The 57,671-nt window shown below is 64.2% G+C and carries 51 protein-coding genes (1 of these 51 running past the window's edge); 28 read left to right on the top strand and 23 right to left on the bottom strand.

Features of this window, described 5'->3' with window-relative positions; all coding sequences use genetic code 11:
* A protein-coding gene (locus QRN52_RS04375; protein ID WP_284751552.1) for a 4-hydroxybenzoate 3-monooxygenase crosses the window boundary here: on the top strand, positions 1-715 show its 3' portion. 473 nt of this gene lie to the left of the window's left edge; the window shows 715 of its 1,188 coding nt (coding positions 474-1,188); its start codon lies off the left edge, out of view; it ends in the stop codon at positions 713-715.
* Positions 716-1,053: 338 nt separating this feature from the next.
* Here the strand turns inward: QRN52_RS04375 and QRN52_RS04370 are convergent, their stop codons facing one another.
* The 5 genes from QRN52_RS04370 to QRN52_RS04350 form a co-directional block, all read right to left on the bottom strand.
* A complete protein-coding gene (locus tag QRN52_RS04370; RefSeq protein ID WP_284751551.1) occupies positions 1,054-1,224 on the bottom strand; it encodes a hypothetical protein in 171 nt (56 codons plus the stop codon).
* Between the two features lie 9 nt (positions 1,225-1,233).
* On the bottom strand, positions 1,234-1,539 hold the full coding sequence (locus QRN52_RS04365; RefSeq protein ID WP_284751550.1) for a Dabb family protein: 306 nt from the start codon (positions 1,537-1,539) through the stop codon (positions 1,234-1,236).
* A 1-nt stretch (position 1,540) separates the two neighbouring features.
* Complete coding sequence (gene chcC1 / locus QRN52_RS04360; RefSeq protein WP_284751549.1) at positions 1,541-3,214, bottom strand: 4-oxocyclohexanecarboxylate 2-dehydrogenase; 1,674 nt, start codon at positions 3,212-3,214, stop codon at positions 1,541-1,543.
* 46 nt (positions 3,215-3,260) lie between these two features.
* Positions 3,261-4,022 carry an SDR family NAD(P)-dependent oxidoreductase gene (locus QRN52_RS04355; RefSeq protein WP_284751548.1) on the bottom strand — a complete coding sequence of 254 codons (762 nt, stop codon included), beginning with the start codon at positions 4,020-4,022 and terminating at the stop codon, positions 3,261-3,263.
* 109 nt (positions 4,023-4,131) lie between these two features.
* Positions 4,132-4,917: an IclR family transcriptional regulator gene (locus QRN52_RS04350; RefSeq protein ID WP_284751547.1), complete on the bottom strand. Its 786-nt coding sequence runs from the start codon at positions 4,915-4,917 to the stop codon at positions 4,132-4,134.
* 139 nt (positions 4,918-5,056) lie between these two features.
* Between QRN52_RS04350 and chcC2 the strand changes: the two genes are divergently transcribed.
* From chcC2 to QRN52_RS04325, 5 genes are all read left to right on the top strand, one after another.
* A complete protein-coding gene (gene chcC2, locus QRN52_RS04345) occupies positions 5,057-6,775 on the top strand; it encodes a 4-oxocyclohex-2-ene-1-carboxylate 5-dehydrogenase (RefSeq protein ID WP_284751546.1) in 1,719 nt (572 codons plus the stop codon).
* Between the two features lie 71 nt (positions 6,776-6,846).
* On the top strand, positions 6,847-7,617 hold the full coding sequence (locus QRN52_RS04340) for an IclR family transcriptional regulator (RefSeq protein WP_284751545.1): 771 nt from the start codon (positions 6,847-6,849) through the stop codon (positions 7,615-7,617).
* A 190-nt stretch (positions 7,618-7,807) separates the two neighbouring features.
* Positions 7,808-8,986, top strand: a complete 1,179-nt coding sequence (locus tag QRN52_RS04335; protein WP_284751544.1) for a cytochrome P450 — start codon at positions 7,808-7,810, stop codon at positions 8,984-8,986.
* Positions 8,979-10,235 (top strand): NAD(P)/FAD-dependent oxidoreductase, encoded by a 1,257-nt coding sequence (locus tag QRN52_RS04330; protein WP_284751543.1) that lies wholly within the window; start codon positions 8,979-8,981, stop codon positions 10,233-10,235. Before QRN52_RS04335 ends, QRN52_RS04330 begins: the two co-directional genes overlap by 8 nt.
* 10 nt (positions 10,236-10,245) lie before the next feature.
* Positions 10,246-10,569, top strand: a complete 324-nt coding sequence (locus QRN52_RS04325; protein WP_284751542.1) for a 2Fe-2S iron-sulfur cluster-binding protein — start codon at positions 10,246-10,248, stop codon at positions 10,567-10,569.
* Positions 10,570-10,572: 3 nt separating this feature from the next.
* Here the strand turns inward: QRN52_RS04325 and QRN52_RS04320 are convergent, their stop codons facing one another.
* From QRN52_RS04320 to QRN52_RS04310, 3 genes are read right to left on the bottom strand one after another with little or no spacing between them, the layout of a single operon-like run.
* A complete protein-coding gene (locus tag QRN52_RS04320) occupies positions 10,573-11,511 on the bottom strand; it encodes an aldose 1-epimerase family protein (protein ID WP_284751541.1) in 939 nt (312 codons plus the stop codon).
* A 10-nt stretch (positions 11,512-11,521) separates the two neighbouring features.
* Complete coding sequence (locus tag QRN52_RS04315; RefSeq protein ID WP_284751540.1) at positions 11,522-12,748, bottom strand: ROK family protein; 1,227 nt, start codon at positions 12,746-12,748, stop codon at positions 11,522-11,524.
* A 10-nt stretch (positions 12,749-12,758) separates the two neighbouring features.
* Positions 12,759-14,078, bottom strand: coding sequence for an FAD-binding protein (locus tag QRN52_RS04310; RefSeq protein ID WP_502869689.1), 1,320 nt, complete (start codon positions 14,076-14,078; stop codon positions 12,759-12,761).
* Between the two features lie 149 nt (positions 14,079-14,227).
* On the opposite strand from QRN52_RS04310, the gene xylA reads away from it, so the two are divergent.
* The 3 genes from xylA to QRN52_RS04295 are packed head-to-tail and all read left to right on the top strand — an operon-like array spanning position 14,228 to position 18,000.
* Positions 14,228-15,418 (top strand): xylose isomerase, encoded by a 1,191-nt coding sequence (gene xylA / locus QRN52_RS04305; protein WP_284751538.1) that lies wholly within the window; start codon positions 14,228-14,230, stop codon positions 15,416-15,418.
* 19 nt (positions 15,419-15,437) lie between these two features.
* Positions 15,438-16,940 carry a xylulokinase gene (gene xylB / locus QRN52_RS04300; protein ID WP_284751570.1) on the top strand — a complete coding sequence of 501 codons (1,503 nt, stop codon included), beginning with the start codon at positions 15,438-15,440 and terminating at the stop codon, positions 16,938-16,940.
* Positions 16,915-18,000, top strand: coding sequence for a Gfo/Idh/MocA family protein (locus QRN52_RS04295; RefSeq protein WP_502869688.1), 1,086 nt, complete (start codon positions 16,915-16,917; stop codon positions 17,998-18,000). The genes xylB and QRN52_RS04295 overlap by 26 nt, the downstream gene beginning before the upstream one ends.
* Positions 18,001-18,022: 22 nt before the next feature.
* Here QRN52_RS04295 and QRN52_RS04290 read toward each other — a convergent pair whose 3' ends face one another.
* Positions 18,023-19,102, bottom strand: a complete 1,080-nt coding sequence (locus QRN52_RS04290) for a LacI family DNA-binding transcriptional regulator (RefSeq protein WP_284751537.1) — start codon at positions 19,100-19,102, stop codon at positions 18,023-18,025.
* 263 nt (positions 19,103-19,365) lie between these two features.
* On the opposite strand from QRN52_RS04290, the gene QRN52_RS04285 reads away from it, so the two are divergent.
* The 5 genes from QRN52_RS04285 to QRN52_RS04265 all read left to right on the top strand — a co-directional run bounded on the left by QRN52_RS04285 (position 19,366) and on the right by QRN52_RS04265 (position 26,583).
* Entirely contained in the window at positions 19,366-20,325 is a 960-nt protein-coding gene (locus QRN52_RS04285; RefSeq protein ID WP_284751536.1) for a carbohydrate ABC transporter permease, read from the top strand.
* On the top strand, positions 20,322-21,143 hold the full coding sequence (locus QRN52_RS04280; RefSeq protein WP_284751535.1) for a carbohydrate ABC transporter permease: 822 nt from the start codon (positions 20,322-20,324) through the stop codon (positions 21,141-21,143). The genes QRN52_RS04285 and QRN52_RS04280 overlap by 4 nt, the downstream gene beginning before the upstream one ends.
* An 88-nt stretch (positions 21,144-21,231) precedes the next feature.
* Entirely contained in the window at positions 21,232-22,509 is a 1,278-nt protein-coding gene (locus QRN52_RS04275; protein WP_284751534.1) for an ABC transporter substrate-binding protein, read from the top strand.
* Between the two features lie 103 nt (positions 22,510-22,612).
* Positions 22,613-25,231: a glycoside hydrolase family 78 protein gene (locus QRN52_RS04270; RefSeq protein ID WP_284751533.1), complete on the top strand. Its 2,619-nt coding sequence runs from the start codon at positions 22,613-22,615 to the stop codon at positions 25,229-25,231.
* Positions 25,232-25,368: 137 nt separating this feature from the next.
* A complete protein-coding gene (locus QRN52_RS04265; protein ID WP_284751532.1) occupies positions 25,369-26,583 on the top strand; it encodes an ROK family transcriptional regulator in 1,215 nt (404 codons plus the stop codon).
* Here QRN52_RS04265 and QRN52_RS04260 read toward each other — a convergent pair.
* From QRN52_RS04260 to QRN52_RS04230, 7 genes are read right to left on the bottom strand one after another with little or no spacing between them, the layout of a single operon-like run.
* Positions 26,565-27,686 (bottom strand): Gfo/Idh/MocA family protein, encoded by a 1,122-nt coding sequence (locus tag QRN52_RS04260; RefSeq protein WP_284751531.1) that lies wholly within the window; start codon positions 27,684-27,686, stop codon positions 26,565-26,567. The genes QRN52_RS04265 and QRN52_RS04260 overlap by 19 nt on opposite strands.
* Positions 27,671-28,369, bottom strand: coding sequence for a ThuA domain-containing protein (locus QRN52_RS04255; protein ID WP_284751530.1), 699 nt, complete (start codon positions 28,367-28,369; stop codon positions 27,671-27,673). Before QRN52_RS04255 ends, QRN52_RS04260 begins: the two co-directional genes overlap by 16 nt.
* Before the next feature lie 48 nt (positions 28,370-28,417).
* Entirely contained in the window at positions 28,418-29,422 is a 1,005-nt protein-coding gene (locus tag QRN52_RS04250; protein WP_284751529.1) for a sugar phosphate isomerase/epimerase family protein, read from the bottom strand.
* 12 nt (positions 29,423-29,434) lie between these two features.
* Positions 29,435-30,643: a Gfo/Idh/MocA family protein gene (locus QRN52_RS04245; protein WP_284751528.1), complete on the bottom strand. Its 1,209-nt coding sequence runs from the start codon at positions 30,641-30,643 to the stop codon at positions 29,435-29,437.
* A gap of 34 nt (positions 30,644-30,677) precedes the next feature.
* On the bottom strand, positions 30,678-31,601 hold the full coding sequence (locus QRN52_RS04240) for a carbohydrate ABC transporter permease (protein WP_284751527.1): 924 nt from the start codon (positions 31,599-31,601) through the stop codon (positions 30,678-30,680).
* The gene (locus QRN52_RS04235; RefSeq protein ID WP_284751526.1) at positions 31,601-32,503 is read right to left on the bottom strand and encodes a carbohydrate ABC transporter permease; all 903 of its coding nucleotides are present in this window, start codon (positions 32,501-32,503) and stop codon (positions 31,601-31,603) included. Before QRN52_RS04235 ends, QRN52_RS04240 begins: the two co-directional genes overlap by 1 nt.
* A 3-nt stretch (positions 32,504-32,506) precedes the next feature.
* Positions 32,507-33,826 carry an extracellular solute-binding protein gene (locus QRN52_RS04230; RefSeq protein WP_284751525.1) on the bottom strand — a complete coding sequence of 440 codons (1,320 nt, stop codon included), beginning with the start codon at positions 33,824-33,826 and terminating at the stop codon, positions 32,507-32,509.
* A gap of 285 nt (positions 33,827-34,111) precedes the next feature.
* Between QRN52_RS04230 and QRN52_RS04225 the strand changes: the two genes are divergently transcribed.
* From QRN52_RS04225 to QRN52_RS04215, 3 genes are all read left to right on the top strand, one after another.
* Positions 34,112-35,146 (top strand): LacI family DNA-binding transcriptional regulator, encoded by a 1,035-nt coding sequence (locus QRN52_RS04225; protein WP_284751524.1) that lies wholly within the window; start codon positions 34,112-34,114, stop codon positions 35,144-35,146.
* Positions 35,147-35,724: 578 nt separating this feature from the next.
* Positions 35,725-35,931 carry a hypothetical protein gene (locus tag QRN52_RS04220; protein ID WP_284751523.1) on the top strand — a complete coding sequence of 69 codons (207 nt, stop codon included), beginning with the start codon at positions 35,725-35,727 and terminating at the stop codon, positions 35,929-35,931.
* A 198-nt stretch (positions 35,932-36,129) separates the two neighbouring features.
* Positions 36,130-37,314, top strand: coding sequence for an ATP-binding protein (locus QRN52_RS04215; RefSeq protein WP_284751522.1), 1,185 nt, complete (start codon positions 36,130-36,132; stop codon positions 37,312-37,314).
* Between the two features lie 483 nt (positions 37,315-37,797).
* Here the strand turns inward: QRN52_RS04215 and QRN52_RS04210 are convergent, their stop codons facing one another.
* A complete protein-coding gene (locus QRN52_RS04210; protein ID WP_284751521.1) occupies positions 37,798-38,439 on the bottom strand; it encodes a hypothetical protein in 642 nt (213 codons plus the stop codon).
* 191 nt (positions 38,440-38,630) lie between these two features.
* Here QRN52_RS04210 and QRN52_RS04205 point away from each other — a divergent pair, with 191 nt between their 5' ends.
* Entirely contained in the window at positions 38,631-38,867 is a 237-nt protein-coding gene (locus tag QRN52_RS04205) for a hypothetical protein (RefSeq protein WP_284751520.1), read from the top strand.
* A gap of 33 nt (positions 38,868-38,900) precedes the next feature.
* Here the strand turns inward: QRN52_RS04205 and QRN52_RS04200 are convergent, their stop codons facing one another.
* On the bottom strand, positions 38,901-40,877 hold the full coding sequence (locus QRN52_RS04200) for an APC family permease (protein ID WP_284751519.1): 1,977 nt from the start codon (positions 40,875-40,877) through the stop codon (positions 38,901-38,903).
* A gap of 383 nt (positions 40,878-41,260) precedes the next feature.
* Between QRN52_RS04200 and QRN52_RS04195 the strand changes: the two genes are divergently transcribed.
* Genes QRN52_RS04195 through QRN52_RS04170 form a run of 6 tightly spaced genes read left to right on the top strand, consistent with a single transcriptional unit; the run spans position 41,261 to position 49,162 of the window.
* Complete coding sequence (locus QRN52_RS04195) at positions 41,261-41,359, top strand: potassium-transporting ATPase subunit F (RefSeq protein ID WP_078107172.1); 99 nt, start codon at positions 41,261-41,263, stop codon at positions 41,357-41,359.
* 6 nt (positions 41,360-41,365) lie between these two features.
* Complete coding sequence (kdpA, locus tag QRN52_RS04190; protein WP_284751518.1) at positions 41,366-43,033, top strand: potassium-transporting ATPase subunit KdpA; 1,668 nt, start codon at positions 41,366-41,368, stop codon at positions 43,031-43,033.
* Positions 43,030-45,168, top strand: a complete 2,139-nt coding sequence (kdpB, locus tag QRN52_RS04185; protein ID WP_284751517.1) for a potassium-transporting ATPase subunit KdpB — start codon at positions 43,030-43,032, stop codon at positions 45,166-45,168. Before kdpA ends, kdpB begins: the two co-directional genes overlap by 4 nt.
* 9 nt (positions 45,169-45,177) lie before the next feature.
* Entirely contained in the window at positions 45,178-45,789 is a 612-nt protein-coding gene (gene kdpC, locus QRN52_RS04180; RefSeq protein ID WP_284751516.1) for a K(+)-transporting ATPase subunit C, read from the top strand.
* A gap of 56 nt (positions 45,790-45,845) precedes the next feature.
* Positions 45,846-48,488 carry a DUF4118 domain-containing protein gene (locus QRN52_RS04175; RefSeq protein ID WP_284751515.1) on the top strand — a complete coding sequence of 881 codons (2,643 nt, stop codon included), beginning with the start codon at positions 45,846-45,848 and terminating at the stop codon, positions 48,486-48,488.
* Complete coding sequence (locus QRN52_RS04170) at positions 48,485-49,162, top strand: response regulator (protein WP_284751514.1); 678 nt, start codon at positions 48,485-48,487, stop codon at positions 49,160-49,162. Before QRN52_RS04175 ends, QRN52_RS04170 begins: the two co-directional genes overlap by 4 nt.
* 8 nt (positions 49,163-49,170) lie before the next feature.
* Here the strand turns inward: QRN52_RS04170 and QRN52_RS04165 are convergent, their stop codons facing one another.
* A complete protein-coding gene (locus QRN52_RS04165) occupies positions 49,171-51,045 on the bottom strand; it encodes an ABC transporter ATP-binding protein (protein ID WP_284751513.1) in 1,875 nt (624 codons plus the stop codon).
* Between the two features lie 100 nt (positions 51,046-51,145).
* On the opposite strand from QRN52_RS04165, the gene QRN52_RS04160 reads away from it, so the two are divergent.
* The 3 genes from QRN52_RS04160 (at position 51,146) to QRN52_RS04150 (ending at position 52,600) form a co-directional block, all read left to right on the top strand.
* Positions 51,146-51,577 (top strand): MarR family winged helix-turn-helix transcriptional regulator, encoded by a 432-nt coding sequence (locus tag QRN52_RS04160; RefSeq protein ID WP_078107179.1) that lies wholly within the window; start codon positions 51,146-51,148, stop codon positions 51,575-51,577.
* Between the two features lie 183 nt (positions 51,578-51,760).
* Positions 51,761-52,039, top strand: a complete 279-nt coding sequence (locus tag QRN52_RS04155; RefSeq protein ID WP_284751512.1) for a hypothetical protein — start codon at positions 51,761-51,763, stop codon at positions 52,037-52,039.
* 246 nt (positions 52,040-52,285) lie between these two features.
* Positions 52,286-52,600, top strand: coding sequence for a carboxymuconolactone decarboxylase family protein (locus QRN52_RS04150; RefSeq protein WP_284751511.1), 315 nt, complete (start codon positions 52,286-52,288; stop codon positions 52,598-52,600).
* Between the two features lie 73 nt (positions 52,601-52,673).
* On the opposite strand, the gene QRN52_RS04145 is transcribed toward QRN52_RS04150, so the two are convergent.
* Positions 52,674-53,117 (bottom strand): hypothetical protein, encoded by a 444-nt coding sequence (locus tag QRN52_RS04145; protein WP_284751510.1) that lies wholly within the window; start codon positions 53,115-53,117, stop codon positions 52,674-52,676.
* A 62-nt stretch (positions 53,118-53,179) separates the two neighbouring features.
* Positions 53,180-54,274, bottom strand: coding sequence for a hypothetical protein (locus QRN52_RS04140; RefSeq protein WP_284751509.1), 1,095 nt, complete (start codon positions 54,272-54,274; stop codon positions 53,180-53,182).
* 237 nt (positions 54,275-54,511) lie between these two features.
* On the opposite strand from QRN52_RS04140, the gene QRN52_RS04135 reads away from it, so the two are divergent.
* Entirely contained in the window at positions 54,512-55,453 is a 942-nt protein-coding gene (locus tag QRN52_RS04135) for an NAD-dependent epimerase/dehydratase family protein (protein WP_284751508.1), read from the top strand.
* Here the strand turns inward: QRN52_RS04135 and QRN52_RS04130 are convergent, their stop codons facing one another.
* Positions 55,454-56,158: an alpha/beta fold hydrolase gene (locus QRN52_RS04130; RefSeq protein ID WP_284751507.1), complete on the bottom strand. Its 705-nt coding sequence runs from the start codon at positions 56,156-56,158 to the stop codon at positions 55,454-55,456.
* Between the two features lie 74 nt (positions 56,159-56,232).
* A partial coding sequence (locus QRN52_RS04125) for an FAD-dependent monooxygenase (protein ID WP_284751506.1) occupies positions 56,233-57,671 on the bottom strand: 1,439 nt, incomplete at its 5' end.

The following is a 57,671-nucleotide window of genomic DNA, read 5'->3' as shown; positions in this document are numbered from 1 at the left end:
CCTAGTGGGCGCCGATGGTTCACGCAGCCATTGCCGCTTCCAGATCCCCGAGGCCAACCGCAAGTGGTACTTCCACGAATACCCCTTCGCCTGGTTCGGCATCCTCGCCCAGGCCCCGCGCAGCTCGGACGAACTGATTTACGCCAACTCCGAGAACGGCTTCGCCCTGATCAGCCAGCGCACGGAGAACGTGCAGCGCATGTACTTCCAGTGCGATCCCAAGGAAAACGTGGCCGATTGGGACGACGAGCGCATCTGGTCCGAATTCCGCAAGCGCGTCAACGGAAACGGTTTTGAACTCAAGGAGGGGCCGGTCCTCGAGAAGATGGTCCTGCCGTTCCGCAGCTTCGTCCACACGCCGATGCGCTACGGAAACCTGTTCCTAGCAGGCGACGCCGCCCACACGGTTCCACCGACGGGTGCCAAGGGGCTGAACCTGGCCCTCCACGACGTCAAAGTTCTCTTCGAAGGCCTCGATTCGTTCTACGCAAATGGCTCCGGCGAGCTGCTTGAGTCCTACAGCGACCGCGCCCTGGAACGCGTCTGGAAGGCCCAGCACTTCTCGTACTGGATGACGTCCATGCTGCACACCGTTCCCGGCTCGGACGACTTCGGCCGTGCCCGCCAGCTCGGCGAGCTCCACTCCGTGGTCTCCTCCCGGCACGCGCGGGCGTACCTTGCCGAGTCGTACACGGGATGGCCGACGGGGAAGTAGCAGTTCGACGGCGGCACCCGGCGTGGGTGCCGCCGTCGTGCTTCTTCATTCATGACTGGCGACGCGCCGAAGGCCTGATGACGCAGAAATTCTCTGGCGCGGCCCATATCCGCGAGTCGTCAGGCCTTCTCCGTGTCAGCCAGCCGTTTGCGCGTCGCGAAGGGGCCGCCCGGTTTATCCGGGTGGCCCCTTGGTCTTCTGCACGAGGGTTTCAAATTTTGGCGTTATAGGTGAGCGAGGGTCGGGGTTTGCGGCCATATACCTGAGCGAGCGTCCGGCCTGACACGCAGACCGGACGCTCGCTCAGGTTTGTGCGTGTTCTTGCGGACGCTCACTCACTAAAGCTGGGCGGGCCTTGCCGTCCATACAGGTTCGATCCGATAGTGGAGGCCCAGCCAGGGTGCGGACATGAGTTCCTCGCTGCCGGCGTCCTGCTCAGGGTTTCCTTGCCAATTCAACGTTGGGTGGTCCATTTCTGCGGACACGTCGGCTCCTTCCTGGTGGTCCATGGAAAATCCCTAAGACGCGAAATCCGCCAGCGCGAAATCCACTGACAGTATCTGCTCGCTGTTGGGGAACGAATACGACTTGAGCGGTTCGTGGAGCGGGTGCGTGTTGTAGACCGCGATGTCCTCGACCTTTTCGAAATCAGCCACAATGGCGTAATCGAACGAGCGCTCTTGCTTGAGGACGTCCGGGCCATGGGTCAGGCTCACCATGCCGGGGATGTTGCCCCTCATGGCGTTGAGGCCATCAATCCAGCTCTGCTTGTCCTCAGGCGGGAAGCCGGGCTTGAATTTGAAGAGTACGGTATGTCGGATCATGTCAGGCTCCCACCGTTTCCGGGACGGCCTCTGACACGACGGGCGCATATTCCAGGTCCTCGCCTGCAATCGTCCGCCCCGCAATGTAGCCCATGGTCATGATCGGTCCGAGGGTAGCACCGGCGCCCGGGTACCCGGCGGCGTAGGCGTTCTCGGTGGTGTTGCCCGCTGCGAACAAACCGGGAATGGGCTGGTTGTCGACGTCGAGGACCCTGGCGAGCCCGTCCGTGGCGACGCCTCCGTTGGTTCCGAAGGCTCCGTTGACCACTTCCATCGCGTAGAACGGCCCGGTCTGCAGCGGTCCCAACGATGGGTTGGGCCACGGACTGTCGTCGTCGCCCCAGTACTTGTCGTAGGCGCTTTCGCCCCGGCCGAAGTCCGGATCCTCGCCTTTGACGGCGAACTCGTTGAAACGGGCCACCGTTGCCGTCAGGTTCTCGGCGGGAACGTTGATCTTCGCAGCGAGCTCCTCCAGGGTCGGTGCCTCGATGAGGTAGCTGGGCGTAGGCTGGCCGACGCGGTGGGACAGGATGCCGTAGGACTCCATGTAGGTGTGGTCGACCATCACGTGCGCGGGAGTGTTCAGGGTCTGGTTCCTGGGGGAGTCCCACGACTGGAGGCAGCGGGCAAGGTCGTTGTAGTTCTGTGATTCGTTGGCGAAGCGTCGGCCGTGGCGGTTCACCATGATGGATCCCGGGCCTTGCCGCTCGAAGCGAAGAAGGGTCCCGATGGTCTGTCCGTCGCGGGTGTCGCCGGTGATCGACATCGGCGCCCACCATGCTTCGCGGGTGCCTCGGGTCTGGCTGCCGATGCGCTGGGCCATTCGCAGGCCATCGCCCGTGTTCGAAGGGGGCGAGCACATCGTGTACAGCCGCGATGCGAGCATCGAGTCCGCCAGCGCCTTGTCCCATTCGAAACCGCCCGTGGCGAGGACCACGGCGTCGTTCGCGTGGATCTGCTCTCCGGATTCGAGCTCGACGCCGGTCACCCGGCTTTCGTCCGTAAGGAGCCGGTGCCCTCGCGCGCCGGTGGCGAGAGCGGCGCCGTCGCGCACTAGGCTGGCGAGCAGCATCGACACGAGAGCCTGACCCTTGGCGACCAGTCCGTCACCTTGGCGGCGGTTCAGCTCCTCCCAAGGAAACTTGGTGAAGGCGCCCCAGGTTTCATATTCCTGCATCGTGAAGGGCGCGCGCCCATCGGTGCGGACGTGGTCGCTCAAAGTGCCGAGCGCGTCGCGCTTGTTGAACAACTGCGGCTCCACGGTGCGGCCGCCTTCCACGGCGCCGGGCAGGTCCTGGCGGTAGTCCGGGAAGTTGTCGAGGAAGATGAAGCGAAGTCCGCACTGCTCCTCGACAAAGCGGAGCATCTGGTCACCATAGTTCAGGGCGGCATCGAGGAGTTCGGCGCTGCCGCGGCCGCGTGCTACGGCTCGCACATACTCGGCCGCGGCCTCTTTCGAATCGGTGATTCCGGCGTCGCGGGCGTGATGGTTGTCTGCTACCCACAGCATTCCGCCGGACACCGCGGAGGTACCGCCCAGCAGGCCGCTTTTTTCGAGGACGACGACGGACTTCCCAGCGCGCGCGGCCGTGGCCGCCGCGGTAAGGGCCCCGGCGCCGGAGCCGACAACGACGACGTCGTAGTTGTCCGACTCGGTCCCATGGACGAATTTCATTTTGTTGCCTTTCGAAGAGGTTCTGTTCGAGGTGTCGCCGCGACGATCAGACGGCGGTGTAGCCGCCGTCGATCACGAGTTCCGAACCCGTGGTGAATCGGGATTCGTCCGAGGCCAGGTACAGCACGCCGTAGGCGATCTCATTGGGCTCGCCTTGCCGGGGCAGGGGATTGGAGCCCACCAACTGCTTGTAGTAGGCCTCGGGCCCTATGTCGGATTGCTCGGCGGAGCGGCGGCTCATGCGGGTGTTCATCGAGCCCGGATGGATGGAGTTCACCCGGATTCCGTACGCGCCGTAGGCCGCTGCGTCGGATTTGCTGAGGAGCCGGACCGCGCCCTTGGTTGCGTGGTAGAGCGGCACGTTCCTGCCGCCGGTGATGCCGTGGATGGACGAGAAGTTGATGATGCTGCCGGCCCCCTTGCCGATCATTCCCGGGACCACGTGCTTGGTCATGAGCCAGACGCCCTTGACGTTGACGTTGAAAATGAGGTCGAAATCCGGCACCGAGGCAGTGTGGGATGCCCCGGCCGGGCCGATGATTCCGGCGGCATTGACCAGGATGTCGGGAGCGCCGAGGTCGTCGCTTACCCGCCGGATCGCTTCGGCAACGCTGTCCTCGCTAGTGACATCGACGTCGTACTCTTTGATGCTTTGATGACTGACCGCGGCAGGAATTCCCGCCACGTCAAGGCTCGCGACCTTTGCCCCGTGCTGGGCGAGGAGCGCCGCGGTGGCGCTTCCGAGGTCCCCGCGTCCGCCGGTTACGACGGCGGTCTTCCCGCCCACGCGGTGTGGTGTGTGGTTCATTGTGGTGCTCCTCCTGCCGCGACAGTGCGGCCTCTTGCTGCGTCTTAGCAGAGTCGCAGGGGAGCTGTGACGGGAACCACGGGATTGCCGATGAACGGAAAATCTATCCTTAGTGGCTTTGCCGGAGGGTGCCCTTGAGTTTGCCGCGCCAGCCCAAGGCCCGGGAGATACCGCGGGCGGCGGTCATGAGGACGGGCACGCGGGCGGCGGTGTTTTCCTCGTCCCGCGGCACCACCACGCTGAGGGCGGCCACCACCGTACTGTCCGAGCCATAGACGGGGACGGCTATGCCGCTGGATTCGGGCACGATCACCCCGGGCATGGCTGCGAAACCGCGTTGCCTGATCTCGGCCAAGTGGCGGCGCAGGGCAGCGGGGTCGGTGAGGGTTGTTTCGGTGTACTTGGTGAGGGGGCGGGACAGGATCATGTCCTGGTAGGCGGAGGGAGAATGAGCTAGGAGCACCATTCCGGACGACGTCGCATGCACGGGAAGGCGGCCCGCGATCTTGGTGATGTCCACGATGGTGGAGGTGCTGCCGAGCCGTTCGATATACAGGACCTCGTCCGAATCCAACACGCCGAGGGTGGTGCTGTGCTGGACCACCGATTGCACATCCTCCATGAATGGCAGTGCCGCTTCCCGCAGGCCGAGCGTCTTGGATCCTCGGGACGCGAGCTCCCACATCCGGGTTCCGAGCTGGATGTTCCCCTTCGGGTCGCGCTCAAGGAGCCGCTCGAGCAGAAGTTCGTCGACCAGCCGGTACGTTGTGGTGACGGGAAGCCCGGTACGGCGGCCAAGTTCGGCCACGCTCATGGATGTGTGTTTGTCGTCGAAGGCGCTGATGATCGTGATGAACCGCCTGATGATCGATTCGCCCGATGCCGAGTTGGCCACAGTTCCTCCTGAAGGATTCCCACTCAATGGTAATCATGCTCCCCGTCCACCCGTCCAAGGTATGTCCTGAAGCCTGGCAATCTGCCGGCTGGCCGCACCGAAGCGGGCAGCGGGCAGCCGATGGAATGGAGCAAGAACCGTGAGTAAGACCGTTGTATGTGATGTCCTGGTTATTGGCTCGGGCGTCGCCGGAATGGCCGCGGCGCTGAAGGCCGCTGCCCAGGGGCTGAACGTGATTGTTGCCGAGAAGGACCGGTACTTCGGCGGTACCACTGCTATTTCCGCCGGTTGGGCCTGGGTCCCTGGGAACAAGCAGGGCCTGGAGCAAGGAGATACCCGCGAGGATGCGGAAACCTACTTGAGGAACCTCGCCCCGGAGACTTTCAACGAAGCAGGGGTCCGCGACTTCCTGGATACCGTTCCCGAAGCGATCTCCTTCTTCGAGAATGAGACCGAGGTGAAATTCACGTATCCGGAGAAGGCCCCGGACTACCAGATGGACCTGCCCGGAGCGAAGCTTTCGGGCCGTGCGATCCTTCCGCGGGACGTTGACGCGAGGGTTCTGGGGGACAAGCGGCTCCTGATGCAGCCGTACATGAGTTCCTACACCGTGTTCGGCTACATGCCGCAGGTTGGGCCGGACATCAACGAGTTCTTCCACGTCAACCAATCGATCAAGTCCTTCGTCTATGTCGCGAAGAAGCTGTTGCGCACGTGGTTCGACGCGGCCCGCTACAAGCGTCCCATCCTGCGGTCCAACGGGAACGCCCTGATGACGCGGATGGTCAAGAGCGCCGATGATTTGGGAGTGCGTTTGTGGAATGCCTCGCCCGCGCTTTCACTCACCCGTGGCGACGACGGCGCCATCACCGGGGTGGTCATCGGCGGTGAACATGCCGCTACCGTGACAGCCCGGATGGGGGTCGTCCTGGCTGCGGGCGGATTCTCGGGCAATAAGAAGTTGCGGCAAGAGTACTTCCCTCACGACGTCGACGGCGACGACCACTTCACGCCGACCCTCGGCCACGGCGGAGATGCTGCAAACCTGGCGATCAGCGCCGGCGGCCGCATCGACGACTCCGTGTTCAGCGTGGGATCCTGGGCGCCGGTGACGGTTTTCAAGTACCTCAATGGCGCCCAGCGACTTTTCCCGCACCTGCGCGCCATCGGGCTCCCGGGCCTGATCGCCGTCGACCGCCATGGCAAGCGCTTCGGAAACGAGGCGCTGAGCTATCACGACTTCGGCGGGGCGATGATCGCGCATAACAAGGGCGAGGACAAGACGTTCGGCTACGTGATCGGCGATGCCAAGACCGTGCACAAGTACGGCATCGGGTACGCCAAGCCCTGGCCCATGCCGCGCGGCTATTTCTACCGGACCGGATATTTGGTCAAGGGGAACACCCTTGAGGAGCTCGCGGGCAAGCTCGGCATCGACGCCGAGGGCCTAAAGGCGACCGTAGCCGAATTCAACCCCGCGGCAGAGCGTGGCGAGGATCCGGCCTTTGGCCGCGGCTCCACCCTGTACAACCATTTCCGGGGCGACATGGAACACCTACCGAACCCGAACCTCGCTCCGGTCGGCCAGGGGCCGTACTACGCCGCGAAGATCCAGATGGGTGACCTGGGTACTTTTGCCGGAATCGGTGTCAATGAACGCTCCGAGGTGGTGACGGCCGAAGGCGCCCCTGTTCCCGGCCTGATCGCCGTCGGAGCGGCGGCGGTCAGCGTTTTCGGCGGCGGTTACCCGGGCTACGGCTCGCACATCGGCCCGGCCCTGGTGTTCGGATACAGGGCTGGCCGCGACATTGCCAAGCTCGCTGCGGAGCGTGGGATATCCCGGATCGCTGCGAGCTGAGGACACGGCCGCCCGCGGGCGCTGCGGTCCTGGCGCTGCCGCCCGCGGGCGTCACGTAGGAGAATTTCACTATGGCGAATTCCCCAACAGGTGAATCCGTGATCAGCCGGGTGGTGCGTCTTTTGAGTGCGTTTGACCGGGATTTGCCGAGCATGACGCTGTCCGGCCTTGCGCGCCGGGCGGACCTGCCGCTGACCACCACCCGCCGGCTGCTTGAAGACTTGGTCCTGCACGGCCTCATTGAAAGGCTTCCCGACGGCGATTTGCGGCCGGGGCTGCGGATGTGGGAGCTCGCTGCGCGCGCTTCACGGGCCCTGAACCTCCAGGAGTTGGCACTTCCGTTCATGGAGGATGTCCAGGCGACGGTCCACCAGCACACCACCCTGGCGGTGTTGAACCAAGGCGCCGTGCTGTACGTTGAGCGTCTGTCATCGCCGGATTCCAAGCTCAACGCGGCGCACATCGCCCAAAGAATGCCCATTCACGCGGCATCCTCCGGCCTGGTTTTGCTCGCGTATTCTCCGCCAGCCTTCCAGGACGAGGTACTCTCTGCCCCACTGGCGAAGGTGACTCCTGAGACGATCACGGATCCCTTGCTGATCCGGAAGCACCTGGCGGAGATCCGGCAGCGCGGCTACGTTGCCCTCCCCGGAATCGGCGTCACCGAATGGACAGGCATCGCCGTGCCGGTCTTCGGGGCCAACAACGAAATTGCCGCGGCATTGAACGCGATTGTTCCGCGGGACGAAGCGGACATTCCATACACGGTTCCTGCGCTGCTGACGGCTGCGCATGGCATTTCCCGCGCCCTGAAATCCGTCACGTCTTCGCCGCGCCGCTGACGGTTTTCGGCAACTTGGGCCGATGAACGGAAGTCCTGTGGGCGGGGGCGGGCCGCCGTCGTCATTGTGTACGAGACACGGATCACTATCCCCGGAAAGAAGGACCATGATGTCTGCTCCCATCACAGAAAAAACCAGCGGACCAACTGTGCTGCCTCCGTATTCCCATGAATTGGACTGGCCGGAAGGAATGGCCCCGTTCAAAGTGGTCGACGATGGATCGCAAGGAGATCCCTACGCGCACTATGAATGGATGCGGGAGAACGCTCCCGTCCTTCGGGCTTACTCGCCGGTCTCCGACGTCTGGTTCATCTCCCGGTACGACGACGTCCGCAAAGCGATGCGGGCACCCAAGGTCTTCTCCTCCCAAGTGGTGGACCCGGTTCCGTTGACCTTCTTGACCCTGTTCGATGCTCCGAACCACACCCGCCTACGCCAAGTAGTGGCGCAGGCCTTCACTCCGAAAGCCATTGCCCGCTTCGAGGAGCGGGTCCGGGAAAATGCGCAAAAATACCTCGATCCCATGATCGCTGCCGGAGGCGGGGACGCCGTGGACGACTACGCCATTCCACTGAGCATGTCCACCATCAGTGCCCTCCTTGATGTGCCCGCCGCGGACTTCGAGAAGATGAAGTTCTGGTCCGACGAGACGTTCAGCTACTTCGGCAGGCTCGCCCGCAATGCGGAGGGGACCGGCACGGATGAACAAAGCACCTTCGAGTTCTTCGCCTACCTGAAGGACACCATGGAACGCCTCTACCGCGAGGAGAGCGAGTCCGTGGGCGGCCACATCGCGAGGATATGGAAGGAAGGACTACTCAGCGAGAAGGAGGCCAAGGAATTGTGCGCGTTCGTCTTCGTTGCTGGACACGACACGACGACGATCCTGCTCGCGAACGCCTTCAGGCTCTTCAGCGAACATCCTGAATTGCTGGACCGGATCCGCGAGCGTCCCGAGGACGCAAACCTCTTCCTCGAGGAGTTGGCCCGCTACCGGGGGACAGTGCAGCGCGTCAGCCGCATCACCACTGAGGAAGTCGAAGTCGCCGGGATAACCCTGCCTGCCGGAGCCATCGTCCGACTCCTGCCGGCCGCGGCCAACCGGGACAGCGCCAAGTATCCCGACGGCGAGACGTTCGACATCGACCGTAACAACGACGGCCACTTGGGCTTCGGCCACGGCGTGCACAGCTGCCTCGGAGCCCCCTTGGCCCGGCTGGAAACCCTAGTGACGATCGAAATCCTGGCGCAGAAACTGGGTGCCCTGATCCTCGATCAGGACAAGCCGATTGAGTACGTTCGCGGAAACAACCTCACGAACTCGGGCCCGGAACACCTGCACGTGAAACTGGAGAAGTTCAATGCCTGAGCAGCAGATCCCGAATGAGCACCAGCAGCCCGTGGTCATCATCGGTGCCGGCCATTCCGGCGTCGCGGTTGCGGCGGGACTCCGCACCCGGGGGTGGCGCGGCCGCATCCTGCTGCTCGACGCCGAAAAGGAGACGCCGTACGAGCGCCCACCGCTGTCGAAGGAACTCCTGAAGGCTGGCGCCCCTGACGAATCCACGTTACTGCGCAAGGAAAAGTTCTTCCTGGACAAGGGCATTGAACGGCTGGGAGGACTCAGTGTCGAGTCCATCGACCGTTCTGGCAAAGCTGTCATCCTCTCCGACGGCAGCCGCCACGCCTACCACCGCCTCGTGATTGCCACCGGTTCACGGGCCCGGGCCTTGACCGTTCCCGGCGCCGATCTCCCAGGTGTCTTGGCTTTGAGGACCAAGGACGACGCGCTCGAACTCAAGCGCGTCCTGGTCGCAGACGCCCGCGTTGCGATCATCGGTGCCGGCTACATCGGCTTGGAAGTCGCAGCCGCCGCGGCTGCGCGGGGCTGCCAAGTCACGGTCCTCGAGTTCCAGGACCGGGTCATGAGCAGGGTTACCTCGGCTCCCGTTTCCTGCTTCTTCGAGAATATCCACCGAGAAAAGGGTGTCCGCTTCGTCTTCGGCGCCGCGGTCACCGCCATCGAGGGAGTAGGCCGGGCCGAGCAAGTACAGACGGCCGACGGCGCCCGGTTCCCCGCCGACGTCGTCCTCGCCGGAATCGGCGTGGTCCCCAACCAGGAGATCGCCGAAGCTGCCGGGCTGAACTGCAAGGACGGAATCTTGGTGGACGACCACGGCCGCACCTCAGAGCCGGAAATCTACGCCGCTGGCGACGTCACCCGCTTCACGAGCAGAATCGACGGCCAAAGCCAGCGGCTTGAGTGCATCCAGAACGCGATGGCCCAAGCGGACAGCGTGGCCGCGCACATCACCGGCCAAACGCCCTCGGAGCCCGAGATTCCCTGGTTCCGGACCGTTCAGCACGGCGTCCGCCTGCAGACCGCGGGTGTGCGGCACCCCGACGACGACATCATCGTGCGGGGAACGCCCGCGGACGGAAAGTTCTCGGTGGTCTATCTGCGGAAGGGGCGGCTTTCCGCCGTCGACACCGTGGGAGGCCTCAGTGACTTCCGCCCGGCCAAGAAACTCATCGCCCAGGCGGCGGCAATCGATCCCGCGCTCGCCGCGGACCCCAGCATTCCATTGACTGGCGCTGCATTGCAGCCCTCGTATTAAAGGACCCACCATGAGCAACAACAAAGTAACCGTCGTCGACCGTGAAGGCGCCACCCACGACCTTGAGTGGGAGCCGGACCAGACCCTCATGGAGGCCCTCCGGGACAACGACCTTCCGGTACTGGCCTCCTGCGGCGGCACCGCATCCTGCGCAACCTGCCACGTGTTCCTGGAAAAGGACGTGTTCGAAAACTTGTCTGAACGCAGCGAGGATGAACTCGAACTGCTCGTCGAAGCCGAGGGCTACCAGGAATTCGGCTCCAGGCTCTCCTGCCAGGTCGACTTCAGCCAGAATCTCGACGGCGCCACAGTCACGCTGGCGCCTGAGGGGTAGGCGCTAGGAGCGCTGGCTCTGTCCGGGCAGTTTGTACCGGATGCCCCAGCTGGCTTCCCAGGCCTCCCCGGGTTCGAGCCAGCGCAGGCCTTCGCCACTGTTGAAGGCATCGGCGGGCGCCGTCATGGGTTCAACCGCGACGGCAGTCACCATGCCGCCGTCGGTGGCGAAGTCCGTGGTGGTGAAGGCCTGGACGTAGCCGAAGGAGGCATCCATGGACATTTGCACTTGGCTGCCGTCTGGCGCTTCGAGATAGTGCAGCGAGCTTCCGTCCTCCTCACGGCGGACGTCGCTCCAGGCGTCGTCGAGGTCAACTGAGCCAACCAGCTGGCCCATGCGGAAGTCGTTCCTGGTTCCGGCGACGTCCGTGGTGATTCCGCTTGGGTTGAGGCGTTCGTCCACCTCGATGTGGGTATCGGCGTTGATGTAGAGGGTGAGTTCTTCCGTGGGCACGCTGCCCAGTTTGAGGAAAGGATGCGTGCCAAGCGCGACGGGTGCGGACCGGGTTCCGGTATTTTCCAAGCGGTGTGTGACGAATAGGCCGTCCTCAACGAGTCGGTAGCGGACGGACGTCGACAGTTCGAAGGGGTACCCCGGCTGTGGCGAGATCCCGGCGTCGAGCGTGATGCTGTCCGTGGTGTGGGCGCTGACCCCGTAGGGAGAGTGCGTCAGCAATCCGTGCAAGGCATTGCCGTTTTCCGGCTCGGTGATGTCGAGTTGCTGGACGACGCCGTCGTAGCTCCATGTGCCGCCAGCCACCCGGTTGGGCCACGGGACCAGGACCCAGCCCGCGCACCACGGTGGTTTGGCGCCGGCGGGATAGTCCTGGATGAGGGCGACGCCGTCGACGTCGAGCTCCCGCAGGCTGGCGGCGATTTCCGTGACGACGGCGCGCTGGATGCGCCCGCCAATGCTTGCAGTGAGTTCAAAGTGTTCGCCCATGGGCGAACTGTCAGTGGACATAGTCGACCTTACTAAGGGGAAGCGCAGCTAAGGCGCCGGCGGGATCCGCGAGGAATTGCGTGAAGGCCAGTTCGGCGGCTCCAATCATCATCAGATCCGAGCCGAGGGCAGCCCGGTAGATCTTTACCTGACCGGCCGGGCCGTCCATCGCTTGGGATTGGAGCGAGCTGACCAGCGTCCCGGGAGACAGCGCGTGCAAGATGCCGAGGAAGCCATCCAGGACGATCGCTTCCGGGTTGAAAGTGTTCACCGCATTCCGCAATGCGATGCCAAGATACTCGAGCTGGCGTGCAACTTCCGTGTCCACGGCCTCGCTGCTGTTCTGGCGAAGCGCTTGCTCAAGTTCACCGGCATCCCCGCCACCGATCCCGGCGAGTTCAAAAAGCGGTGACTGGGAGACTTCGGTTTCAAGGCAGCCCGTGGCCCCGCAATGGCAAGGTTTGCCGGACGAGCGGACAAAGGTATGTCCAAGTTCCCCGGCGTAGCCGGATGTTCCGCGAAGCAACTCCCCATCAGCGATGATTCCGCCGCCGATACCGCTGGCGCCACCGTTGAGGAAGATCAGGTTCTTCTGCCCCGCACCTGCCCCGAAGAGGAGCTCGCCTTCGGCGCCCAGCGATGCGTCGTTGGCCGCGTGGCATGGGTAGCCGGTGGCCTCGCCGAGCATGCGGGCCACCGGCTCATCGCGCCAGCCCAGATGCGGGGCATGCCGGACTACGCCGTCGTCGCGGTTGACGAGCCCGGGCACCGCGATACCCACGCCCATCACCCGGTACGAGGTATCGAGCTCGGACCGCATTCCCTCGATCACTGCGGCGGCGATGTTCACGGCTTCCTTGGCCGTCGGGATCCGCTCGGTGTCGAAACGGATCTTCTTCTGGACCTTCCCGCCGAGGCCGACAAGGCCGATGGTGACCGCATCGATCTCCGGGTTGACAGCAAGGGCAGCTATCGAGGGCCGCGGGTGGACGATCGGGCTGGGCCTGCCGACCTGCGCTTCACCGGAGGGCGCCGCCTCATACACCACTTCTAAGTTCACGAGTTGCCCTATCAACGCCCCTACCGTGGACCGGTTCAGGCCCGTGCGTTTCGTCAGCTGCGCACGGCTGAGTACGCCGTTGTGATGGACAAGGGAGGTCAGCAGCGCCAGGTTGTTCCGCCGCGAAGGATCGGGCTCGCTGGCGGTGACGGGATTTCGGGTGGGGGAGGGCATCATCGCGACAATATCAGCTCCCAAACACCGTTCGGTCCAGGAAGTCGTTGCGGAACTTTCCGGAAGGATCCAGGCGCTCAGCCAGGGCGATGAAGTCGTTGAAGCGAGGGTACAAGGGCGCGACGGCGGCAGCACCGGCGTCGAACAGCTTGCCCCAGTGCGGCCTCGCCGCGAACGGAGCCAGTTCCGCCTCAAGCAGCGGCAGGATTGCTTCGACCGCCGGCTGGTCCTGGCGCCAGGTGAAGTGCAAACCGATGCCGTCGCGGCCGCAGTTGGCGCTCAGCCAGAGCTGGTCCGCCGCCACCGTGCGGATTTCGCCGACCAGCAGCAGGGGAGTCACGACGTCGGAGAGCCTGCGCATCGTGCGGAGGGCGTCCACTGCGTGCTCGCGGGGGATGAGGTACTCGCTTTGCAGCTCGTCACCTTGGCTGGGAGTGAATTCCATCCTGAAATGGGCCAGCCTGTCGGACCACGGCCCGGCAATGCCGAGCTGCTGCGTGCAGTTGCTGCCCGATACGCCGGGAAGGGGGTGCCGGGCTTCCGTTGCCGGGGTGCCACCGAAGAAATCCGAGATTGCCGGTGCCGGATCGCCGCTGCGCCTCTTGAGCCACGCTTGGCCCACTGTCTCCCCGCTCCAATCAGTGAACAGGCTGACGCTATAGGCCGAGGAGGTTATCTGGTCGAAGTTTTCCAGGACGAGATCCCAGTTGAGGTTTTCGAAGACGCTCTGGGCGACGTCGAAGCTTGGCTGGATGTCCAGGGTCAGTTTGGTGACGATGCCGAGTGCGCCGAGTCCCACCACCATCCCATCGAAATCCTTGTCGCCGCGGCGCACACTGAGGATACTGCCGTCCGCCGTGACGAGTTCCAGACCGGCGACGGCGGTGGCCAGGTTGCCGTTGGCGTCACCGGAGCCGTGCGTGGCGGTGGCGACAGCCCCTGCCACCGAAATGTGCGGGAGCGATGCGAGGTTGTGAAGGGCGAAGCCTTGGCGCTGGAGTTCTGCCGCCAGGGTTCCGTAACGCGTGCCGCCGCTCACGGTGACGGTCATGTTCGCCGGATCCACAGTGATGCCGGGTTCCAGCTGGTCCAGCACCACGAGCGTGCCGTCCGTGTCCGCGATGGAGTTGAAGGAATGCCGGGAGCCCAGCGCGCGGATCTTCTTGGCGCCTGCCACGAGTCCCTGGAGCTCCTCCACGCTGGCGGGATGGGCGAGCTGCGGTGCCTGGTAGCTGTAGTTTCCTGCCCAGTTGCGTTCCGCCACCAGCTGATCAGTCACGGTTGAATCCTTCGTTCGAGGCTCTACGGCCTTATTTGATGTCCACCCAAACATAACGGCTGGGTCGGCCGGGCGCTAGATCTTTTAGGACTTTTTCGCCGGGGGGATGAAAAATCTTGCTTGCTCCAAGTGGTTGACATCACGGAGATTCGTAATATGTTGGATAGCGAAACAAACTCCACATCGACTACCCGGAGCACTCAATGACGATTCAGCCCACCCGTGAAGACAAGTTCTCGTTCGGCCTTTGGACCGTGGGTTGGGAGGCGCAGGACCAATTCGGTTCCGCCACCCGCCCTCCCTTGGACACCGTGGAAGCCGTCAACCGGCTTAGCGACCTTGGCGCCTACGGCATCACTTTTCACGACAACGACCTGTTCCCCTTCGGCTGCTCGGCTGCCGATCGCCAGCGCGAGATCGACCGGTTGCAGGGAGCGCTCAAGGCCACGGGGATGATCGTTCCCATGGTCACCACCAACCTGTTCAGCCACCCCGTCTTCAAGGACGGCGGCTTCACGAGCAACGATCGCGGCGTCCGCCGCTTCGCCCTGCGCAAGGTGCTGGACAACATCGATCTCGCCGCTGAACTCGGCGCCGAAACTTTCGTCATGTGGGGCGGACGCGAAGGCAGCGAGTACGACGCCGCCAAGGACATCCGCGGGGCCCTCGAGCGCTACCGCGAGGCCGTCAACCTGCTGGGCGACTACGTCACGGACAAGGGCTACAACATCCGCTTCGCGATCGAACCGAAGCCGAACGAACCCCGCGGCGACATCCTCCTCCCCACCCTGGGCCACGCCCTTGCCTTCATCGAAACCCTGGAACGTCCCGAACTCGTAGGCATCAACCCCGAGACCGGCCACGAGCAGATGGCCGGGCTGAACTTCACGCACGGCATCGCCCAGGCCCTGTACCAGGGCAAGCTCTTCCACATCGACCTCAACGGCCAGCGCAGCATCAAGTTCGACCAGGACCTGGTGTTCGGCCACGGTGACCTGCAGAACGCTTTCTCCCTGGTGGACTTGCTCGAAAACGGCGGTCCCGACGGCGGCCCCTCCTACCAGGGCCCGCGCCACTTCGACTACAAGCCCAGCCGCACCGAGGACATCGATGGCGTGTGGGACTCTGCGGCCGCGAACATGCAGACCTACTTGCTGCTCAAGGAGCGCGCCAAGGCATTCCGTGCCGACCCTGAGGTCCAGGAAGCCCTCCAGGCATCACGGGTGGCTGAAATCAACGAGCCCACCCTGAATCCGGGCGAAGGCTACGAGCAGTTGCGTGCGGACAAGTCCGCGTACGAGGACTTCGACGTCGACGCCTACTTCGGCGGCAAGGGCTTCGGATTCGTGAAGCTCCAGCAGCTCTTCATCGAGCACCTTCTCGGAGCACGCTGATCCCGTGGCCACTGCTTCCTTGAACCTTGTTGCCGGGGTTGATTCCTCTACTCAAAGCTGCAAAGTGGTGGTCCTGGACGCGGAAAGCGGTGAGCTTGTCCGTTCGGGGCGAGCGAGCCACCCGGACGGGACGGAGGTCCATCCGGACGAGTGGTGGCGGGCGCTGTCTGAAGCGTTCGACGACGCCGGCGGCCTGACCAATGTCAGCGCACTGTCCGTAGGGGGCCAGCAGCACGGCATGGTGCTGCTGGACCGCGAGGGCAATGTGGTGCGGCCGGCGTTGTTGTGGAACGACACCCGCTCCGCCGGATCCGCGGAGGATCTCACCGCAGAAGTAGGGGCGGAGGACTTCGCCCAGCGGACCGGGCTGGTGCCGGTGGCTTCATTTACGATCACGAAGATCCGCTGGATCAGGGACCACGAGCCCGAAAGCATGGCCAAGGTGGCCGCCGTCGCGCTCCCCCACGACTGGCTCACGTGGCGTCTCCGCGGTTACGGTCCAGCGGGCTCAAGCCCGCTGGGGCCAGACCTGGACGAACTCACCACTGACCGTTCGGATGCCAGCGGCACCGGCTACTGGAGCCCGCTGACCGGACGCTACGATCTGGACTTGTTCAAGCTGGCGTTCGGCCAGGACGCACGGGAAGCCTCGGGCGGGTCAGCGACGGCGGCGCCCGGCGTCGTCGTCGTGCCCCGCGTGCTGGGCCCGGGCGAAACCGCAGGGCGTGTGCACCCGGCGTGTTTCGGGGGTACTAGCGCAAGCAGTGCTGTCGAGGGCGGGATCGTGCTCGGCGTCGGGGCGGGGGACAACGCCGCAGCGGCGCTTGGGCTCGGAGCCAAACCCGGCGACGTCGTGGTGTCCGTGGGTACCAGCGGTACAGTGTTCGCCGTCGACTCTTCACCCGGGCACGATGCGAGCGGGACCGTGGCGGGCTTCGCCGATGCGAGCGGTGAGTATTTGCCCATCGCGGTGACCCTGAACGCCGCCCGAGTGCTCAGTTCGGTTGCCGCGGTGCTCGACGTCGACTTCGACGAGCTGTCCAGGCTCGCCCTTGAAGCCGAGCCTGGCTCGGGAGGCGTGGTGCTGGTGCCGTACTTCGAAGGGGAACGGACTCCCAATCTGCCTCACGCGAAGGCCAGTTTCCACGGCCTCAGCATTGCCTCCACCACCCGGCCGAATATCGCCCGGGCCGCCATCGAAGGCATGCTTTGTGGACTCGCCGGAGGCCTGGACGCGCTGCGTGACCAGGGTGTTCGGGCGGAGCGATTGCTGTTGATCGGGGGCGCAGTACAGAATCCTGCCGTGCAACTTGTTGCGGCGCAGGTGTTCGACCTCCCTGTGGTTGTCCCGAGTCCTGGCGAATACGTTGCCCGAGGGGCGGCCGTCCAGGCGGCGTGGGCGCTCGCAGGCCACCGCCCGGATTGGTCCGTGGCCCTGGATGCCATACCCGAGCCGGACTTCCGTGCCTCGATCGGCCGGAACTACAGGAAGGCCAGTGCCCGCGTTGACACCGGCAACTGAACCGCTGCTCGTCAGGACACCGCTTCTGGATTCCGTGAACCAGGACCCGGTGCCTGCATCGGGCGATCCCGTCCGGTGGGGAGTCATTTCCACCGGACGGATCGCGTCGACCGTCGTGCAGGACCTCGCGCTCCTGCCCGACGCCGTCCTGCAGTCTGTGAGTTCCCGGACCCAGGAAAACGCGGAGGCGTTTGCCGCCGAGCACGGTTTCCAGGGCGCCTATGGCGACGACGGCGGGCTTCCGGGATACCAGCGTCTGCTCCAGGATCCTGCGGTAGATGTTGTCTATGTGGCAACGCCGCACACGAGGCACTATGCGGTGACGAGGGCTGCCCTTGAAGCCGGGAAGCACGTGTTGTGCGAGAAACCGTTGACCATCAGCGCCCGTGAAGCAGCGGATCTGGTCAGCCTGGCCCGGGAGAAAAGCCTGTTCCTGATGGAGGCCGTATGGACCCGGTTCCTGCCCAGCGTGCAACGGGCAGCTGAAATCATCGCATCCGGTGAACTCGGCGAGGTCCGGTGGTTGCAGGCTGATCTCGGATTTCCGGCGCCTGATCGGCCCGATTCCCGGCTATGGAGGCGCGAAGACGGGGGAGGCGCCCTGATGGACGTTGGGGTGTATCCCCTGACCTGGGCGCTTTTTAGCCTCGGCCGCCCCCAGTCCATCACGGCCACGGCACATCTCACCGATGGCGGAGTGGATTCCGAAACAGCACTGACGCTGACCTATTCCTCCGGAGCCCAGGTCCAGGCCATGACCTCGTTGACCGCGGCAACACCACAAACGGCCACGGTATGCGGCACCAAGGGGATGCTCCGATGCAACGCACCGCTCTTCAATCCGACCGAGTTGACCATTACCTCGAGCTCCGGTGAGCAGCGGGTGGAGAAATTCACCCCGGTCGGCCACGGCTACACCTACCAGCTGCGGGAAGTGATCCGCTGCCTGCAGCAGGGCCTGCTCGAGAGCCCCACTATGCCGTTGGCGGATACCTTGACCACCATGTCCCTGCTGGACGAAGCACGCAGCCAAGCGGGAATCAGCTACTCGGCGGACTAGGTGCGAAGGAGTGCTGGCCGGGTCAGGCTTCGAGCGGCAGCCGGCCGTCTTCTTCCGGGACAGGCCTTCCGCTTGGCCCTAAAGTGCTCTCGCGGAGGATGAGGCGGGGCTTGAGCGTCAGGACGCGGTGTTCGTGGTCGGGATTCCGGATCTCGTCGAGGAGGAGATTTATTGCCTCGGCGCCCATGCTGTGTCCGTCCTGGGCCACGGTGGACATGGAGATCGCGACTTCGGTGGCGAAGTGGTTGTTGTCGTAGCCGATGACGGCGACGTCTTCGGGCACGCGCAGGCCTCTTGCCATGAGTTCGTGGATGACCCCTGCCGCGATGCGGTCTGAGGGCGAAAGGATTCCGTCCGGCACGCGGTCCGCAGCTCGGCCGGTCACTTCGGCGGCGATTTTGCGTCCTTCATCGCTCTTGAGGCGACGGGAGGGGATGATCTCGAGGGTGGCATTGCCGGCCTCCATCACGGCCCGGAGGGCGCCGTTGCGCCGCTCCTTGATGGCGTGGAACTCCTCGGGGCCGCCGGCGAACAGCAGACGGCGGCGGCCGAGTTCAAGGAGGTGCCGTGCGGCCATGTAACCGCCATACTCCTCGTCCGAGAGGACTGCGCAGCAGTCCTGACGGCCGCCGGCGTAGTTGACCAGGACGATCCGGCGTCCGTGCCGCCGGACCCGGTCGACACCTTCCAGGCTTGCGTTCAAAGGCGTGAACAGGATGCCCGCCACCCGCGCCTCGTCGAAGATGTCCAGGTACGACTCCTGGCGCTTGAAGTCGATGTCGCTGTTGGCCAGCAGGAGGGCGTGGCCCGAGGTGCGGGCCTCGTCTTCGGCGCCCCTGGCAATGTCGACGAAGAGTGAGTTGTCGATGTCGGTGAGGACCAAGCCGACGGTACTGCTGCTGCCTGCCGCGAGCGAACGGGCAGCGCTGTTCGGGACGAAGCCAAGCTGCTCGACGGCGGCGAGCACCTTCTGGAGCGAACGTGCCGAGACCTTCTCCGGCTTGTTCAACGCATGCGAGACGGTCCCAAGTGACACTCCGGCAAGGCGCGCGACGTCCTGCATGCTGGGAGCCCGGCCCCCGTCTGCGGTCTGACTAGTCACGCGGTTCGCCCCTCAATCCTAAAGCGCTTCATTTATGGCTTCAAGCAAGGATAGAAGGCCGCGCTGACACGGTCAAGCCCAGCGAAGTCCGGCGAGATCTGAATTAAATCGTTTCAAAATCTATTGACGCACATCACATAGCACCTCTATTCTGAATCCAGATGAAGCGCTTCAATTAGCAAGCAACGTTTTCTACTCGATGGAGAGGTTCCCGTGATTCGTTGGATCAGCACCCCGGTGCCGGCATTGCCGGGAGGGACGCGATGAGCTCGGCAGAGCGCCAGTCGGTGGCGGTGGCCGAGGCTGCCGCGCCCGTTCCGCCCCTTGACCGCCGCACCCGGAAGTTCACCGCACGACGCATCGGCACCGTCCCGTGGTGGTTCGTTGTTCCGGCCCTCGTGTTCTTCCTGTTCGTGGTCCTGTGGCCGAGCGTGCAGGGCGCCGCCTACGCGTTCACCAACTGGGACGGGCTCTCGGCCACCAAGGACTTCGTGGGCCTGGCCCAGTTCGAACGCCTTCTCAAGGACCCCGGGGGCGTCGGTGCCGTGGTCCACACCCTGCTGATCGCCTTCGCTATCACTGTGGTGCAGAACCTCATCGGACTGCTGCTGGCCCTCGGCGTACACAGCAAGATCAAGAGCCGCAACATCCTGCGCGTGGCCCTCTTCACGCCGGCAGTGATTACGCCCGTTGCCACCGGCTACCTGTGGAAGTACCTCATGACCCCCGACGGGGCGATCAATCAGATCCTGGGGTTCTTCGGCCTCGGTGCCCTCCAGCACGATTGGCTGGGGGATGCCGACATCGCCCTATGGTCCATCGTCGCGACTGTGGTCTGGCAATTCGCCGGCTACTCGATGGTGATTTTCCTGGCAGGCCTGCAGGGAGTCCCTGAAGATGTGCTCGAGGCCTCCAGAATCGACGGCGCAGGCCCGTTCCGCCGGTTCTGGTACGTGGTCCGCCCGGAGCTGGCTCCGGCGATCACGATCAACCTGATGCTCTCGATCATCGGAGGCCTGAAGCTGTTCGACCAGGTCTGGGTCATGACTTCCGGCGGCCCCGGAACCTCGACGGACACCATGTCGACCCTGATCTACAAGAACGCGTTCCAGTTCGGCGACTTCAGCTACGGCATCGCCATGGCCCTGGTCCTGACCGCGTTCGTCGCGATCCTCTCCACCGCTCAATACAAGCTCCTCGGCAAGCAGGGAGGCACAAAGTGAACCGCTACACCTGGCGGACGTTCATCCTCGAGGCCGTCATGGTCCTCGTCGGCGTCCTCTTCTTCCTCCCCGTCTACATCCTGGTCAACCTGGCACTGAAGACGCCGGACGACCAGTCCTCCCCCTTGGCGCCGGTCACCAACATCACGTTCCAGAACTTCTCCGACGCGTGGAGCCAGGCCAACCTGGGCCAGGCCCTGCTGACCAGCGCCTTCGTCACCGTGTTCAGCGTACTGATCATCGTCGCCATCTCGGCACTGGCCGCCTACCCCCTGGCCCGGGTGACGAAGAGATGGTCGAAGTGGCTGTTCTTCGTCTTCATGCTGGGCCTGCTCCTGCCCTTCCAACTTGCCCTCATCCCGCTGTACACGACCATCCGGGACCTGGGGCTGCTCGGCAACCCGATCTCCCTGGTCCTGTACTACGCCGGACTGCAGGTTCCGTTCTCGGTCTTCCTCTACACCGGCTTCATCCGGGCGGTTCCCCTCGACTACGAGGAAGCCGCCGCGATCGACGGCGCCGGCCCGCTGCGGAGCTTCTTCTCGGTGATCTTCCCGCTGGTGCGTCCCATCACCGGCACGGTCATCATCCTGAACGTCCTTCACGTCTGGAACGACTTCCTGACCCCTTTGCTGTACCTGAGCGGCAGCAACCAACAAACCGTACCGGTCGCCCTGTTCTCGTTCGTCAGCCAGTACGTCTCGCAGTGGAACCTGGTCTTCGCCGGTCTGGTCATCACCATCGCGCCGATCCTCATCGCCTACTTCGCGATGCAGAACACCATCATCAAGGGCTTCGCCAGCGGTCTCAAAGGCTAGTCCCCTCACCTCATCTGCGTGAGGCCGTCCGGTCCTCACGTCTTTACCTAGGCAGCGCCCTGGCTGCAGTTCAAAGGAGAGCAACACAATGCACAAGAAGAGCCTTCTGGCCCTCTCGGTCGCCGTCGCCGCGGCCCTCGGCCTCACCGCATGCAGCGGAGGAAGTTCCAACGCCGGCGCCGGAGCAGGGGACGGAAAGACCCTGACCCTCGCGGCCACGACCAACGAAAAGCCCGCCCTCGACGCCGTCGTGGCCAAGTTCAAGGAACAGAACCCCGGTGTGGACGTGAAGTACACGACGTCGGCCCTGGACCAGTACCAGACCACCACCCGCACCCAGCTCTCCTCGGGAACCGCCCCTGACGTCGTCTTCGTCTGGCCGGGGGACGGCAACCCCATGGCCACCCGCGTGGTCGGCAAGGCCGGTTTCCTGGAAGACCTTTCCAGCCAGTCCTGGGCGAACAGCTTCCCGGCCGGGATCAAGCCGGTCACCCAGTACAACGGCAAGACCTACAGCGCCTCCGTTACGTTCTCCGGTATTGGCGCGGTCTACAACATGACCGCGATGACCCAGGCGGGCCTGACCCCGCCGACCACGTGGAGCGGTCTGCTGCAGTTCTGCTCCGCGGCGAAGGCCAAGGGCAAGACCGCTTTCGAGCTGGGCGCGCAGACAAACTGGGTCACCCAGCTCATCCCGTACGCACTGACCCCTACACTCGTCTACGGTCCGAACCCGAACTTCCCCCAGGACATGACCGACAAGAAGGCCACCTTCAGCGACTCGAAGTGGACCGACGCGCTCAACAAGTACGTCGAGATGCAGAAGGCCGGCTGCTTCCAGGCCAACCCCCTCGGCACTGACTACAACGCCAGCCTTGCCGCCGTCGCCAAGGGCGACGCGCTCAGCGTGGTGCAGGTGAACTCGGCCGTGGCCGCGATCAGCACGCAGGCACCGAAGGGCACCGAGCTGAACATGCTTCCGGTCCCTGCCAGCGACAACGTGGCTGATACCCGCATGGCCGGCGCCGCAGGATCGACCTACGGGGTCAACGCGCACGCTAAAAACAAGGACCTCGCGATCAAGTTCGTCAACTTCCTCGAGAGCCCTGAGGGCATGAACCTGTACGCGCAGACCAACAAGGCCCTGCCGGCGGTCCCGAACGATGCGTTCAAGGTTGACCCGGCCCTGAGCACGCTCCAGCGATACCAGAAGGGCGGCAAGACGGACGCGTTCATGGACCAGAACTGGCCCAACGCCCGCGTCCAGCAGACCCTCTTCCAGGTAGTGCAGGATCTCCTGGCCGGCAAGACGGACGCTAACGGGGCCCTGAAGCAAATGGACAGCGCCTACACCTCAGGCTCCTAGGCCCTCCCGGCCCGCCGCGCGAGCCGTAACCCGATCACCTGGCAGTGGCGGTCCCCAGGACCGCCACTGCCCTCACACCTCGAGAGCACTTGGGAAGAACCACATGACACTCCCGGCAACAGCCACAGCGACAGAAGAGACCACTGCAGCCACCGCCCGGGTGGTCCGTCTGCAGGCCGAACACCGGACGGTTGCCCTCGGCATCGGCGAAGCACGCCCCCGACTTTCCTGGCAGACACAAGCCCCTGCCGGGTGGCAACAGCGCAAGTACGAGATCGCCGTCGAGCGGGCAGGGAAGGCGCAGGTGACAACGGACGTCTTGTCTCCGGAGTCCGTGTTCGTGGAGTGGCCGTTCCCGGCACTGGAGTCCCGTGAGCGCGTCGAGGTGCACGTGCGGGTCTGGGGAAGCGACGCCAACCCGTCTCCCTGGAGCGAAGCCCTCACCATCGAGGCCGGCCTCCTCGGCCCCGAGGACTGGACGGCCCTGGCCATCAGTCCGGACCTGGAAAAAGACCGCGAGGAAGACAACCCCCCTGCCCTGCTCCGGCGCTCTTTCGCAGCCCGGGCAAGCATTGCCTCGGCCAGGCTCTACATCACCGGGCAAGGCGTGTACGAGGCGGAGATCAACGGCCGGCGGGTGGGGGACGAAGTCCTCGCCCCAGGCTGGACGAGCTACGACCACCGCCTGCTCTACTCAACGTTCGACGTCACTGGCTTCCTCCTCGACGGCGAGAACACCGTCGGCGCGTGGCTGGCCGACGGCTGGTTCCGCGGGCGCATCGGTTTCCAGGGAGGCAGCCGCAACACCTACGGGGACCGGACCTCCCTGCTCGCGCAGCTCGAAATCACCTACGACGACGGCCGGCGGGACGTCATCACCACCGACGACGGATGGCGAACCTCCCACGGACCCATCACTTTCGCGAGCTTCTACGACGGCGAACGCCACGACGCCCGCCTCGAGCAACCCGGCTGGTCGCAGCCCGGCTTTGATGACAGTGCATGGTCCGGGGTACGGGTCGTCGACCTGGCCAAGTCCACCCTCGAGGCCCCCGCAGGGCCGCCGGTCCGGTGCACCGAGGAGCTCGCGCCGCAACGCGTCTGGACATCGCCCTCAGGCAGGACCCTCGTCGACTTCGGCCAAAACCTCGTCGGCCGGCTCCGGCTCACTGCCCACGGCAAGCCTGGCGACACCGTGACCATCCGCCACGCGGAAGTCCTCCAGGACGGCGAGCTGTACACGAGGCCGTTGCGCCTGGCCGCCTCGACTGACGAATACACCCTCGCGGACGAGTCCGAGCACACGTGGGAGCCGCGGTTCGCCATGCACGGCTTCCGTTACGCGGAGATCACCGGGGCCGTCGACGCCGTCAATCTCGACGCGGTAACAGCCCGGGTCCACCACACCGACATGGAACGCACCGGCTGGTTCGAATGCTCGGACCCGCTCATCAACCGCCTGCACGAGAACGTCAGGTGGAGCATGCGCGGTAACTTCGTCAGCATCCCCACGGACTGCCCCCAACGTGACGAACGTCTCGGATGGACCGGCGACATCCAGGTCTTCGCCCCCACGGCCTCTTTCCTCTACGACTGCTCCGGGATGCTCGCCGGCTGGCTCAAGGACGTCGCCGACGAACAGCTCCCGGACGGGACCGTCCCCTGGTATGTCCCTTGGGTCCAGGCCGGTTCGTGGGAGGAGACGATCCCCGGGGCAGTGTGGGGCGACGTCGCCGTCCTCACCCCCTGGACCCTGTTCGAACGCTTCGGAGACAAGGGCGTGCTCGCCGACCAGTACGCCAGTGCCAAAGCGTGGGTCGAGCTCATGGCCGAACGGGCCGGTGAAACCCACCTTTGGGACGAAGGCTTCCAGCTCGGCGACTGGCTTGACCCCGCCGCGCCCCCGCACGACCCCGCAGACGCGCGCACCGACCGCTACCTCGTCGCCACTGCGTATTTCGCCTGGTCCGCACGCCATCTCTCGCGGATCGCCGGTGTCCTCGGCAATGCCGACGACGAGGCCCGGTACGCGGAATTGACCGGGAGGGTCAGGCAGGCATTCGCCCAGCGGTACGTTCGCGAGGACGGAACCATGACCAGCGACGCTCAGACCGCTTACGCCCTCGCGCTCGTGTTCGACCTCCTGCCCACAGAAGGGCAGAAGCGCCGCGCGGCCGGGCGCCTCGCCGAACTCGTTGCCGAATCCGGGAACCGCATCGCCACCGGATTCGCCGGCACCCCGGTCATCAGCGACGCCCTCACCCTCGGCGGCCACGTCGGGACCGCCTACGATCTGCTCAAGGAAGAAGAATGCCCCTCATGGCTGTACGCCGTGAAGCAAGGCGGAACCACGATCTGGGAACGGTGGGACTCGATGCTGCCCGACGGCACCATCAACCCCGGGGAGATGACCTCGTTCAACCACTACGCCCTCGGCGCAGTAGCTGACTGGATGCACCGTGTCGTGGGCGGGCTCTCACCCCTCGAACCCGGCTACAAGAAGATTGGCATCCGGCCGCAACCCGGGGGAGGGATCACCCACGCGACCACGCGCCACCTGACCCCCTACGGCATGGCCGAAGTCGCATGGCGGATCGAGAACGGGGCCATGCACCTCGACGCCACCATACCGACCGGCACGACGGCGACAGTCCAGCTCCCCGGCGGCCTCCCCAGCGAACTGGGCCCGGGAAAGCACCAGCTGAGCGTCCCGGTCATGTGAGCACTACTGCGCCGGAGCCACGCGGTTCCGGCGCAGGATCGTCGCCAGGCCGCACGGCACGGTCCAAATGGCCCGGAACCGCGGAACCCTGAATGATGATGAAGATCACCTTGTCGAAACAGGATTCTGGAGGAAACATGCCCGCCACGTCGTCGCCCGGGAGAGTGGGCGATGTCCGCAGGCAGAACCTGGCACTCGTGCTCGACGGGATCCAGGGGAACGGCGGGGCCACGCGCGCGCAGCTTGCCGCGGAAAGCGGCCTGACGAAGGCCTCCGTTTCGAGCCTGGTAGCCGATCTGCTTGAGTCCGGCCTGGTGCTGGAAACAAGTGTCACCCGCGACGGCGAACGGGGACGGCCCGGAACCGGTCTTCTCCTCAATCCGGCTCGCGGCGCTTTGGCCGCGGAAATCAATGTGGACTACCTCGCGGTGGGAGTCCTGGACTTCGCAGGGGAACTGGTCTTCCACGAAACCCTTGAACGGCACAACCGTGGGAGCCTGCCTTCCGACATCCTGCCGCTCCTCGTCGCCATCGCTCAGCGGGCAGCGGCAAAGGCGGCGGACGCAGGCGTCGAGCTTCTTGGCGGGGAACTGACGGTGCCCGGATTGGTGGACACGGAACACAACGTGGTGGTGGCCGCACCGAACCTGGGCTGGGCCGACGTCGGGCTGTCCGAAGAGCTGCCCCGGCTCCTGCCCGAAGCCCCCTTCGGAGTGACCCTCTCGAACGAGGCCAATAGCGCCGCGCTCGCGGAACTCTGGTTTGGCCACGGCGCAGATCACGGTACAAGGGATCGGTTCCGGGACTTCCTGTACATTTCCGGCGAAGTGGGCGTTGGTGGCGGCCTGGTCATGGCTTCCCAGCTCTTCGACGGCCCCCAGGGTCATGCCGGTGAGATCGGGCATGTGGTGGTGCATCCCGACGGCCCGCTGTGCGCCTGCGGCGGCCACGGCTGCCTTGAAACGTTCGCGGGCCAGGACGCCATATATTCCGCTGCTGGAATGGATCGGGATTCGACCACGCGGCATATGGCCCACTTGCTGCAACTTGCCCACGACGGCGATGAACTCGCGGTTTCAGCGGTGGAACAGGCCGGACGGTATCTCGGAATCGCGGTGGCCTCCACAGCGCGGGTGGCGAACATTTCCGCCGTCGTGCTGGGCGGTCATTTCGCCGTACTCGAGGAGTGGATCGCTCCCGCGCTGCGCCGGAGCTTGGACCACCACGCACCGGGACTGATCCCGGAAGGAAACCTGGCGTTCTCCGGACTGGGGCAGACGGGGGCCCTCAGGGGCGCCGCAGCAACCTCAGTCCGGAGAATTTTGAGCCAGGCCTACGAACTGATTCCCTGAACCTCCGCGAGCGGGGCCGCCAGCGCGGTCAGCTCCACGAGGTCCGGCCGTGCCACCGTGCTTTCGATCGACACCGCTGAGCCATTGTGGGCGGATGCGAGCACCGATTCCATGACCTCGAGCGCGTGGAACGCCAGTTGGCCGCCCGCGCGCGGCTCGGCGCCGGCCGGGGTGGCGGCGAGGTCGGCGATGCCGAAGCCCCTGCCCGAATCGATGTAGCCGGCCGAGACCGGAAGGGTCTGCCACGAGTCGGCGCCAAGCGTGAAGAGCTGGACGTCGCCGTCGAAGTGGTTCGGATCGGGAACCACCAGGGACCCTGCCGCGCCGTGGATCTCGATGTTGGCCGACTTGGTTTTCACCGCGTCGAAGCTCATCACCAGCGTGGACAGGGCGCCGGAGGCGTGGACCAGGACCCCGGTCACGTGCGAATCGATGGTCACCGGAATCACCTCGCCCTCGCGCGGGCCAGAACCAATGGTGCGCGTATTCCGTGTGTGGCTTGCGGCCCCAATGACCGAGACCACCGGGCCCAGCAGCGTGACCAGGGCGCTCACGTAGTAGGGACCCATGTCCAGCAGCGGTCCGCCGCCGGGCTGGTAGTAGAAGTCCGGGTTGGGGTGCCACCGCTCATGTCCCGGGGTCACCATGGTCGCCGTGGCCGAGATCGGCGTCCCGATCAGGCCGTCGTCGATCGCCTTCCGGGCGGTCTGGATCCCGGTGCCGAGCACCGTATCCGGCGCGCAGCCGACCACGACGCCGGCCTCCCGCGCCGCGTCCAGCACTTGCCGTGCCTCGGCGGTCGTCGCAGCGAGCGGCTTCTCACCATAGACACTCTTGCCGGCGGCGATCGCCTTCAAAGCGATCGGCGCATGCGCGGCCGGAATCGTGAGGTTCAGGACGAGCTCGACGTCGTCTGCCGCCAGGAGCTCGTCGACCGTCACCGCGCGGACGCCGTCGTAAGAATCCGCGACCGCCTGCGCCCGTGCGGGATCGAGGTCCGCGACGGCTACCAGGTCAATCGCTTCGAGTCGTCGGAAATTTGCCAGGTACTGGGCAATGATGGCTCCGCAGCCAATGATTCCGACCTTCAGCGGCTTGCCCACAGCATGCCCCTTTCGATGATCGCGCGGACGTTGCTGTCCTGGAGGATTTCCACGCGGTGGCCCGGGGTGCAGACGAAGATCCGTCCTTCGGCCCACTGCCGGGTCCAGATGGCGGGAGAGGTGACCTCCCGGTTCCACTGGTCCCATTCGCGGACCTTCTGGGTGGTGGTGGCGAGGACGTCGATGTAGTCGTCAGACAGGACCCAGTACTGCTCGGTGACCAAATCGAAGTCGCCGATTCCCTGCGTGATGGGGTGGCTGTCGGCGGCAGGCAGCATGTTCACTGTGTACGGCACGTAATTGTCCGACTGCTCGCCGATACGTTCGTCCGGATGTTTGCCCGGGTGACAGGCGAACTGGCCGCCGATCATATGCAGGTAGTCAGAGTTGTTCCGGTAGGAATCAGCGATGCCGCCGTGCCAGCCGGCAAGTCCCGTGCCGTTTTCGACGGCGGTGCGGAGCCCCTCGAACTCGTCTTTCTCGATGGTGGACATGGTCATGCACTGCACGATCAGGTCCACGCCGGCCATATATGCCGAATCGGCATATACCTTCGGGGATTCCTCCACCCGGACGTCGTAGCCGTTGTCCTTGAGGAACGGGATGAAGAGTTCCGTGGCTTCGAATGGCTGGTGGCCATCCCAGCCGCCACGGACCACCAGGGCGGTCTTCTTGTCAGTCATGGTTTCCTTTGCATAGAAATACGGCCGTACAGCCGAAAGACGAAATGGTCAGCGGCTTGAGAATGCGGCGTCGAAAGCGGCGACAGGCGGGGCGATGGCGGCGAGTTCCCGGACCATGGCCAAGGATTGCGGCGCTCCCACGAGGCGGTCCATGCCGGCGTCTTCCCACTCGACGCTGGTTGGACCCTCGTAGCCGATCGCATTGAGCGTCCGGAAGATCGGCTCCCATTTCACGTCGCCATGGCCTGCGGTGACGAAGTCCCAGCCCCGGCGCGGGTCCGCCCATGGAAGGTGGGATCCGAGACGGCCGTTGCGGCCATTGAGCTGGCGGATGGATTCCTTGACGTGCACGTGGAAGATCTTCGGCGCGAAATCCTGGAGGAACATCACCGGGTCCAGGTCCTGCCAGATGAAGTGGGATGGATCGAAGTTCAACCCGAAGCTCTCTCTGTGCCCCACGGCGTCCAGGGTACGTTTCGTCGTCCAGTAGTCGTAGGCGATCTCGGAGGGGTGCACTTCCAGGGCGAAGCGGACCCCCACCTCGTCGAACACGTCGAGGATCGGGTTCCAGCGGTCCGCGAAATCCTGGTAGCCGCGCTCGATCATCGACTCCGAGGCGGGCGGGAACATGGCCACGGCCTTCCAGATGGAGGAGCCCGTGAATCCCGTGACGGTCTTGACGCCGAGGCGTGCCGCGGCCCGTGCCGTCGCCTTCATGGCCTCGGCAGCGCGTTGGCGTACCCCTTCGGCTTCACCATTGCCCCAGATCTCATCGGACAGGATGTCCCGGTGACGCTCGTCGATCGGATCGTCACACACGGCCTGGCCCGTGAGGTGATTGGCAATCGCGAAGACCTTGAGGCCGTTCTTCTCAAGGATGTCGAGGCGTTCCTGGACATAGCCGTCGTCCACGGAAGCGCGGTAGGGATCGAGGTGGTCGCCCCAGCAGGCGATTTCGAGCCCGTCGAAGCCCCACTCGCCGGCAAGCCGTGCGACCTCTTCGAACGGCAGATCGGCCCACTGGCCGGTGAACAGTGTGATGGGTCTTGTCATCGGTGTTCCCTCCTAGACTTTCTGCCAGCGGCTGGACTCTGCGGCGCTGCCTTCCACGGCGGCCAGCACTTTTTGCACCTGCAGGGCATCAGCGAACGACGGCGAGGGCTGCTCGCCTGCGCCGATCGCCGTCACGAGGTCCACCACTTGGTGCGTGAAGCCGTGCTCGTATCCGAGGCCATGGCCGGTGGGCCACCAGTTGCCGACATAGGGGTGTTCGGGTTCCGTCACGAAGATCCGGCGGAATCCGGCGTCGGGCGATTCGGCGGCGTCGTAGAAGGACAAGACGTTCATGTCTTCGAAGTCGAACGCGAGGGACGCCTTGGTGCCGTTGACCTCCAGGCGCATGGCGTTCTTGCGTCCCAGCGCGAAACGCGTGGCCTCGAAAACGCCGACCGCGCCCGCGGAAGTCGCGCCGCCGTCGAGCCCGTCGCCGGAAAAACGGGCGCTGAAAATCGCCGCGTCATCGACGGTAACCGTGCCACGCGGCGCATCCGCGCCGACATCGCCGTGGCCGCCGAGTCCCACGAGGTCACCGGCCAGCGGCCGCTCGTGGACGAAGGTTTCCAGGAGCGCGGAAACGCCCGTGATCTTCCGCCCTGTGACCCACTGCGCGGCGTCGATGCTGTGCGCTCCGATGTCACCCAAGGAGCCCGATCCGGACTTGGATTTGTCGAGCCGCCAAGTCATGGGCGCGGTTTCGTCGCTGAGCCAGTCCTGCAGGTACTGTGCCCGCACGTGCCGGATGGTTCCCAGCCGGCCCTCTTCGACCATCCGCTTGGCCAACGCCAACGCTGGCGTGCGGCGGTAGCTGAAGCCGCACATCGAGAACACCCCGCGTTCTGCCGCGGCCTGGGCGGCTTCGGTCATGCGCTCCGCCTCCGCCACGGAATTGGCGAGGGGTTTCTCGCAGAGCACGTGCTTGCCCGCTTCAAGGGCAGCGATCGCGATCTCGGCGTGCGTGTTGCCCGGGGTGCAGATGTCGATCAGGTCGATGTCGTCCCGCTCGATGAGCCGGCGCCAATCCGTCTCCACGGATCCCCAGCCGAGCTTGCCCGCGGCCGCCCGGACGCCGTCGTCGTTCCGGCCGCACAGGGCGGTGAGCTGGGGGTCCAGCGGGAGATCGAAGAACCGCGGCGCTGTCCGCCAGGCGTGGGAGTGGGCGGCGCCCATGAATGCGTAGCCGACCATGCCGACGCGCAAGGGCTTTGCGGTAGTCATTGTGTTTCCTTTCGTGCTTTTCAAGAAGCGTTGGCTATTTGCTGAATCCTGCGGTCAGTCCGCTGAGCAGCTGGCGGCGGGCCACCACATAGATGACCAGCAGCGGCAAGGTGGCGAGCACCACGGACGCCAGTACGGCGGGGATGTTGACACTGAATTCGCCCTGGAAAGTCCACAAGGACAGCGGAAGAACGCGGGTGGACGGGCTCTGGGTCAGGATCAGCGGGAACAGGAACCCGTTCCAGACTCCCAGCGCGTTGTAGATGCCAACAGTCACGACGGCGGGGCGCGTCATGGGCAGCGCGAGTCGCCACATCATGGCCCAGTCCGAGCATCCGTCGAGCCGCATGGACTCGAACAACTCGTTGGGAACATCGCGCATGAAGTTGCTCAGGATGAGGACGGAAATAGGAATGGCGAACGCGATGGAGGGGAGGATCAGCGCCAACAAGGTGTCATAGAGATGCGCCTTGGTGATCATCCAGTAGATCGGGATGATCGTGGCGTGCAATGGAATCGCCAGGCCCAGGAGGAACGTGTTGTTCGTCCACGTCAGGAACCGGCCCTTGCCCCGGACGATCGCGTAGGCGGCCATGAACGAGACCAGGAGCGCCGGCACGACGCTGCCGACTGTGACCACCAGGCTGTTGAAGAAGTACATGGCGAAGTCGTTGTCCAGGACCAGCTTGTAGTTGTCCAGGGTCGGCTCGGTGGGCGGCATCATCGGGTTCGAGGTGAAGAACCCGGCCTGGTTCTTCAGGCTGGTCACCACCACGTAGTAGATGGGAACGATGATGATCGCCAACCAAAGCCAGCCGCCCAGGCCGCCCAGATAGTTGGGGCGGAGCCGTCCGGGGCCTTTGGCGCCTTTTGATCGCTGGCCATGATTGTGGCCTTGCTTGTTGCTTAGCGCGGTGCGCCTTGCTGGCGGTGCGGGAATCTGGGTTGTGGAAGCCATCAGGCACCTTCCAATTGGCTTGCGTTGCGGTTCTTGCCACCGAGTCTTTGCAGGAGGAGGGCCAGGGCAAGGCCGATCACCACGAGGATGACGCCCAGGGCGCTCGCCGCTCCCATGTCATTGGCCTTGAAGCCGGTCAGGTACATGTGGAGCGGTAGCAGCCGCGTGGAATAGCCCGGGCCTCCGGCGGTGAGGACAAAGACGAGGTCGAAGTAGGCCAGTGAGCCGACCACCATGAGGGTGGAGGACGTGATGATGGTGTACTTCAACTGGGGCAGGGTGATGGCGAAGAACTGCTGGACGCGCCCGGCGCCGTCGATTTGGGCCGCTTCGTAGAGCGACGCCGGGATCTGGCGTACGCCGCCTTGGTAGATGAGCGTGTGGAACGGGACAAACTGCCAAGCGATGACGAACACGACGACGAACAGCACCAGATCCGAGTTGCCGAGCCAGTCCTGGGCGAGGAATGGAAGACCCAAGCCCGGACCGAGGCCGAAGTTCGGGTCCAAGAGGGCCTTGTAAGCGATGGCGACGGCCGCGGAGGACAGCAGCAGCGGCACGAAGTAGAGGACGGCGAGGGCAGCGCGGTATTTCTGGGATGCGGAAGTGAAGACTCCGAGGAGCAAACTGATGGGAGCCTGGACGATGAACGAGAAGAACATGATCTTGGCGGTGACCCACAGGGCATTGCCGGTGACGGGATCAGTCAGGACCGTGGTCCAGCTGGACAAGCCGTCCAGCTTGATTTCGCCCAGCCCGTCCCATTTGGTGAAGCTGAGGAAGAGCACACCGAAGAGCGGGATGATGGCGAAGAGGAGGAAGAAGACGAGGGCTGGTGCGGCCAGCCACCCCGACGGGCCCCTTTCAAGGACCCGCCGGGAAGAACCGGTTGAGGTAGACACTGGTTATTTTCCGATCGTTGCGTTCATGGTCGAGACGAACTGATCGGGGCTGATCTTCTTCAGGAAGATCTGGTCCAGGTTCGCCAACATGGCGTCTCCCTGGGCGGGGCTGAGGGCCTGGTCCCAGGAGAGGGTGAAGCTCGGGGCGTTCTTGGCCATGCCGTACACGTAGCTCAGGAAGTCCTTGTCCGGCGATGCGGCCAGCTTGCTTTCGATGCCCGTGGTCACGGGAACGGCTCCGGAGTCAATCAAGGCCTGCGTGTCGGCGTCGGTGAACATTCCGCTCTTGACGTAGTCGAGGGCTGCCTTCTTCTGGCTGTCAGTGGCCTTGGAAGAGATCGACCAGAAGTTGGACGGGTTGCCCACGACGTTGGCCGGATCGCCCTTGCCGCCGGAAACGGTGGGGAAGGTGACGTAGCCCAGCTTGCCGTTCTTGACGAAGTCCGCGGCGTCCTTCTTCATGCTCTGGTAGATCCAGCCACCCTGCAGGATCATGGCGGCCTTGCCGGTGTAGAGGAGGGCCTGGTCTGCGTTGCTGTCGGCGGCGATGGAGGAGAAGCCGTTGGCGAATCCGCCGGCGTCCACCAGGTCCTGGATCTTGCTCAGGGCTTCCTTGACGGCAGGATCGGACCAGGCGCCGGGCTTGTTGGCGGCGATGTTCGCGAAGACATCGGGTCCGCCTATGCGCTCCACGAGGTATTCGAGCCACATCAAGTCAGGCCACTTGGATTGGCCGCCGAGGGAGAAGGGAGCGATTCCCGCGGCCTTGAACTTCGGCACCAGGGCCATCAGTTCATCCCAGGTCTTGGGGGCTTGGGCGCCGATTTTATCGAAGACTTCCTTGTTGTAGTACAGGACCACGGGCTGCACGTTGTTGTTGGGCAGGGCATAGGTCTTGCCGGCGATCACGCCGTTCTTGAGCACGGACGGCAGGTAGCGGTTCTTGACATCGGGGTTTGACGCTACGAAGTCCGACAGGTCGGCCACTTGGCCGGCGTCGACATAGGACTTCAGCACGCCGCCGCCCCAACCGTAAATGAAGGTGGGTCCTTGACCGGCGCCGACGGCGGTGCGCACCTTGGTCTTGTACGCGTCGTTCGCGAAGAAATCGAGCTTGACGGTCTCGTCCGGGTGGGCTTTGTTCCACGCATCGATGGACTTCTGGAGTACGGGCTGGTTACCGCCCGTGAGGCCCCACATGGTGGCCGAATCGGCGTTGCCTGCCGAACTTGCCGGTCCACTGGATCCGCAAGCTGCGAGGGAGATCGATACGGCCGCAGCAGTAACGGCGATCGCTGCTGAACGCAACGTGAGTTTTACCATTTGCAATTCCATTCGTCCTCCGGGCTCGACGTTGATTGCCCGGCTTTGCTTTCGGGAGTCCGGCCGTCAGGGGAGAGGCTGCACTGCCGCTGAATATGCTTGATCCGAATCTTCGAAATATTTCGACAATATTTTCGGTCCGTTAGGCAAATTTAGCTGTGGCATGGGTCACCGTCAAGGCAAATCACGCATAAAGTTCAACTCTTTTACGAAATAACGGTTGACTCTGCTTGCCCAACCACCCAGACTTGTGTCGACGAAATATTTCGAAAGAGTTGAGGATCCATGGTCAGCAATGAACGTCCCGGCAAGGTGACATTGGCCGCCATCGCCCGGGAGGCGGGCGTCTCGATGCCGACAGTCTCGAAGGTCGTCAATGGGCGCGAGGACGTTGCCGCCGGCACGCGTGCCAAAGTCCTGACCGCGCTGGAGCGGACGGGATACAAGTCACCGCTTCAGCGAAAGAACATCGCCGGCCGTCCGCTAGTTGTGGAGGTTGTCTTCGACACCTTGAATTCGGCGTATGGAGTGGAAGTCCTCAACGGCGTGCTGGAGCACGCGGCCGTCTCCGACGTCGAAGTCCTGCTCAACATCACAGGGCAGCAATCGGCGTCGAAGTTGAGCCTCGAGCAGCGGGCGCAGCGAATCGTCGATGAAGGCCGCAGCGGCATGATCGTGGTGACCTCGGCGTTCAGTTCGGCCCAGTTGGATCCATTTCGACGGCGGCAGATACCTATCGTTGTCATCGACCCGCTCAACCCGCCACCAGGTGACGTGGTCAGCGTCGGCGCCAGCAACTGGGCCGGGGGCAAGGCTGCCACGGCGCACCTGCTGGATCTAGGGCACCGCAGGATCGCCTATCTGGGTGGACCGGAAGCTGCCGAGTGCAACCAGGCCCGGTTACACGGCTACATGGCCGCGCTGATGGCGAAAGGGGTGCCCGTCGAGGAGCGCTACATCATGTCGGGACCCTTCCGCTCCGAGAATGGTGTTGCGGGAATGAAGGCCCTGCTTCAACTCGAAGAGCGCCCAACGGCAATTTTCGCCGCAAGCGACAGCATCGCTTTGGGCGTGCTCGCCGAGGCCCGTCGGCAAAAGATCCGCATCCCGGAGGACATCAGCGTGGTGGGATTCGACGGAACCTACCAAGCGGAGGAATCGGTCCCTCCGCTGACGTCCGTATCCCAGCCACTCCAGGAGATGGGCCGCGCCGCGCTGCGATTCGTCCTGCGCCAAATGCGGGGTGACGCGTTGGACTCGCGGCGGGTGGAACTCGCTACGCACCTTGTGGTCCGCGAATCCACGGCGCCGCCGGCGTAGGCATGTCCCGTCCGACGCTCGCTCACGTTTGGGGGTGTTTCCCCCGACGCTCGCTCACATCTTCAAGCTCAACTGAGGAAATGATCCGAGATCAGGTGCAGCAACGAAGCGAAACCCTCATTTTGGGGTTGTGCGGGGCTACGAGCATGACGACGGCTGCGACTTTCTGGGAGACCCCACCGGACGGAACAATGGGGCAGGGGCTCCGTTGCCGGACCGCGCCCCAGCAGAAGGGAACAAGGAAGTCCGCTATGCGAAGCCCTGCCCCCTCAACCCACCAGCAGTAGGCGGAAAGGGCGGCAGCAACCGAGGTCGCCGCAATGGAGGCAATCAAGCCGCAGGTAACGGGCCCTTGCACGAAACAACGAAGATGGGAACCCTTCTAAAGAACCTCCGAAACCGCAACGATTGCCCGAAAACCTGTATCTGGACGTGCCCGCCAGGGGTCCAGCCGTCCGCGCACCTGACTACTTCTGCAAGATCGCAGACATAACCCGACAGACAGCCCGAGCCGCCGGAACCTGCGCATTCTGGGGCAAGATCAGCAGTGCCCACGATGACGGCGAAGGAAAGAACTTGTGGATCAACTGCGACGACAAGGGGCACCTTTTCACGATCAGACGGACAATGACATAAAAGGCGAGTTGTATCAGGCATTCGGAATCGAAGGCGCAAGAGAGTTATACGATGCCCACGTGATCGTTGAAGGCATCATGAGCCAAGGCATGAAGCTCTCAGTCAACGTCTCTGACCTTCAAAAGATCGCCTTCCTCCCGAAACGGTAGCGACGTAGCGTGAGTTCATGAGTGACGACGTCCCAGGTTCACTACGCCCGGGTGACCGCCACAGTTCCACAGGGGATATTCCCACCGGTAATGCGCGATGCCTTACCGCCCTAAGCGCACGGCGAATGCGCAAGAGAACATGTTCGTACTATCCGAATTTATCTTGATTTTTGGATAAAGGTGGATAGGGTGGGATTTATGATTCTGAATGCTCCGAATCCTTTTCGGCCCGGTGCGGGCCGGGTACCCCCTGAGCTGGTTGGGCGTTCAGCCGTGCTGTCCGACTTCATGGGCGTTCTTGGCTCGATGGCGGGGAGCGGTGAGGGTGAGCGGCCGTGGATTATTTCCGGCCTCCGGGGTGTGGGGAAGACGGTGTTGTTGAACCAGTGTGGCCGTAACGCGGTTGACGCTGGTTGGGTTGTCGTCAAGCTTGAAGCTTCCGGTAGTCAGCCGTTGGCTGTTCAGCTCGCCAAGGAAATTTATGTCGCACTCCGTAAGGCGGCGACGGTGTCCGAGAAGGTCAAGCAGGCGTTCAAAGAGACTTTTTCCGTGTTCCGGTCCTTCCAGATCAAGGTGGACCCCGCCGGTGTTTATGGATTCGGGTTCGAGGTCCAGGCAGTTGCGGGAAAGGCGGACAGCGGCCAACTTTCCACGGACGTCGCCGAAATGCTCGAGTCGCTGGGCCTTGCCGCCCGGGCCGCTGGCACCGGGGTGCTTCTTGCTGTGGACGAGCTGCAGGAGGCGCCCAAGGATGATCTTGCGGCACTGAACGTTGCGCTTCACCAATTGGGCCAGGACCCGCGACCGGTACCTTTGATGTTCCTTGGTACTGGCCTGCCTTCTCTGCCGGCAGTCCTTGCAAAGGCATCCAGCTATGCCGAGCGGATGTATCTCTACCGCGCTCTCGACGTGCTGAGCGAGGAAGACACCAAGGAAGCCCTGCTAGTCCCATCCCGACGTGAACGGGTGAACTGGACCGAGGCCGCTCTTGGAATTGTCCTGGGTGTCTCACGCGGGTACCCCTATTTTGTCCAGGCCTGCGGGAAACACATCTGGGATGTTGCCGCATCCAGAATCATCGATGCGGAAGACGCCAGGATTGGTATCGCGAGAGCGCGAGACGAGGTCGATGCCGGCCTCTATAAGTCGCGTTGGGAACGGGCCACCACCGCCCAGCAGGAGTTCATGAAGGCGATGGCCCGGGACGGCGACAACCCGTCATTGGTCGCCGACATCGCCACGCGACTGGGCAGGGCCCAGACAGCGGTCTCTGCGCCGCGGCAATCGCTCATACAGGCAGGTCTGGTTTACACGCCGCGCCGCGGATATCTTGCCTTCACCGTCCCGGGGATGGCGGACTACATCAACAGGCACGGACACTAGGGGGAGTGCGAGATGAAGAGTGCCATCTTTGCGGGACATAGCCTGACCTGCTGGTGCTCGTCGTCGGCATCCCCACGACACTGATCATGGTCGCAGGGAATCCGCTGCCATCAACGGAAACACTCCAGCATCTCCTCACGATGCCCGACTACCGCGGCCGGTTCCTCTTCGGCAGTTTCCTGCCGATCGTCGCATGGATTGTCTGGCTGGCCTTCACCGCATCAGTAATCATTGAGATCCCGTCGGCACGAGGCGGGATTCGAGCACCCAGCAAGCACGCGCAGGCGCATTGGTCAGTGCCATCATCTTCATGTTCACCGCCGGATCCTTGGCCTCCGCCCCGGCCGCACAAGCAGCAACACGGGGGAGTCGTTGTGGTTCTTGGCCGAAAAGCATGCGGCCTCGGACGGACAGTACGAGAAGTCACGGACCTCATCGGCCACCACGTACCGTTCGGAGCCTTACCACCGCGCGAATGGTGCCTCAGCGCGGGACGCCCGACTGCTGGAGGTCGCGCCCGCGAGGGTGGATCTCGACGTAGTAGATCGATCCCGCGCCTGGGGCGAGGTGCCGGTGTGTCTGGTGGCGGACTGGCCGGTATTCATGGCCGAAAGGGTCCCGCACCGTGGCCTGTTCAAGGTGATCCAGCCCCGCGAGGAGCCCATCGATGTCCCTCAGCGTTGCTGGGTGCGTTTCTTCTCCACCGACCTCCAGCACCCATGGTGTCCCGTTGGCACTGCGTGGGCGCTCGAGGGTGAGGGTTTCAAACAATTCGGGAACAAGGGCTTCCCGGGTTGCCGGGAAGAAGCGCTGCAAACGATGGGCCTGCAGGTTCCGGTGTCGGTTGTTCATCCATGCCTGGCGGAGCCAACTGAATTCCACTGGCCCGAACGAGGGGCCAAGGCTCAGGTTCCTGTCCTTATCCAGGGCGAGGCGGCAGTCGTTGCCTGCCCGGTCAAGGATGCAGGCTGCTTCCTCTACGTACTCGAGGTCTTCCAGCATGGCGGTCTTGGACGGGTAGTAGGTGAACTCGCCGATGTCATCGACCACGACGTAGTCTTTAGGATGCGTGCCCGGGACCGCGGCATCAGGTGCCGTTCCCTTGATCAAGGCAATGCGCTTCATGGTGAATTCATCTCTCCTGCGGAGGACCAGTCCATTGCCCCGTTGGCCATGGATTCCTCTCTTTCATCAGATCACCGAACACCGCGGGTCTCCCGGACCTTAATGGGATCCATATGCCGGCAGGGGCAGATTTAGCACTCTCTTAATGAGGGGGACTCGAGCAATGACGATGGACGTGGCAGACTTCGGCCATGAGTATCGAGCACTGGTGGCCGAAGCTGAAGCCGTCCACCCAGAAATGGCTGATCGAGAACAACGGCGACGCTGTGTCCCCGGAAGTGGTCGCCGAGATCACCCAAGTTGGAGGCGTTATTACTTCCGATGCTTGGTGGGTTGGTGAGAGTGGGCCTTCGGGGTTCTATTTCTCGGACGAGGCGGTCGACTGGATCGAAGCGGTAGGGAACGGCGAGGTGCCCGAGCGGCCCTGACGGCATCGCGGCCTGGGCGCCGTGTATCAACGCTCAGCCCACGTGGACCCACGGGCGGCGGCTGACATCGGGTTCGGCTTCACGCAGGACTTCACGGGTGACCGGGGCGATCTCCCCCTCGCCGAGGAATAGGAAGCGAAGAAGGTTGATGACCGGGTTCCCTTCGGTCCAGCGGAAGTAGATGTGCGGCATGAGGCCCGTCACGTCGCGGATGTGCAGCAGCACGGAGGCGATGGTGTTGGGGACAACGGGGCCGTGGACTTCGAGGATCTGGTGTCCGTGCCGAACCACCCCGTGGACTTCGAGTGCGGTTTCGAAATCGGAGGAATCGTCAACGATCACCTCCAGGAAGAGCGCCTGGTAATCCACCGGTATGTGGCTGACCTCGATCGCCGAGGTGAGTTTGTCCCGGTAGGCCTCAGCCGTGAGGCGGAGGGGTTCGTGGGCGATGAGCGCAATCGGGCCGCTCAAGTTGGTGGACATGAATTCCAGCGCCTGGCGGTCCAGATGGACGTGGGTGGCGTGCAGCTCGAAGGAGCGCCGGATCCTGGAGAGCAGGGAAATCACGATGATTCCCACGATAAAGATCCCGGCGATCCGGATGCCTTCGGGACGTTCGAAGATGTTGGCAATGGTGGTGTAGATGAAGACGATGGCGATGATGCCGAACGCGACAGTGCGCTTGCTCTGCCTCAAGCGGCGCGCGGAAAGGGTCACGGCAACGGCAGCCGATGTCATCAGCACCAACACGCCGGTCGCGTATGCACCACCTTGGGCGTCGACGTCGGCGTTGAAAAGGAAAGTGATCAGGAACCCGATGAGGGTGAACACCAACACCAGTGGGCGCACCGCCCGTGCCCATCCCGGTGCCATTCCATAGCGCGGCAGATACCGTGGGACCAGGTTCAGCAGCCCGGCCATGGCGGAGGCGCCCGCGAACCACAGGATGGCGATGGTGCTGAGGTCGTAGACGGTGCCGAACCCCACACCGAGGTATTGGTGCGCCAGGAATGCCAGGGCGCGTCCATTGGCTTGGCCACCGGGCTGGAATTCCTGATCCGGAATGAGTACGACGGTGGTGAAACTGGTGGCGATCAGGAATGAACTCATGATGACTGCCGCAGTGGTCAGGAGGCGACGGGTTCCTTTGATCCGTCCGGCCGGATTGTCCTCGGTGTCTGAGGCACGTCCACGGATCTGGGGCATCACGGCGACGCCGGTCTCGAAACCGGACAGGCCCAAGGCGAGTTTGGGAAAGACGAGCAGGGCGATTCCGATCACCATGAACGGGTTTCCGTGGGAGGTAGACAGTGCATGCCACCAGTCACCCACTGCGACCGGATGGTCGAACACCTCCACGAACGTTGAGAAGACGACGACGACGTTGAGGCCCAGGTAGATCACGACGAGAACCACGGCCACGCCAATGGCTTCCTTGAATCCGCGCAGGAATACGGCGGCAAGCAGGGCCAACAGGAACAAGGTCACCAGGATGTTCTGTCCCTGCAGCCAACCGGGGGCGAGCGGATTTTGGATCGCGTGCGCGGTGGCGTCCGCGGCCGAGAGGGTCATGGTGATCATGAAGTCCGTTGCCGCGAACCCGAGGAGAACGAGGACGAGGAGCTTCCCTCCCCAGCGTGGCAAGAGGCGCTCAAGCATCGCTATGGATCCCTCGCCGCGGTGGCTTTCCCCTGCTACGCGGTGGTACACAGGCAGGGCGCCTAGCAAGGTGACGGCCACGAGGACGATGGTGGCCAAGGGGGAGATCACTCCCGCAGCCAGGGCTGCGATGGCCGGCTGGTAGCCGAGGGTGGAGAAATAATCGACGCCGGTGAGGCACATGACCTGCCACCACGAATGCTTCTTCAGATGGGGATCACCCACCGCGCCTGGGCCTTGGTGCGATCCTTTGGAGTCCTGCAGTCCGAACAGCAGCCATGTCCGCAAGGAGGCCATGCCCCCGGGCCGTGGTGCCGAAGGATCAGCCGGCGGCCTGCTCAAGGTAGTCATGGTGTCCTTTCCGCGCGACGCGCAGGCACCGCGATCATGCTGAAGATAACACCGACTACCGGTCTTTTCGCTGGTTGAAGGCGATCTTGATGAATCCTTAACGGTGGTGCCCCGTAAGCTGCAGCGCACCCGTCAAGAAGCCGCACCTGTTAAGAAGCCGTCAAGATTCGGCCCTGCGGTGTTAAGGAACCATCAGGAACCGATTTTCGCCGCCGACCAAGGAGTTGACTGGCATCAGCCCCGCAAACGGGGCGCGGATGAAAGGACGTTCCAATGGCCGACGTGGCTGTTGTGGGGATCTTCGTGGTGTCCATGGGGATCGTGATGTGGGTTGCCCACCTTCTGGGCAAAATCGTCGACGGCGATGGGCCGGTGAGCGGGCAGTGAGCGCGGACGCCGTGATGTGGTTGGTCCTGTTCATTGCAGGCCTGTGCCTGTTCGGCTACCTTCTGGCCGTCTTGATCCACCCGGAAAAGTGGTGATCCCGGATGGTTTTCAGCATTGCCTCCTTCGTCACCCAGGTGGCCGTCCTGCTCTTGCTGCTGGTCTTGGTGCACAAGCCGCTGGGCAGCTATCTTGTCCGCGTCTTTGAGGGCAAGAAGTCAACCCGTGTGGAGAGGCTGTTCTACAGGCTGTCCGGGGTTGACCCGGAAACTGAGCAAAGCTGGTCGATCTACCTGCGCAGTGTCCTGGTCTTCTCTGCCGTGTCCATCCTGGTGGTGTTCTTGCTCCAACGGCTCCAAGGCGTCCTGCCCGGGAACAATTCCCTCCCCGGTGTAGACCCTTGGACGGCCATGAACACGGCCATCTCCTTCGCCACGAACACCAACTGGCAGACCTACGTCCCTGAGTCCACCGTGGGCATCTTCGTACAGATGTGCCTGCTGGCCGTGCAGAACTTCCTCTCTGCCGCCGTCGGAATCGTGGTGGTGGTCGCCCTGATCCGCGGTATCGCGCGAACCCGGACGGACAGGCTCGGAAATTTCTGGGTGGATCTGGCACGCACCTCCTTCCGTGTGCTGCTGCCGATGGCCGCGCTCGCGGCCATCGTGATGGTGATCGGCGGTGTGGTGCAGAATTTCTGGGCCACCGACGTCGTCAACCAGGCAGCAGGTGTCACCCAGACCATCCCCGGTGGGCCGGTAGCCTCCCAGGAAGCCATCAAGATCCTGGGCACCAACGGCGGCGGCTATTTCAATGCCAATTCCTCGCACCCCTTCGAGAACCCGAACGTCTTCATCAGCATGTTCGAGGTCTTCCTGATCTTGCTGATCCCTTCCGCTCTGCCATATGCCTATGGCCGCATGGTGGGGGACCAGCGGCAAGGGTACACGGTAGTGGGTGTCATGGGCGCACTCTGGCTGGCGTCCACCGTGCTGATGGGCTGGGCCGTTGCCTCAGCGCAGGGAACGGCAACCGCGGTAGCGGGCGGTTTGGGGGAAGGGTTCGAGCAGCGCTTCGGCGCGGCCCAGAGCTCAATCTTCGCCACGGCCACCACGTTGACTTCAACTGGAGCTATCAACGTCGCCCACGATTCCTTACCGCCCCTGGCAGGCGGGATCGCCATGGTGAACATGATGCTCGGTGAAGTTGCCCCCGGCGGCACGGGATCAGGGCTCTATGGCCTGCTCATCCTCGCCATTGTCTCGGTGTTCATTGCCGGCTTGATGGTGGGCCGCACTCCGGAATTCCTGGGCAAGAAGATAGGACCCCGGGAAATGAAGCTCACCGCGATGTACATCCTCGTGACGCCGGTGGTGGTCCTGGCGCTCGCCGGGATCACGGTCCTGCTCCCGTACGCCATGGCCAACGCACCGGCCTCCGGCCCGCACCAATTCAGCGAAGTGCTCTACGCCTTCACCTCCGGAGCCAACAACAACGGCTCGGCCTTCGGCGGAATCACCAGCTCCGGGCCGTACCTGTCCACCATGATCGGCCTCGCCATGCTGTTTGGCCGATTCCTGCCCATCGTGTTGGTCCTTGCCTTGGCCGGTTCCTTGGCCAAACAGCCCCGGATCCCGGCGTCGTCCGGTACTGTCCCCACCCACGGCTGGCTTTTCGGTTCCCTCTTGCTCGGCGTCACGGTGATCATGACCGCCTTGAGCTACTTCCCGGCCCTCTCCCTGGGCCCCCTCGCAGAAGGACTCCTCAAATGACCCGGTCCAACACGGCATTAGCCTCGGACACCGCCGCCCAGACTTACGCAGACGGAAATCCCCTGGGCACTCCGGGGGAACACAAGCACCACACCAAGGCGCCGGCCAAGCTCGACCTTGCCAGCATCCGGACCGCCCTGCCGGTTGCAGTACGGAAGCTGGGGCCACGCCAGATGATCCACTCTCCCGTGATGTTCACCGTGCTGGTCGGGGCGGCTCTCTGCACGGCCATCTGCATCCTCAAGCCGGCAGTGTTCAGCATCTCGGTGACAATCTGGCTTTGGCTGACGGTGCTCTTCGGCACGTTGTCAGAGGCCATCGCAGAGGGCCGTGGCAAGGCCCAGGCAGACAGTCTCCGGGCCAGCAGGAAAGGTGTCGTTGCCCGGCTTCGGCTGGAGGATGGCACCCTCAAGGAAGTGCCGGGAACAGAGCTGCGGAAGAACGACGTCGTCATGTGCGAAGCCGGGGACGTTATCCCCTCCGATGGCGAGATCATCGAAGGCTTGGCGAGCGTGGACGAATCCACCATCACCGGGGAATCGGCGCCCGTCATCCGCGAATCCGGTGGTGACCGTTCCTCGGTGACCGGCGGCACCAAGGTCCTCTCGGATCGCATCGCCGTTCGAATCACGGCGGAAGCCGGCGAAACGTTCATTGACCGGATGATCAAGCTCGTGGAAGGCGCCGTCCGGCAAAAGACGCCCAACGAAATCGCCCTCCACGTCCTCCTTGTCTCGCTGACTATCGTCTTCCTGGTGGTCACGATGAGCCTGGCGCCGTTCGCTTCCCTGCCGGGGGCAACGCCATCGCCGATCGTGCTGGTGGCGCTGCTTGTCTGCCTGATCCCGACGACGATCGGCGCGCTCGTGCCGGCCATCGGCATCGCCGGCATGGACCGCTTGGTGCAGCACAATGTCCTGGCCACGTCCGGCCGCGCCGTGGAAACCGCGGGAGACATCACCACGCTCCTGCTCGACAAGACCGGGACCATCACGTATGGCAACCGCCGCGCGGTCAACTTCTTCCCCGCCCACGACGTCGAGCGGACCGAACTCATTGAAGCGGCCCGCCTCTCCAGCCTGGCCGATGAGACGCCGGAGGGCCGTTCAATCGTGGATCTCGCGGCGGAAAAGGGCGTCAGCGGCCCGGACCTTGCCGCTCTCTTGAGGGGCTCGGAAGAGTTCGCAGTTGTCGAGTTCAGCGCCAGCACGCGTATGAGCGGCCTGGATCTCGACGGACGGAAGATCCGCAAGGGCGCCGCAACCGCCGTCGCGAAGTTCGTGGCGGATGCCGGCGGCCAGACTCCCGCCGAAGTGGACCGCACGGTGCGGGAAATCTCCGCCCAGGGCGGCACCCCGCTCTTGGTGGCCGGCGTCGGGCACGACGGCGGAGCCCGGGTCCTGGGCACTATCCACCTCGCCGATGTGGTCAAGCCGGGCATGCACGCCCGCTTTGCCGAACTGCGCCGGATGGGCATCCGGACGGTGATGATCACGGGCGACAACCCCATCACGGCCAAGGCGATCGCGGCCGAGTCCGGCGTTGACGATTTCGTTGCCGAGGCCACACCCGAAGACAAGCTGGCCGTCATCAAGGACGAACAGGCCCACGGCCGGCTGGTGGCCATGACCGGCGACGGTACCAACGACGCCCCCGCCCTGGCCGCGGCGGATGTTGGAGTCGCCATGAACTCGGGCACTCCGGCCGCCAAGGAGGCCGCCAATATGGTGGATCTGGACTCGGATCCCACCAAGCTCATCAACATTGTGGGCATCGGCAAGCAGTTGCTCATCACCCGTGGCGCCCTGACCACGTTCTCGGTCGCCAACGACGTGGCGAAGTACTTCGCGATCGTTCCAGCCCTGTTCACGGGCGCTTTTCCTGGACTCGGGCTCTTGAACATCATGGGCTTGGCCTCGCCGTCGTCGGCCATCCTGTCCGCGGTGATCTTCAATGCCTTGATCATCATCGCGCTGGTTCCACTCGCCTTGCGCGGCGTCAAGTACCGCGCTGTCTCGGCGAACCAGGCGCTGGCCAGGAACCTGGTCATCTACGGCCTCGGCGGGCTTGTGGCTCCCTTCATCGGGATCAAGCTCATCGACCTGCTCATTTCCCTCATCCCCGGCATCGGCTAGGAGACAACCATGAACACCCTTTTCGGCTATCTTCGGCAAGCAGGAACGGCCCTGCGGTTTCTGTTCCTGGCCACCGTGGTCCTTGGATTGATCTACCCGCTGGCGATTTTCGGTATCGGCCAGGCCGTTGCGCCCTTCCAAGCCAATGGCTCCATCGTGAGGGACGCGGCCGGAAGGCCTGCCGCTTCCGCCCTCATTGCCCAAGTATCTGCCAACGACGCCGGCACCCAGAGCCCGCTGTGGTTCCACGCCCGTCCCTCGGCGGCCAAGTGGGACCCGGGGGCATCCACTGCCAACAACCTGGGACCCAACGATCCCAAACTGCTCGACGCCGTCAAAACCGACCGTGCCGCCGTCGCCGCCGCAGAGGGGGTCAAAGAGTCCGACGTCCCCGCCGATGCCGTGACGGCCAGCGGTTCAGGGCTGGACCCGCAGATCTCGGTCGCCTATGCCCGGCTCCAGGTGCCGAGGGTGGCCAAGGCACACGGGCTGAGCCCTGAAACCGTGCAGGCCATGGTGGACCGCCGCACGGTCACGGGACTCGAGGCCTTCCTGGGCCAGCCGTCCGTCAATGTCACGGAACTGAACCTGGACGTAGCCGCTGCCACACCGGCCAAGTGATTGCGGCCAAATCCGAGCAAGGAACCGGCGCGTTCAACAAGTGAAAGAATGACCACATGGCATGGGCAACGCTGCGCATTTTCCTCGGGGCAGCCCCGGGGGTAGGGAAGACCTACGCCATGCTCGAGGAGGCTCACCGGCTGCGCGGCCGTGGTGAAGACGTGGTGGTGGCGTTCGCCATGGACCATGGGCGCAGCGATACCCGTGCCTTGATGGACGGATTGGAAGTCATCCCGCCGCACACGATTGCGTACCGGGACACCAGCTTTGAAGAGATGGACGTCGACGCAGTCTTGGCACGCAAGCCGCGCACCGCCGTCGTCGATGAATACGCCCACTCGAACATCCCCGGAAGCCGCAACTCCAAGCGCTGGCAAGACGTTGAGGAGCTGCTCGACGCCGGCATCAACGTCCTGTCCACGGTCAACGTGCAGCATCTGGCTTCCCTCGGCGACGTCGTGAGTGCCATCACCGACGTCCGGCAGGCGGAGACAGTTCCCGACGACGTCGTGCGGCGCGCCGATCAAATCCACCTTGTGGACATCTCACCGGAGCTGTTGCGGCAACGGCTGGGCGACGGCAAGATCTATTCGGCCGACAAGATCGACGCCGCGCTGTCGAACTATTTCCGGATGGGCAACCTGACGGCCTTGCGGGAATTGGCACTGCTGTGGCTCGCCGACCGTGTGGACGAAGGCCTTGCGAAGTACCGTTCGGAACAGGGGATCGAGGCGAGCTGGCCAGCCCGGGAACGCATCGTCATCGGCCTCACCGGCGGGCCCGAAGGGGAAGTCCTCGTCCGCCGGGCTGCCCGGATCCTCAAGCGGGTCAACGGCGGCGACTTGCTCGCGGTGCACGTCCGCGCCGCCGATGGCGTGGCCTCGGAATCTCCGCAGGCGTTGGAAGCCCAGCGCCTTTTGGTCCGGGATTTGGGCGGCAGTTACCACACGGTGGCGGGGGAGGATCCGGCCAAGGCCTTGCTTGACTTCGCCCGAAGCGTCAACGCGACGCAGATCGTCGTCGGGATTTCGCGACGCCGGAGCCTCGTTGGCAGGCTGACTGGCCGGGGGATCGGCAACCGGGTGGTGCGGGACTCCGGCGATATTGACGTGCACATGGTTTCGCATCCTTTGGGTGGCCGGGGCGTGGACCGTCCGCGGCAGCGGGACCTTGGCCGCACCAGGGTGACTATCGGCTTTGCCATGGCCGTAGTCCTTCCGGTTCTTTTGCAGCTCCTGCTGGCCGCGAGTCCTTCGCACAGCATCGCGACGGCGGTGCTTCTCCAGCTGACGGGCTCGGTTGCGGTGGCGCTGGTCGGCGGGTTGTGGCCCGCCCTGCTCGGTGCCTTGTGGAGCAGCCTGGTGGTGAATTACTTCTCCATACCGCCTGTGGGAACCTTGACCATCAGCGACCCCGAAAACATCCTTGCATTGTTGGTCTTCGTGGGCGTTTCGGCAGCTGTGGCCGCGGTGGTGGACATATCCGCCAGGCGTTCCAAGGAAGCCGCCCGGTCCCGTGCCGAGGCCACCACCCTGGGTGACCTCACGCGTGGGGCGTCGAGCGCTGAGGACACCCTCGAAGGACTCTTGAAGCAAGCGCTGGACGTATTCCAGATGCGCGGGGCGGCTCTGTACAGGGCCGCGGGCCCGGCTGGCGGGGCTGCCGACGGCTGGCGCCTCGTCGCGCAAGCCGGAGAGGCCGCACCCCTCCCTGCCGACGGCGGCGAAAACACCGAACAGATCGACGCCGGAACCCGTCTGGTCCTGTCGGGCCGCATCCTGCCGGCCAGCGACCGCCGCTTGCTGAGCGCCTTCGGCGCGCACCTTTCGGCCCAACTCGAGAGGCGGCAATTGGCGGCGAGCCGACGGGAGGTCAGGCGCCTGGCCGAGAGCAACACCATGCGCACTTCCATCCTGCGCGCCGTCTCCCATGACTTGCGGACCCCGCTGGCCGGCATCAAATTGGCCGTGGGCGGCTTGCGGCAAAGCAACGTCCACTACACACCCGAGGAGGAACAGGAACTGCTGGCAACCATCGAGGAATGCTCGGACAGGCTCGACGTCCTTGTGGGGAACCTCCTGGACATGTCCCGCATTACCTCGGACTCCGTGAACGCACTGATTCGCCCGGTGCGCTGGTACGAAGTGATCCCGACCGCCCTCCATGGCTTACCGCCGGGGCGGGTGCGGGTCGACCTGCCCGGAAACATGCCGGAGATCGACGCCGACGCCGGGATGCTGGAACGCGTCATTGCAAACATCGTGGAGAATGCCATCAAGTACGCTCCGGATTCCGATGTTGTGCTGGTGGGAGCCGCGGGTGGCTTCAGCTCGTCCACCCTGGATGGGAAGCCATCCGGAGAACTGCGCATCATCGACCACGGCCAAGGAGTGCCCGCCGAAAGCGTGGTCAGGATGTTCCAGCCATTCCAGCGGCTCAACGACGTCCCTTCCACCACCGGGGTTGGCTTGGGGCTTGCCGTGGCCAAGGGATTCACGGAAGCGATGGGAGGCACGCTCACCGCGGAAGAGACTCCCGGTGGCGGCCTGACCATGGTCATCCGGCTTCCGCTGTCCACCGGGGTGACGTTCCCGCATGACTCGGCGCAAGCTCCCTTGGAGGCGCAATCGGTTCTCTTGCAGCGCCGTCATGTGCCGCCGTCGGGCAGTCCCGATAGCGCCTCCAGGGAGGCGAGATGAGCAACGTACTGGTGGTGGACGACGATCCCCATATCGTCAAGGCCTTGCGGATCACGCTCCAAGCCCATGGTTACAGCGTGGCCACCGCGTCCGACGGCGAATCGGCCTTGCGCTCTGCCGCCCAGCACCCGGTGGGCGTCTTGATCCTCGACCTGGGCTTGCCGGACATCGACGGAACCACGGTCATCACCCGCTTGCGGGAATGGAGCAGCGTGCCCATCCTGGTCCTCTCCGCACGGCACGGCTCCGACGACAAGGTTGAAGCCCTGGACGCCGGCGCCGACGACTACATCACCAAGCCCTTCGGACTCGACGAGCTGCTCGCGCGCCTCCGGGCGATCCTGCGGCGCACCGCGGATCCCGGCGATGAACCGCCCGTGCTGGTCACTGAATCGTTCACTGCGGACCTTGCTATGAGACGCGTGACGCGCGACGGCGAGGACGTCCGGCTGACGCCGACGGAGTGGAGGATCCTGGATCTCTTCGTGCGAAATCCCGAGAAGCTGATCACCCAGCAGCAGCTCCTCAGCGAGGTCTGGGGCCCCGCCTACGCCAAGGAAGCCAACTACTTGCGCGTGTACATGGCGCAGCTCCGACGGAAACTCGAAGCGGAGCCCGGGAACCCGCGCCACCTGATCACCGAGATAGGGATTGGGTACCGGTTCATGCCGTGAGGCGGGCTTTAGGCTGTCATGGCGTGATTTTCGAACTCGACAGTCCCTCCGGCATCGACGAGCCGCGCATACGCGCCGCCTGAATCGCGAAGTTGTCCGGGCGTTCCGAACTCCACGATCGCACCGCCAGAGAGGACCGCCAGCTGGTCCGCTTTCTCCACGGTGGAGAGCCTGTGGGCGATGGTCAGCGTAGTCCGGCCAACGGCCAGCCGGTCGAGTGCCGCCTGGACGTGGGCCTCGGTGGCGTTGTCCAGGGCGGACGTGGCTTCGTCGAGGACCAGTACTTTGGGATTGCGCAGGATGGTCCGGGCAATGGCCAGGCGCTGCTGCTCTCCTCCGGAGAACCGGTGGCCCCGGGCGCCGACCATCGTGTCCAGGCCGTCGGGCAAGCTTGCAATCAGGTCCGCGATCTGTGCCGAGGCCAGGGCCCTCCACAGGACGGCGTCGTCCGCGCCGGGTGCGGCCAGCAGGAGGTTTTCCCGAATGGTGTCGTGAATCAAGTACGTCTCCTGGGACACCACGCCCACAATTTTCGTCAGGTCCTCCGGGGCGATGTCGCGCACGTCCACGCCGTCAATGGTGATCCGCCCGGCGGTGGCGTCATGCAGGCGCGGGACCAGCGAGCCCAGCGTCGATTTACCGGAGCCCGTGGGGCCCACGATTGCGGTGCTGGTGCCGGCCGGAAGCGTAAGGTCGACGTCGAGCAGAACGTCAGTGCCGCCGTCGTACGCGAAACGGACGGCCTCAAAGCGGACCTCGCCGCGCACTGCGGCCGGGTCCAGGGGGGCGGGCCGCGCCGGGGGAGTGATCTCGGGAGCCAGATCCAGGTACTCGAAGATGCGGCTGAACAGGGCCATCGCCGTGACCCATTGGACGCCGAGATCCAGCAAGCTCATGACGGGGCGGAAGATGGCGCCCTGCAATGCGGTGAACGCCACGAGCGTGCCGATGGTCATGCCTCCGCTAGTGACGGGCAGCCCGGCGGCGAGGTAGATCAGCGCCGGAATAGCCGAGAAGATGATGCCCATGGTGGACATCCGCCAGCGGCCGGCCAATTGGGAGCGCATCTCCAGGCCGATCAGCCGTTTGGAGCTTTCCGTATAGCGGTGGGCGTCGCGCTTGGTGGTTCCGAGGGTTTTCGAGAGCCGGACGCCGGAGACTGACAGCCCTTCCTCGACCTGTGTGTTCATGGTGGCCAGTTCGCTCTGCAGCGTTGACGTGATGTTGCGCCGGAGCAGGGCCACCCGGCGGGTGAACCAGACAGCCGGCGGGATCACTATCAGGGACAGGAGCGAGAGCCCGGGAGAAATGGCCACCATCGCGATGGCAGTGGCAATGGCGGTGGTCAGGTTGGAGGCAACGCCGGTCGCGGTGGAGGTGATGACTTGCTGTAGGCCGGAAATATCGTTGTTCAACCGCGACTGTACCTCGCCGCTGCGGGTCCGGGTAAAGAATCCGAGTGATTGCTTCTGCAAGTGGGTGAACAGGCGCGTGCGCAGGGTATGCATGATCTTCTGGCCCATGCCCGTGGTCATCCAGGTTTGCAGCACGCCAATAAGCGCGGTTGCGGCGGCCACGGCGATCAATCCGGCGGCCAGCCATGCGAGAAGCGGCAGATTCTTGCTGGGCAGCGCGACGTCGATGATGTGGCGGACCAGGAACGGCTGCGCCAGGCCGATGATGCTGGAAGCGCTGATGAGAAGCACGACGACGGCGATGGTCGCCTTGTGCGGGGTGAACAGCCCGGCGATCCGTTTGAGGCTCACGGGGTGCTGTTTCAACTGGGTGCGGTCCGCGGGATTGAGGCGGGCGGGGCCGCGGCCGGGACTTCGGGCTCCAACGCCCGGTCGATGAGGATTTTGGGTGAGGATGTTCTCCGTCATAAGCACCACCTCCAGTGGCGAGCGGGGCGCGGGAATCGCGCCTACTAATACAGAGGTTACCTCACTATGTGGTTACTGGTCAAATTGCTAGACTGACGGCATGCACTCACAGCCCTCTGATTCCGCCGACCTTGGCGATCTCTTCCACGCCGCTTTCCGGGGGCTGCGCCGGACCTGGGCCGAGCAGCTGTCTCCGTGGGAGCTGACGCCGCACCAATGGCGGGCGCTCATGACGCTAATGCGCCCGGCTCCAGGGGACCCCATGCGGCTGAAAGACCTGGCGGAGCGGCTGCGCATTGCGCCACGATCGGCCACGGAAGTGGTGGACCAGCTCGAGGTCAAAGGCCTCGTCCGTCGCGATCCTGACCCCACGGACCGGCGTGCCACCCTCGTCGCCGCCACAGCTGACGGGCAGCAACTCTTTGCGAAGATCAGCGCCGAACGGCGTGGCAAGTCCTCCGAGTACTTTGCCCGGCTCAGCGCAGAAGATCGCGCCGAATTGGCCCGGATTCTGGGGCAGCTCAGGGACTGAAGTGAACACCGCCTGCCTGCCAAGTTGACGCAGAGTAGGTAGAGTCGAAGCCATGACTCGCCGGAAGGTTCCAGTTGCCCTTGTCGCGCTCCCTTTCGCGTTGTGCCTGATCGCCCTTGCGCCAGCAGAGAGAGCGGGGGCCGCAAACTGCGATTCGCAAGGGCTTCTAGGGGTGGTTGGCATGTGCTCTCCCGGCAACTCCCCATCTCCCCGGCCGTCGGAAAAACCCACCCCGTCGGCCACGGCTATCCCACCGGTACAACCGCAACCCCAGCCGGATCCCGGCGTCGCGGTTCCGTCCGGTGGCGCTTCAACGCCCTCGACGGCGGTGACCGTGCAGCCGGACCCCACTCAGGCCGCGCCACCCGCCACAACCACAGCCGCAGTGCCCTCGCCGATCGTTTCCAGCCCGAGCCCCTCGACGCAAAATTCAACCTCTGCAGCGGGCGCCGCCCGGATTGACCCAGGCGCCCCCGCCCAGAGCGACCATCCCATTACTCCAACCGTCTCAGTGGCTGGAATCCTGGTGGCCTTCGGCGGAACCCTGATTGCCGCGGGCGGAGTGGTAGGCCTCAGAAGATATCCGCCGCTTTAATCCCGGCCCCGAAATTCCACCGGAAACAGGTAATAGCGGACCCTGCCTCATTCCGGTGTGCGTTCCTAGGATTGAAAGCAAGCAGACAAGCTTTCACTAACAAGGAGAACCCCATGACCGAGCCATCCCGCGCCCAGCAACTCGTCGGAGACATCTCGCCCAAACTTGCCTCCCTTACCGACGACGTTCTCTTCGCTGACGTCTGGGAACGCCCCGAGTTGGCCAAGCGGGACCGGAGCCTCATTACCGTTGCCTGTCTCGTGACAAGCGGCAGCACTGAACAGCTTTTCGGGCACCTGCGCCTCGCGAAGGCAAACGGACTCGGCGAAGCCGAATTGAGCGAGGCTATTACGCACCTGGCGTTCTATGCGGGCTGGCCCAAGGCGATGTCCGCCATGGCGGTGGCCAAGCAGGTGTTTGCCGCGTAGCCAAGTCCGCGCGAGTAGCCAAGTCCGCGTCAGGGGCGCTTAACGACCCCTTTCCCGGTTGCTGTTCCGGAAGTCACGCCTGCGGGGTTTGCCCTTGGAGGGAGGCAATCTGTGCGCGCGCGGCTGCGATGAGCTCCTCATTCGTGTTGGCGTGCCCGTTGAGGCCCCAGCCGCCGTCGGGCGCTTCCGTGAGAAGGACCCAGGTTCGATCGGGCAGTGTCGGGTCCGCAGCCGCCGTCGCGACGAGCGCGGTGAGCTGTTCGACCAAGGCCAGCTGTTTGTCGCGGTCCAAGGCGCCCGCGTTCGTGAGGACCTGGACGCGCACGTAGTTGCTGTCGCCGTCGACATTCGACAGATCCCCCGCCGGGAGTTCGTGGATGAATGCCGCCGTGTTCTTGCGGAACATCGGGATATCCGGCACCTGCTCCACACGCATCACCGTCGACGCCAGATCGACGGCGAGCTGATGCTTGTCGGTAAAGGTCCCTGTCGTGGCGAACACGTCGATCATGGGCATGATGCTTCTCCTCTTCGAGGCAGTTCAACGGTCATTTGTCGTGCCATCCTTGCACCTTGATGTCACCGTGTCTTCCTCTGGGCAATCATTTGCGGGTCGTCTGGCTTGACGTCCTTGGAAGTGCGGTTCTTCGGCCGGTGCGGCATGATCGGTTCGGACGCGAAGCGTCGTGGGCCGCTCCACATTGATGGCGGGGCGTCGATCGCGTAGGCGAGGGCGTATGCGACCCTTTCATAGTTGACGCGCCAGCCCCTGAAATGGGGCCAGGCTTGCTCCGCCGTCACCTCAATCGGGTAATCGACAGTCCTCATGAGTTCCACGGCCGCTTGAAAATCTTCAAAAGTCACATCGAGTTCGGAATCGGGATCGGGGTCTTCCTCGACAGGGATACGAATAGCCCGGGCCACTTGGTTCAGGCAGGTGAACCCCATCCGAATGACCAGCCGCGCCCGGGTGCTCGGGGCAGAACCCGGACTCAGGGAAAGCTGCAACGCGGCCGCGTCCATGACGCTGAGGAGGGAATTGAGCCAGTTCGATTGCGGTGAAGGCGAACGGAACCATACCAAAGTGAGGTAGGTGCTGTGTGATTCGGCTACGTCCGCGGCCCATCGTTCCCACCTTTGGTAAAGCTCGCTGAGCTCGCTGGTGCTGGTTTGAGCGGCCATCCCGAACCGCGTGCGCACCAGGAGCTCCGGTCCCCATGAGGGTGAGCCCGCCCTCGATACCAGGAGCGTTACTTCCGCCTCCCGCCTGTTGAAGGCCGCATAGAGCGTTGGGAGGTAACCGATCTGCAAAGCAATCACGATCAACCCGGTATAAGCGGCTACGTAAACCAACACCGTGTTGCCGACATTCCATGGAGCAGCGTAGCCAAGCGTGAACATCGCGGAGCCGGCCTCGCTTGCGGCTTGCCAGAGGTCACCGTCGACGAATGGAAGAAGCAGGAGACTGAACGACAAGTCGAACACGATCACCCAAACCAGCAGGCGGACGAACAGCGCCATGGGAGACTGCCAGGCAAGGATCCGATCACGTACTTCGTACGAGGTGAGGGGCTTTGTGATGACAAAGAAGATTTTCGCAGTGACCAAATGGGTCACCCGTGAAAGGTTGCTGTGCAGCGGTCGCGGCACGATCAGCGTTCCGATCACACTCATCCAGTTCAGGAGCAACCCAAGCAACCCGACTGAAAAACACGCCCACATTAGTACTGTCAATGCGCTCTTTCGACATGGTTAGTCACCAATTCAGCTATTGACCACCAGTAGGGACAAAGCTGATGAGGCTCGTATCATTCATTCCACCCTCGGATCTTGTCAAGGGTGAGGGGCTGCGTCGTGCTTCGGTGCGACGTCATCAGCAAAGCATCGCCGGAGAGTTAGGGAGTAACCATCGTGGCAAGCCATCTCATCCTCGGCGCGGGACTCGTGGGCGGGACGCTCGCGAAGCAACTTACCGCCCGTGGCGATCAAGTCACGCTCGGCACCCGCAGCGGCACTACGGTCCCCGGCGCGCCTCCAGTGAAGCTGGACGCAAGCAACGCGGCCGACGTGACACGGGCTGCGCACGGAACCGACACGATTTTCGTTTGCACCAACCCGCCGTACACCAACTGGGTAGCCGACTGGCCTCCGATCTTCGACGCCGTGATCAAGTCGGCGCGTGACTCCGGGGCCGCGCTTGTGCTCATGGGCAACCTCTATGCATACGGACCGCCGGACGGTCCGATGACCGAGCATTCACAGCTCGCCACGAGCGAGAGAAAGGGATTGGTACGCAAAGCGGGTTGGGCGAAAGTGCTTGCGGCGCACGAACGCGGTGAAATCCGGGCCGCGGAGGTTCGGGCGAGCGACTACTTCGGTCCTGGGGCGGTGGGGATGTCGACGCACCTTGGCGGTGGCTTTTTCGAACCACTCCTGGCCTCCAAAACGGCGCGTGTCGTTGGGGACCCCGCACTGGAGCACAGTTGGAGCTTCCTTCCCGATATCGCCGCGACACTTATCGCGGCCGCAGACCACACGGGCGAATGGGGACGGGCCTGGCATGTGCCGAGTGCATCCGTCCCGCGCTCGGAAATCGCGCGGCAGGTGAATGAGCGTTGGGGCGTGAAAGGCCGGGTGGCCTCGATCCCGCAGTGGTCACTTAAAGCCCTCGGCACTGTCATTCCGATCCTGCGCGAGATCTCAGCTTCCAGCTACCAATTCACGATGCCCTTCGTGATCGACTCCATGGAGACGCAGAGCATCCTGGGCGTCACGGCAACATCGTGGGACCAAGCACTGGAGGCCACTGTGGACAGCTACCGCAAGCCCGAAACGAGCCATTCGGTGCGGTGACTAACCCCTCCGCTCAACCGCAGCGAGAATGGCCTCCCCGAGCTCAGTCGGCTTGGTGAACTGGGGCCAGTGTCCCGTGGGCAGGTCCATGAATTCGACGTCGTTGATGCGCGCGAGCTCGGCCACGAAGGGGTGGCCGGACTCGATCCATTCGCCGAGCAGGCTGGAGGGGAACTCGCACGCGATGATGGTGGCCGGGACGTCGTAGCGGCGCACATCGTGCAAGCGCTGCTTATCGGTGGTCACGTTCTTTGGCTCCGGGATGGCGCGTGCGCGGAAGGCGGCCCGCAGCTCCTCGTTGAGGTCCACGAGGTCCTCATTTTCGAAAAGCTCCCATGGCGGCAGGGGCACGGCATCGCCCTCAACAGGAAGTTCGTCGTTGATGACGCCGCCCTCGCCCAGCGGTCCGCTGTCAACGTAGACCGCCCGGACCACGCGGTCCGGGCGGGCGTCGACCGCGCCGTGGATGATGGCGCCTCCACCGGAGTGGCCGACCAGTACGACGGGATTGTCGACGGCGTCGACGGCCGCTACTACTGCGTCGATGTGGTCTCTGAGGCCGATGCCGGACCTCGGGGCGTCAATGGCCTCCAGCCCAGGCAGCGTGAGTGGGTGGACCGTGTGCCCCGCAGCAACGAGCGGCGGCGTGACCTCCGACCACGAAGAAGCGTCCAACCAGAATCCGGGAACCATGATGATGTCCATGCCGGTACCCTACGACGGGCCACCGACAGAATGAACCCTTGCGTTGGTCCCGCACTCCGCAACGCGCCAACAGCTCACACCGTCGCGGTCCGTCCCGATCGAAGGAGGGGCGCGAAGAACGCGGCGAGTTCCGCCGTCGCGGTCAGGGGCAGGACGTTCGCGACGTACTGGTCGGGCCGAACGACCACCACGACGCCGCCGCGGTCCAGTCCGCGCAGCTCGAAGATGTCTGCCGAGGGGTCGGTGCCGTAGACGTTCTCGAGGTACGTGAGCTTGAACGGTCCGACCTGGGGCTTGAATGCCGCCGGCACGGCCCCGATGTCGACGCCTGTGTGCTCCTGCTGGTAGATCACCTTCACGTCGAACCACGCGTCCCGGTCAGCGCCCGACGGCGTTGCGGCCAGCGGCGAGTCCGGCGAGTTCGCGATCCACCCGGCAAAGTCCGCGACGGGCGAGAGCCCCTCTTGTGCCGTGCCGGCCTCGGCCGCGTCCGCGAAGACGTAGATGCGCCACCGTCCGTCGGCCTTGGCCTGGTGGCCGAGCTGGACCGGGTTGGTATCGCAGACGCGCACCACGGGCGCGGACTTGAAACGCTTGCCGATGATGAATCCCGCGGCCAGGTCCTGGTGTATCGGCTCGGCGATAAGCGGCGAGGGGGCGTAGTGGGTCATGAAGCCGGCAGGGAACTCCGCGGTGCTCACGTAGAAGTTCTCCAGCTCGGTGGGATCCTCGAACTCCTCGGGCTTCTTCGCCATGAGCGTGGACCACTCTTTGTCGAAGTCGATGAGGTTCTTGGCAACGACCTGGCGCTCGGCCGAGTACGTGGACAGCAGGCTCTCCGGGCTGCGGCCTTCGAGCACGTGTCCGAGCTTCCAGGCCAGGTTGAAGCCGTCCTGCATGGAGACGTTCATGCCCTGGCCGGCCTTGGCACTGTGCGTGTGGCACGCGTCGCCGGCGATGAACACACGCGGTGTGCGGGTGCCGCGCTCCTCCGGCAGGACGTCGTCGAACCTGTCCGTGAGGCGGTGGCCCACCTCGTACACGCTGTGCCAGGCGACGTCGCGCACATCGAGCGTGTAGGGGCGGAGGATGTCGTTGGCCTTGGCGATGATCTCCTCAATGGTGGTGTTCCGCACGGAGCGGTTGTCGTTCCGGTCCACCTCGCCGAGGTCGACGTACATGCGGAAAAGATGCCCGCCCTCGCGCGGGATCAACAGGATGCTGCCGCCCGTGCCGGACTGGATCGCGCACTTCGTGCGGATGTCGGGGAAGTCCGTGACGGCAAGGACGTCCATGACGCCCCAGGCGTGGTTGGCCTGGTCGCCGGCGAGCGTGCAGCCGATCGACTCCCGCACCTTGCTCCGCGCCCCATCCGCCCCGACGACGTACTTGGCCCGGACAACGCGCTCCCGGCCCTCGTCCGGTCCGGCCGTGTGGAGGAGCGTGACCGTGACGGGGTAGTCGCCCTCGCCCGTGACCTCGAGGCCGCGGAACTCGTATCCGTAATCGGGGG

Origin of the sequence: Arthrobacter sp. efr-133-R2A-120 (assembly GCF_030209835.1) — a bacterium.
Classification (GTDB): domain Bacteria; phylum Actinomycetota; class Actinomycetes; order Actinomycetales; family Micrococcaceae; genus Arthrobacter.
The sequence above is the reverse complement of the archived record's forward strand: the minus strand, read 5'-3'. Positions and strand labels throughout refer to the sequence as shown.

Coding starts and splice junctions, on each gene's coding strand:
- QRN52_RS04270 (WP_284751533.1), top strand. CDS start 22,613: ATGACACTCCCGGCAACAGCCACAGCGACAGAAGAGACCACTGCAGCC.
- kdpB (WP_284751517.1), top strand. CDS start 43,030: ATGACCCGGTCCAACACGGCATTAGCCTCGGACACCGCCGCCCAGACT.
- QRN52_RS04240 (WP_284751527.1), bottom strand. CDS start 31,601: ATGGCTTCCACAACCCAGATTCCCGCACCGCCAGCAAGGCGCACCGCG.
- QRN52_RS04340 (WP_284751545.1), top strand. CDS start 6,847: ATGGCGAATTCCCCAACAGGTGAATCCGTGATCAGCCGGGTGGTGCGT.
- QRN52_RS04310 (WP_502869689.1), bottom strand. CDS start 14,078: ATGTTTGGGTGGACATCAAATAAGGCCGTAGAGCCTCGAACGAAGGAT.
- QRN52_RS04285 (WP_284751536.1), top strand. CDS start 19,366: ATGAGCTCGGCAGAGCGCCAGTCGGTGGCGGTGGCCGAGGCTGCCGCG.
- QRN52_RS04230 (WP_284751525.1), bottom strand. CDS start 33,826: ATGGTAAAACTCACGTTGCGTTCAGCAGCGATCGCCGTTACTGCTGCG.
- QRN52_RS04145 (WP_284751510.1), bottom strand. CDS start 53,117: ATGCCCATGATCGACGTGTTCGCCACGACAGGGACCTTTACCGACAAG.
- QRN52_RS04355 (WP_284751548.1), bottom strand. CDS start 4,022: ATGAACCACACACCACACCGCGTGGGCGGGAAGACCGCCGTCGTAACC.
- QRN52_RS04150 (WP_284751511.1), top strand. CDS start 52,286: ATGACCGAGCCATCCCGCGCCCAGCAACTCGTCGGAGACATCTCGCCC.
- QRN52_RS04315 (WP_284751540.1), bottom strand. CDS start 12,748: ATGATGCCCTCCCCCACCCGAAATCCCGTCACCGCCAGCGAGCCCGAT.
- QRN52_RS04130 (WP_284751507.1), bottom strand. CDS start 56,158: ATGGACATCATCATGGTTCCCGGATTCTGGTTGGACGCTTCTTCGTGG.
- QRN52_RS04255 (WP_284751530.1), bottom strand. CDS start 28,369: ATGACTGACAAGAAGACCGCCCTGGTGGTCCGTGGCGGCTGGGATGGC.
- QRN52_RS04210 (WP_284751521.1), bottom strand. CDS start 38,439: ATGAAGCGCATTGCCTTGATCAAGGGAACGGCACCTGATGCCGCGGTC.
- QRN52_RS04245 (WP_284751528.1), bottom strand. CDS start 30,643: ATGACTACCGCAAAGCCCTTGCGCGTCGGCATGGTCGGCTACGCATTC.
- QRN52_RS04275 (WP_284751534.1), top strand. CDS start 21,232: ATGCACAAGAAGAGCCTTCTGGCCCTCTCGGTCGCCGTCGCCGCGGCC.
- QRN52_RS04175 (WP_284751515.1), top strand. CDS start 45,846: ATGGCATGGGCAACGCTGCGCATTTTCCTCGGGGCAGCCCCGGGGGTA.
- QRN52_RS04320 (WP_284751541.1), bottom strand. CDS start 11,511: ATGGGCGAACACTTTGAACTCACTGCAAGCATTGGCGGGCGCATCCAG.
- QRN52_RS04225 (WP_284751524.1), top strand. CDS start 34,112: ATGGTCAGCAATGAACGTCCCGGCAAGGTGACATTGGCCGCCATCGCC.
- chcC1 (WP_284751549.1), bottom strand. CDS start 3,214: ATGAAATTCGTCCATGGGACCGAGTCGGACAACTACGACGTCGTCGTT.
- QRN52_RS04205 (WP_284751520.1), top strand. CDS start 38,631: ATGAGTATCGAGCACTGGTGGCCGAAGCTGAAGCCGTCCACCCAGAAA.
- QRN52_RS04160 (WP_078107179.1), top strand. CDS start 51,146: ATGCACTCACAGCCCTCTGATTCCGCCGACCTTGGCGATCTCTTCCAC.
- QRN52_RS04165 (WP_284751513.1), bottom strand. CDS start 51,045: ATGACGGAGAACATCCTCACCCAAAATCCTCATCGACCGGGCGTTGGA.
- xylA (WP_284751538.1), top strand. CDS start 14,228: ATGACGATTCAGCCCACCCGTGAAGACAAGTTCTCGTTCGGCCTTTGG.
- QRN52_RS04335 (WP_284751544.1), top strand. CDS start 7,808: ATGGCCCCGTTCAAAGTGGTCGACGATGGATCGCAAGGAGATCCCTAC.
- kdpA (WP_284751518.1), top strand. CDS start 41,366: ATGGTTTTCAGCATTGCCTCCTTCGTCACCCAGGTGGCCGTCCTGCTC.
- QRN52_RS04170 (WP_284751514.1), top strand. CDS start 48,485: ATGAGCAACGTACTGGTGGTGGACGACGATCCCCATATCGTCAAGGCC.
- QRN52_RS04370 (WP_284751551.1), bottom strand. CDS start 1,224: ATGGACCACCAGGAAGGAGCCGACGTGTCCGCAGAAATGGACCACCCA.
- QRN52_RS04265 (WP_284751532.1), top strand. CDS start 25,369: ATGCCCGCCACGTCGTCGCCCGGGAGAGTGGGCGATGTCCGCAGGCAG.
- QRN52_RS04365 (WP_284751550.1), bottom strand. CDS start 1,539: ATGATCCGACATACCGTACTCTTCAAATTCAAGCCCGGCTTCCCGCCT.
- QRN52_RS04330 (WP_284751543.1), top strand. CDS start 8,979: ATGCCTGAGCAGCAGATCCCGAATGAGCACCAGCAGCCCGTGGTCATC.
- QRN52_RS04140 (WP_284751509.1), bottom strand. CDS start 54,274: ATGAGTGTGATCGGAACGCTGATCGTGCCGCGACCGCTGCACAGCAAC.
- QRN52_RS04200 (WP_284751519.1), bottom strand. CDS start 40,877: ATGACTACCTTGAGCAGGCCGCCGGCTGATCCTTCGGCACCACGGCCC.
- QRN52_RS04250 (WP_284751529.1), bottom strand. CDS start 29,422: ATGACAAGACCCATCACACTGTTCACCGGCCAGTGGGCCGATCTGCCG.
- kdpC (WP_284751516.1), top strand. CDS start 45,178: ATGAACACCCTTTTCGGCTATCTTCGGCAAGCAGGAACGGCCCTGCGG.
- QRN52_RS04215 (WP_284751522.1), top strand. CDS start 36,130: ATGATTCTGAATGCTCCGAATCCTTTTCGGCCCGGTGCGGGCCGGGTA.
- QRN52_RS04325 (WP_284751542.1), top strand. CDS start 10,246: ATGAGCAACAACAAAGTAACCGTCGTCGACCGTGAAGGCGCCACCCAC.